The organism is Nocardioides aquiterrae (genome assembly GCF_039526625.1).
Taxonomy (GTDB): domain Bacteria; phylum Actinomycetota; class Actinomycetes; order Propionibacteriales; family Nocardioidaceae; genus Nocardioides; species Nocardioides aquiterrae.
In genome coordinates this window covers 1-45914 of record NZ_BAAAJE010000013.1, presented here as the reverse complement: position 1 = coordinate 45914, position 45914 = coordinate 1, and the positions used below count along the sequence as shown (strand labels likewise).

Below are 45914 nucleotides of genomic sequence, written 5' to 3'. Positions count from 1 at the left end.
GTGCTCATCACGGCACGCTCACATCACCCACACATCCAGCAGAAGAGCCGAAACTTCGGCCGACAAGTACTGGTTTCCCCGGTCGACCGGGGAAACCGACACCGGCCCAGCCGGCCCCCCTACATCCCGATCGAGCGGCAGGGGCGGCGGCGGAGGGCGGCGACGTAGTCGGCGGGGGCGTCGGCGGCCTCGGCGGCGTCGGCGAGGATGCCGAGGTACGACGCGCTGGGCAGGCCGCCCTCGTAGGCGTCGAGGACGTACGTCCAGACCGCCAGCGAGCCGGTCATGGTCGCGACCCGGACCCGGGTCTTGCGGTAGAGGCCGAGGTCGGCGCCCTCCCAGGCGTCCAGCGACGCCTCGTCCTCGCGGGTGATGTCGTAGACGGCGACGAAGACCTGGTCGATCGGGTCCTCGACGATCGTCGAGAGCGCGCCGTCCCAGCCGTGCTCCTCGCCGCCGAAGGTGAGCCGCCAGCCCTGCAGCCACCCGGTGGTCGACAGCGGGGAGTGGGGACACCGCTCGCCCATCCGGGCGGGATCGAGGTTGGTCCCGTAGGCGGCGTACAGGGTCACGCGCAGAGGCTAGTGCACCGATGCGGAGTGGTCTGCCTCACGTCAGTAGGCTGAACGCCGTGAGCACCCACTTCAACGTCCTCGTCCTCGGCGCCGGCCCCGGTGGGTACGTCGCTGCGATCCGCGCCGCCCAGCTGGGCCAGTCCGTGGCGGTCGTGGAGGAGAAGTACTGGGGCGGCGTGTGCCTGAACGTCGGCTGCATCCCCTCCAAGGCGCTGCTGCGGAACGCCGAGATCGCGCACATCATCACGAAGGAGAAGGACACCTTCGGGATCAGCGGCGACGCGACCATGGACTTCGGCGCCACCCACAAGCGCAGCCGCGGCGTCGCCGACGCCAGCGCCAAGGGCGTGCACTACCTGATGAAGAAGAACAAGATCACCGAGATCGACGGCTGGGGCACCCTCAAGAGCGCCGGCGAGGTCGAGGTCGACAAGGACGGCACCAAGCAGACCTACACCTTCGACAACCTGATCATCGCCACCGGCGCGAAGGTCCGGATGCTGCCGGGGATGAGCAAGAGCAAGAACGTCGTGACGTACGAGGAGCAGATCCTCGACGACCAGCTCCCGAGCAGCATCATCATCGGCGGCTCGGGCGCGATCGGCGTCGAGTTCGCCTACGTGCTCGCCAACTTCGGCGTCGACGTGACGATCGTCGAGTTCCTCGACCGGATGGTCCCGACCGAGGACGCCGACGTCTCCAAGGAGCTCCTCAAGCAGTACAAGAAGCTCGGCGTGAAGGTCCTCCTGTCCACCAAGGTCGAGAACGTCGAGGACACCGGCGACGGCGTCAAGGTGACGGTGAGCAAGGACGGCAACACCGAGGTGCTCGAGGCCGACCGGATGCTGGCGGCGTTCGGCTTCGCCCCGCGCGTCGACGGCTACGGCCTCGAGAACGCCGGCGTGCAGGTGACCGAGCGCGGCGCGATCGAGGTCGACGCGCGCGGCCGCACGAACGTCGAGAACGTCTACGCGATCGGCGACGTCACCGGCAAGCTGATGCTCGCCCACACCGCCGAGGCGATGGGCGTCGTGGCCGCTGAGACGATCGCCGGCGCCGAGACCGTCGAGATCGACTTCGACATGATCCCGCGCGCGACGTTCTGCCAGCCGCAGATCGCGTCGTTCGGCTACTCCGAGGCGCAGGCCAAGGAGAAGGGGTACGACGTGAAGGTGTCGACGTTCCCGTTCTCGGCCAACGGCAAGGCCCGCGGCATGGCCGAGGGTGTCGGCTTCGTGAAGATCGTCGCCGACGCGCAGTACAACGAGATCATCGGCGCCCACATGATCGGCCCCGAGGTCACCGAGCTGCTGCCGGCGCTGACGCTGGCCCAGCAGTGGGACCTCACCGCCGACGAGGTCGCCCGCAACGTCTTCGCGCACCCGACGCTGTCGGAGGCGATGAAGGAAGCCGTCGAGGGCATCGCCGGCCACATGATCAACCTGTGACGATGTCCGAGCGAGTCGTCATCATCGGCGGCGGCCCCGGCGGGTACGAGGCCGCGCACGTCGCCGCCCAGCTCGGTGCCGAGGTCACGATCGTCGACAGCGACGGGGTCGGCGGCTCCGCGGTGCTGACCGACTGCGTGCCGAGCAAGACGCTGATCGCGACCGCCGAGGTGATGAGCGACCTGGCCGGCGCCGCCGAGCTCGGCGTCGAGTTCCACGACGCCGAGGGCGACGCCGCCACCGGGATCCGGGTCGACCTCGGGAAGGTCAACGCGCGGGTCAAGCAGCTGGCCGCCGACCAGTCCGCGGACATCGGGCGCCGGCTGACCCGCGACGGCGTCACGGTGCTCCGCGGCCGCGGCAGCCTGGCTGGAGCCGACCGCGTGGTCGCGCAGCTCGACGACGGCACCGAGCAGATGCTGCGCGCGGACGCCGTCCTCGTCGCCACCGGCGCCTCGCCCCGCACGCTGCCCTCCGCCCAGCCCGACGGCGAGCGGATCCTCACCTGGGAGCAGGTCTACGACCTCACCGAGGTGCCGACCGAGCTGATCGTGGTCGGCTCGGGCGTCACCGGTGCGGAGTTCGCCAGCGCCTACCTCAACCTCGGCATCCCGGTCACGCTGGTCTCCTCCCGCGACCGCGTGCTCCCCGGCGAGGACGCCGACGCCGCGACGGTGCTCGAGGACGTCCTCACCCGCCGCGGCATGACCGTGCTGTCCCGCTCCCGCATGGAGTCGGTGACCCGGGACGGCGACGTGGTCACGGTGACGCTCACCGACGGCCGCACCGTGCAGGGCTCGCACTGCATCCTGGCGCTCGGCTCGGTCCCCAACACCGCGGACATGGGCCTCGAGGAGGCCGGCGTCGTCCTCAAGGACGGCGGCTTCGTCAACGTCGACCGCGTCTCGCGGACCTCGGCCCGCGGCGTGTACGCCGCCGGCGACTGCACCGGCGTCCTCATGCTCGCCAGCGTCGCGGCGATGCAGGGCCGGATCGCGATGTGGCACTTCCTCGGCGACACCGTGCACCCGCTGGACCTCAAGAAGGTGTCGTCGAACGTCTTCACGGCGCCCGAGATCGCCACCGTGGGCTGGTCGCAGCAGGCCGTCGAGTCCGGGGAGATGCAGGCGGAGATCGTCACACTGCCGCTGTCGGGCAACCCGCGCGCGAAAATGCAGGGCGTCCACGACGGGTTCGTGAAGCTGCTGTGCCGCCCGGGCACCGGCATCGTGGTCGGCGGGGTCGTGGTCGCGCCCCGGGCGAGCGAGCTGATCCACCCGGTCTCGCTCGCGGTCGCGGAGTCGCTCACCGCCGACCAGCTTGCCCAGGCGTTTACGGTGTACCCGTCGGTCAGCGGCTCCATCGCGGAGGCGGCCCGGCGCCTGCACCGCATCTGACTCTCGGGGGTTCCACATGCTCGGACGGCTCGCCGCCGCCACCGCCGCGTTGCTGGTCACGACCGCCGCGCCGGCGACCGCCGCCGACGACGCCTGGGACGTCCCGCACTCGGCGACCATCACCGTCGACGGGCACGGCCACGGACACGGCCGCGGGCTATCGCAGGAGGGCGCCGCGAACGCCGCGGGCCAGGGCCTCGGCTACCGCGACATCGTCGCGTTCTACTACCCGGGCACGTCGTGGGGCACGGCCGCGGGCCCGATGCGGGTCTTCCTGACGAAGGGCGACCTGAAGAACGCCGTCCTCGTGCAGCCGCGCAGCGGCCTGGTCGCGGCCAAGGTCGGTGGCGGCCGGTCCTGGAACCTCGCGAAGGCGAAGCCCCGGGCGAGCGCCTGGCGGATCGTCCCGGACGGCGACCGCGCGAGCGTCCTGCAGTACCGGCAGCGGGGCTGGCACCAGCTGCAGCGGGTCACGGGGCAGCTGGAGTTCTCCGCGCAGGGCAAGCCGGTCCGGCTGCGGCGCAACGACGGCACCGTCGCCCAGTACCGCGGCGCCATCCGCTCGGTGCCCTCGTCGCCCGGCAACCGGATCGCGGTCAACGTGCTGCCGATGGAGGCCTACCTGCGCGGCGTGGTGCCCGCCGAGGCGGTCGCCTCGACCTTCCCGCAACAGGCGCTCCGCGCCCAGGCGGTCGCCGCCCGCAGCTACGCGGCGGCCAAGCGCGCGGCGCGGCCGGACAAGCTCTACGACGTCGACGACACCGAGGCCTCCCAGGTCTACCTCGGCTACGACCGCGAGTACCCGACCTCCGACCAAGCCGTGCAGGCGACCGCGAGGGAGATCCTGACCTACGACGGCGCCCCCGCCCTGACCGAGTTCACCGCCAGCAACGGCGGCTGGACGGTCGCGGGCGACGCGCCGTACCTCCCCGCCCAGCCGGACCCGTACGACGGCGACACGTGGGGCCCGGTGACGTTCGCCGACACCGAGATCGAGGCCGCCTGGCCCACGATCGGCGACCTCACGCGCATCGAGGCCGGCGGCCGCGACGGGCACGGCGAGTGGGGCGGGCGCGTCGGGACGGTGACGCTGACCGGCACGGCCGGGACCGCCACCATGAGCGGCACGGCGTTCGCCGCGCGGCTGCACCTGCAGTCCTCCTGGCTCACGATGAGCGTCCGCTGAACTACAGATCTGTAGTTCGGGCGACCCCGTTGCGGGGCTGCTGTGACGCGTGATGCGATTGTGATCGTGCGTGTTCTCGTGGGGCTCCTGGTGACCGCGCTCGCGGTGTCGCTGTCGGTCGGCGCGCCCGCGAGCGCGGCGACCGGCGACTCCTGGAAGGTCCCCGCGCAGGCGACGATCACGATCAAGGGCCACGGCTACGGGCACGGCCACGGGATGTCGCAGTACGGCGCGGAGGGTGCCGCCCGCAAGGGCCTGACCTACCGGCAGATCGCCGGCTTCTACTACCCGGGGACCGACTGGGGGACGGCGCAGGGCCGGGTGACCGTGCTCATCACCGCCGACACCACCGACGACCTGCTGGTCGAGGCGCGCCCGAAGCTCACCGTGCGGGACACCGCGGGCGGTGGGCGGGTGCCGCTGCCCGACAACGGCGCGACCCGCTGGAAGGTCGCGGTGGGCAGCGACGGGGTGAACCGGGTGCTCTACCGCACCCAGCGCTGGCACCGCTGGAAGACGCTGGCGGGCCAGGGCGAGTTCTACGCGGCCGGGCAGCCGGTCACGCTGGTGACACCGGCCGGCGACCGCGCGTACCGGGGCCGGCTGCGGGTCGGCGTCACGTCCACCGGCGACCGGGTCACGGTCAACGACCTCGCGCTCGACAACTACCTCAAGGGCGTCGTGCCGCTGGAGATCCCCGCCTCCTGGAGCCCGGACGCCGTCCGCGCCCAGGCGATCGCCGCGCGCACCTATGCGGCGTACGAGCGTGCGCACCCGCAGTCCCGGGCCTACCAGCTCTGCGACACCTGGTCCTGCCAGGTGTACGGCGGGTACGACGCGGAGTACCCGGCCTCGAACCGGGCCGTCGACGACACCGCGAAGCAGGTGCTGCTCAGCGGCGGCGAGCCGGCGTTCACCCAGTTCGGGTCCAGCAGCGGCGGCTGGACCGCGGCGGGGTCGGTCTCCTACCTGCCGGCGCAGAAGGACCCGTACGACGGCTGGGCCGGCAACCCGGTGCACACCTGGTCGACCAAGGTCGACGACGGCGTGCTGGAGCGCACCTGGCCGGGCGTCGGCGACCTCCGCAGGATCACCGTGACCAAGCGGGACGGGAACGGCGACTGGGGCGGCCGCGTCTCGTCGCTCACGCTGAGCGGCACGGGCGGGAAGGTCGTCATCTCCGGCGACACCTTCCGCACGCTGCTCGGCCTGCGCTCGACCTGGGTGACCTTCAGGGTGTCCTGAGCACCCGGAGCGCGCTGCGCAGCACCAGCCAGTCCATGAAGGCCAGCTGCGCGGCGAGGACCGTCATGATCGGCTGGCCCTCGGTGACCGCCCCCCAGACCAGCAGGACCACCGCGGCGACGAGTGCCACCACGGCGGCGTCCCACGCGGGCTTGCTCAGGCGCACCGAGGCCCAGGCGAGCAGCGTCGCCACCAGGCTGAGGGCCGCGGCCAGCGCCAGCACCCGGAACGCCGTCGCGCCGGTGTCGCGGGCCGCGTACACCGCGATCGCGAGGAGCACGACGTGGCCCACCGCGGAGGCCGCCGTCCCTCTGCCGACCGCTCGGTCGTTCGTGGTCGCCACAGGCGCGCTCATGCCCGGTCGGTTGCCCGCCCCCGTCGCCGGTCAAACGCGGGCGCGCAGCAGCGGCCGCAGCACCAGCCCGGCGAGCAGCGCCCAGAACGCGGCGCCGATGCCCAGGACGCTGATGCCGGAGGCGGCGACCAGGAAGCAGACCGCCGCGGGCTCGCGCTCGTCCGGGTCGTCCAGGGCTCCGGCGAGCGCGGCGCCCAGGGTGCCGAGCAGGGCGAGACCCGCGGCCGCCGGGATCACGTCGCCGGGTGCGGCCGCGACCAGCGCGGCGAGGGCGGAGGCGGCCAGCGCGAGCACGACGTACGTCCCCGCGGCGCTGGCCGACGCGATCCACCGCCGGGAGCGGTCCGGGCCGGCCATCGGCCCGGCGGTCATCGCCGCGGTGATCGCGGCGAGGTTGATCGCGTGGCCCCCGAACGGGGCACCGACGGCCGTGCCCAGGCCGGTCACGGTCATCGCCTGGCGCCACGGCACGGTCCAGCCGAAGCTGGACATCACCGCGACGCCCGGGACGTTCTGGGACGCCATCGTCACGATGTAGAGCGGCACGGCGATGCTGACGACGGCCGGGACCGTCCAGTGCGGCGTGGTCCAGGCGAGGGTCGGCAGCAGGTCGCCGGCCCGGACGTCCGAGCCCGCCTCGACCAGCACCACGGCGAGCGCGACCGCGAGCGAGACCGGCACCGCCCAGCGGCGGGAGATCCGGTGCATGACCAGCCAGGCGAGCACCACCGGCCCGACCACGTACGGCGAGTCCGCGAGGCCGGTCACCGGCTGCAGGCAGATCGGCAGGAGCACGCCCGCGAGCATGGCCCGGGCCAGCGGGACCGGGATCCGCGCGATCAGCGCGCCGAGCCAGGGGAGGAGGCCGGTCAGCACGATCAGCACGGCGGTGACCAGGAACGCCCCGACCGCAGCCGCCCAGCCCCCGTCGACGGCGCCGGTCGCGATGAGCAGCGCGGCGCCGGGCGTCGACCAGGCGAGCGAGACCGGCTCGCGGGTGCGCACGCTGAGCCACACCATCCCCAGCGCCTGGGTCACGCACAGCGCGAGCAGCCCGGACGCCGCCTCGGCGGAGCTCGCGCCGACCGCGACCAGACCGGCCAGCACCACCACGAAGGCGCTGCTGAAGCCCACGACCGCGGTCACGATCCCGGCGACCACCGGGCCGCCGTGGTCGTGGGCGCCGCTCAGGACAGCACCAGCACCAGGTCGCCGCCGTCGACGGCCTGGGTCCCCGACAGCGCGAGCCGCTCGACGGTGCCCGCGACCGGCGCCGTGATCGCCGCCTCCATCTTCATCGCCTCGATCGTCGCGACGGTGTCGCCGGCCGCGACCTGCTGGCCCTTCTCGACCACGATCGTCACCACGCCCTGGAACGGCGCCGCCACCTGGCCGGGCTGCGAGGTGTCGGCCTTCTCGGCGGTGGCGACCTCGGAGGCCACGCTGCGGTCGCGCACGTTCACCGGTCGCAGCTGGCCGTTGATCGTGGCCATCACCGTGCGGATGCCGCGCTCGTCGGGCTCGCCGATCGCCTGCAGGCCGAGGAGGAGGGTCTTGCCCTCCTCGATCTCCACCTCGTGCTCGACGCCCTGCCGCAGCCCGTAGAGGTACTCCAGCGTCGGCACCACCGACAGGTCGCCGTAGGTCGCGCGGGACTCGCTGAACTCCCGGGTCGGCCCGGGGAACAGCAGCTCGTTGAGGGTACGGCGGCGCGTGGGGCTCCCGCCGGACAGCGCCTCGCGCTGGTCGGCGGTGAGCTCCTCGGCCGGCGGCTTGTGCGTGCGGCCCTCCAGCGCCTTCGTGCGGAACGGCTCGGGCCAGCCGCCCGGCGGGTCGCCGAGCTCGCCGTTGAGGAAGCCGATGACCGAGTCGGGGATGTCGAACTTGCCGGGGTTCTCGGCGAACTCCGCCGGGTCGGCGCCGACGGCGACCAGGTGCAGCGCGAGGTCGCCGACCACCTTCGAGGACGGCGTCACCTTGACGACGTTGCCGAGGATGTCGTTGGCCGCGGCGTACATGTCCTCGATCTGCTCGAACTTCTCGCCGAGGCCGAGCGCGATCGCCTGCTGGCGCAGGTTGGAGAGCTGGCCGCCGGGGATCTCGTGCCGGTACACGCGTCCGGTCGGCGCCGGCAGCCCGGACTCGAACGGCGCGTACACCCGCCGGGTCGCCTCCCAGTAGGGCTCGAGCGCGTTCACCGCGGTCAGCGACAGCCCGGTCTCGCGGGGGCCGTGGTCGGTGGCCGAGACGAGCGCCGACAGCGGCGGCTGCGACGTCGTACCGGCCATCGAGGCGGTCGCCGCGTCGACGGCGTCCACGCCGGCGTCGATCGCCGCCAGCAGCGTGGCGAGCTGGCCGCCGGGGGTGTCGTGGGTGTGGAGGTGCACGGGCAGGTCGAAGTTCTCGCGCAGCGCGGTGACCAGGGTCCGCGCGGCCGGCACCCGCAGCAGGCCGGCCATGTCCTTGATCGCCAGCACGTGCGCGCCGGCGTCGACGATCCGCTCCGCGAGCTTCAGGTAGTAGTCGAGCGTGTACAGCGTCTCGTTCGGGTCGGACAGGTCGCCGGTGTAGCAGAGCGCGACCTCGGCGACCGAGGTGCCGGTGGCGCGCACCGCGTCGATCGCCGGCCGCATCTGCTCGACGTCGTTGAGCGCGTCGAAGATGCGGAACACGTCGATGCCGGTGGCGGCGGCCTCCGCGACGAACGCGTTGGTCACGTCGGTCGGGTACGGCGTGTAGCCGACGGTGTTGCGGCCCCGCAGCAGCATCTGGAGGCAGATGTTGGGCACCGCCTGCCGCAGCGCCGCCAGCCGCTCCCACGGGTCCTCGGCGAGGAAGCGCAGGGCGACGTCGTACGTCGCGCCGCCCCAGCACTCCAGCGACCACAGCTGCGGCGTCGTGCGGGCGACGTGCCCGGCCACCCCGAGCAGGTCGCGGGTGCGTACCCGGGTCGCGAGCAGCGACTGGTGCGCGTCGCGGAAGGTGGTGTCGGTGACCGCCACGTCCTTCTGCTGCCGCAGCCGCCGCGCGAACTCCTCCGGCCCGAGCTCGAGCAGCAGCTGCCGCGAGCCGTCGGGTGCCGGGACCTCCAGGTTCACGTCCGGCAGCTTCGTGCGGGGATCGATCTCCACCGGCGCCGCGCCGTACGGCTGGTTCACGGTCACGTCCGCGAGGTAGGAGACCACCTTGCTGCCCCGGTCGCCCGAGCCGCGGGCCTGCAGCAGCTGGGGGTGCGTCTCGATGAACGACGTTGTGACGCGTCCGCCGGCGAAGTCCGGGTCCGCCAGCACCGCCTGCAGGAACGGGATGTTCGTGGACACCCCGCGGATGCGGAACTCCGCGACGGCCCGCCGCGCCTTCTCGACCGCCTTGTCGAAGGTCCGGCCGCGGCAGGTGAGCTTGGCGAGCATCGAGTCGAAGTGCGCCGAGACCTCGGCGCCGGTGTACGTCGTGCCGCCGTCGACCCGGACGCCCGGGCCGCCGGGGGAGCGGTACGTCGTGATGACGCCGGTGTCCGGGCGGAAGTTGTTCGCCGGGTCCTCGGTGGTGATCCGGGTCTGCAGCGCCGAGCCGCGCAGCGTGATGCCGTCCTGGGAGAGGCCGAGGTCGGCGAGGGTCTCGCCGGACGCGATCCGCATCTGGGACTGCACCAGGTCGACGTCGGTGACCTCCTCGGTCACGGTGTGCTCGACCTGGATGCGCGGGTTCATCTCGATGAAGACGTAGTTGCCGTCGGGGTCGAGCAGGAACTCGACGGTGCCGGCGTTGCGGTAGCCGATCTCGCGCGCGAACCGCACCGCGTCGGCGCAGATCCGGTCGCGGAGCTCGGGGTCGAGGTTCGGCGCCGGGGCGATCTCGACGACCTTCTGGTGCCGCCGCTGCACGGAGCAGTCGCGCTCGAACAGGTGGATGACCTCGCCGTCGCCGTCGGCGAGGATCTGGACCTCGATGTGCCGCGGGTCGACCACGGCCTGCTCGATGAAGACCGTGGGGTCGCCGAACGCGCCGTCGGCCTCGCGCATGCAGGTCTCGACCGCCTCGCGCAGGTCCTTCGGGTCGTCGACCCTGCGCATGCCGCGCCCGCCGCCGCCGGCGACCGCCTTGACGAAGAGCGGGTAGGGCAGGTCGCTCGCCGCCTCGACGAGCTCGTCGACGTCGGTCGACGGGTCGACCGACGCCAGCGTCGGTACGCCGGCCGCCTTGGCCGCGGCGATCGCCCGGGCCTTGTTGCCGGTGAGCGTCAGCACCTCGGCGGTCGGGCCGATGAACGTGATGCCGGCGTTCGCACAGGCCTCGGCGAGCCCGGGGTTCTCGGACAGGAAGCCGTACCCCGGGTAGACCGCGTCCGCCCCCGCGCGCAGCGCGACGGCGACGATGCCCTCGGGGTCGAGGTAGGCGCGCACCGGGTGGCCGCGCTCGCCGATCTCGTACGCCTCGTCCGCCTTGAGCCGATGCTCGGACCAGCGGTCCTCGTACGGGAACACCGCGACCGTGCGCGCACCCAGCTCGTACGCCGCGCGGAACGCCCGGATCGCGATCTCGCCACGGTTCGCCACCAGCACCTTGGAGAACATGCGCACACCCTATGAGCCCGGCCGGCGGGTGGCGTGGCGGTTCCGCTCCGACGAGACGGGTGCGGGGGTCAGCGGCCGACGGTGACGTTCACCGGGAAGCCGGCCCGCCGGACGCTGTCGGCGGGGACGGACTGCCGGAGCACGTACCCGCGCTTCCACGCGGCCGCGCGCTTGGTGCGCACGGTGCCCAGGCTGCAGTTCGCCCACTCGAGCTCGGTCTTCGCGGTCCGCAGGCGCAGGCCCCGGAGCTCGGGGACCAGGCAGCCGGTGCCGCCCTGCGTCGCCGCGACCGGGGGCGGTGGGTCCGCGAGGAAGTGCTGGTAGACCCGCTCGGGCGAGAGGGCGGTCGCGTAGTAGGCGACCTCGTCGAGGGAGCCCGCGAACCACGGTCCCTGGTGGCCGTAGCCGACGTAGAAGGTCCCGCCGCCGGCGCTCGACTTCCCGGTCGCGGCGGGGGCGCTGCCGTGCAGCACGCCGTCGACGTAGATCAGCACGTCCACGCCGTCCCACACCCCCACGACCTGGCGGAAGTTCCCGGGGTTGGGGCCGACGTCGGCCATGACGACCCGGTCGAGGTGGCGGTAGCCGAACAGGCCGCCGGCGACGAACAGCTCGTCGCTGCCGGCCAGCCCGCCGATCGACTGGTCGCGGGTGCCGTCGTCCGGGTTCGCCCACGCCTCGACCGTGGCCTGGTACGGCGCCGCGGCGATGCTGTTGGCGAAGCCGTAGCCGCTGTCGCCCCAGAACCGCCGGGCGTGGTCGAGGTCGCCGGAGATCCCGATCGGCCCCGACTCCTGGTCGTTCTTGTACTCCCCGTCGCGGCCGTTGCCGCTGTCGTCGGCCATCACCTCGTCGACATCGCCCAGCCGGTAGTACGCGACCGGCGAGTCGGCACGGTAGACGTCGGCGAACGACATCACCGTGTAGGTGTGGCTGTGCACGTAGGTGTTGCCGCTCTGGTCGACCGCGGTCACCGTGAAGGTGTGCACCCCGAGGCTGTCCGGGAGCGCATCGCCGGAGGCGATCGGGTTGCCGTCCACGGTCGCCGTGCAGCTCGCGATGTCGCCCGGGCCGTCGGGGTCCGCGCAGGTGAACGCCGCGACCGGCACCTTGGCGGGCGCGTACAGGCCGTTGTTCACCGGGCTGGTGGTGTCGATCGTGGGCTCGGCCGTGTTGAACGGCGAGTTGCCGGGCGTGAGCGACGGGTGGTCGTACGCGCTGCCGACCATCCAGTGGTCGCCGATCACGTGCGCGGAGATCGCGGTGTCGTAGTAGGCGACCTCGTCGATGTCGCCGCGGAACGTCGGCGCCCGCTCGCCCTGGCCGACGTACACGGTGGCGAAGCCGGACGGCGGCTTGTTCGCGGAGCTCGACGACGCCACCTGGCTGCCGTCGACGTACAGGCGGGTGGTGGAGCCGTCCCAGGTGGCCGCGACGTGCACCCAGTCGCCGACCGGGAGCGCCGGTCCGGGGCTGACGACGTCGTCCTGGGTCTGGCGCAGCGCCAGCCGGTCGTTGACGACGTAGAGCTGGCCGGCGCCGCCCTGCCCGACGATCGAGCCGTCGCTGTGGTCGTCCCGCCGGATCCACGCCTCGAGCGTGTAGGCCGTCCGCGGCGCCGCGACGTCGTTGACGTAGCCGTAGCCGAGCCCCCCGAAGTGGGTGGACCAGCCCTGCGGGTCGTTCGTGAGCTCGCACGACCGCGGCGGGTGCGGGCGGCGCTCGCACGAGATCCCGGCGGACCTGCGGGCGCCGGGGACCGCGCCGTTCATCAGGGTGCCGTCGTGCCCGTGACCCGAGGAGTCGGTCATGGTCGTGGAGCCCACCGCCTGGTCGAGCCGGTAGTAGGCGATCGGCGAGCGGGAGACCACGTCGTCGCCGTACCGGTAGGGGTCGACCACGTACGCCACGCTCTTCGTGGCGGTGTTGCCGGCGCGGTCGGTCGCCTGGACCGTGAACAGGTGCGGGCCGAGGTCGTGGGCCGCCGGGGTGGCCGTGCAGCTCTCGATGCCGCTGCCGCCGGGGTCGCTGCACGAGTACGACGGCGAGAACCCGTGCAGCACGAAGTGCTGCTTGTCGGCCGGGACCGTGATGGTGATCGTGGGCGCGGTGGCGTCCGTCCCGACGACCACGTGGTCGGCGATGGTGGCGGCCGGCAGCGCGGTCCCGTAGTACGCGACCTCGTCGAGATCGCCCTGGAACCCCGTCACCCCGTCGGAGCCGACGTACACGTCGCCGGCGCCGGACGGCGCCGTCAGCGCGGTGGCCGTCGTCGCGACCTGGGTCCCGTCGAGGAAGAGGCGGGTGTTCGTCCCGTCCCAGGTCGCGGCGACGTGCGACCAGGTGCCGAGGGGGACCGCGGGTCCGGTGAGGACGTCGCCGGTCTGGTCGAGCGCCAGCTGGCCGCTGCCGAGGAAGAGCCGGCCGCCGCCGACCTGGCCGACGATCGTGCCGTCGCCGCTGGTCGGCCGGATCCAGGCCTCCAGCGTGTACGCCGTGGTGGGTGCCGCGATGCCGGACGCCGTGCCGGAGCCGGTGCCGTCGAAGGACGCCGAGGTGTTCGTGTCGACCGTGATCGCCGGCGCCCCGCCGAGGGTCACGCCGCCGGCGTACGTGCCGTGGTGCGCGTTGCCGGAGCTGTCGGTCATCGTCGGGCCGGCGGCCTCGCCCAGCCGGTAGTAGGCGATCGGCGACGAGCCGGCCACCACGGTGGTGTACATCGCCTCGGCGGGCCGGACGAGCACCAGCGTCGCCGCGACCGCGAGCACGGTCGCGACGGCACACGTCAGTGCTCGGCGACGCGCGATCGTGCGGGACATCGGCGCTCCAGGGGGACGACGAGTGCCCGAGCACCCGATGGTGCCTCCACGCTAGGTCACCGCGGCGCCCGGGAGCAGCAGGTCAGGGGGTGGTCCGGACCGGTTGTTCGGCCAGGAACTGCGCGAGGAGGTGCGGGTGGGCGGCGTGCGCCAGCGCGAGCGCGGCCGGCTCCGGTACGTCGAGCGCCGTGACCGCCTGGCGGCCCCCGGCCGTGGTGGCGGTCAGCGTGGTGAGGCCGGCGCGGCGCTGGAACCAGCTGGACCGCAGGTTCCAGCCGATCACGGCGGCCGCATCCAGCGCCTCGCGACGCCGGTTGAGGCTGCCGGAGCGCACCACGACGTGGCCGGCGGCCAGCGCGTGCCCGAGCGCCCGCACCCGGTCGGCGGCCAGGGCGGCGGCGAGGGGTACGCCGAGCGCGGCGAGGACGGGCAGCCACCGTGGGGCGTCCGCGAGCGGGACGAGCGCGACCGCGGCCACCAGGAGCAGGACGGCGGGACCGACGGCCCGGGTGTAGCGGCGGGTGCGGGCGCGCGGACCGTGGCCGGTCAGGGGTGCGTCGAGCGGCCCGTCCGTCCGGAGCACCGCGCCGGCGGCCCGGTGCACGACGTCCCGCGGCGCCGGCGGGACGAGCAGCGCCGACTGGCCCTTGCCGAGGCCGGTCACGATCGCGGAGGCCCGGCCGCCGCCGGCGAGGCGGAGCCCGAGCGGCTCGCCGACCGAGACGCCACGGAGCCGCTCGTCGTCGATGGTGGTCTCGCGGGTCGTGAGCAGGCCGCGGCGCAGGTGCCAGGCGCCGGCGGTGTGGGTGAGCAGGAAGCCCCAGTTGGTGATCACGTAGCCGCCGATCGCGAGCGTGGAGACCACGACGGCCAGGCCCACGAGCGCGGTCGGCACGGCCACCCACGGCGACCAGGCCTCGGCGTCGCGCACGACCCGGTCCGGGTCGAGGCGCTCGAGGCCGCCGACGCTGTTGAGCACCTGGCTGGCGACGGCCAGGACACCGCCGGCGATCGCGAGGCCGGCGCTGGTGAACGGCGCGAACCGCACCCACGAGGGGTCGAACACCAGGACCTGCTGCTCGGCCGGCACCGCCTCCGCGGTGGCCGGGTCCGACGACAGCAGCTCCGTGCGCAGCGCGCGGGCCTGCGCGACCGGCAGGCCGTCCAGGCTGAGCTCCTCGTCCTCGTCGGTGGACGCGGTGCCGGTGCCGACCCGGACGCTGGTCAGGCCGAGCAGCCGGTGGATCGGGGGAGCGGTGATGTCGACGGTGCGGACCCGGTCCCGCGGGGTCGACAGGACGTGCCGGTTGACCAGGCCGCGCCGCAGCTCGATGCGGCTGGCGGAGACGCGGAAGGACGTCGTGTAGTACCGGAGCACGCCGAGCCCGACCGGGATCAGCACGCCGACCAGGTTCCACCACCCGCCCGAGCCGCCCGACGCCGTACCGGCGATGAACAGGCCGAGGAGGACCGGCAGGAACCGGACCAGCTCCTTGACCGGGTGGACCAGCAGCATCCGCGGGTCGAGCCGCTGCCACCCCGGGTCCGGCGCCGTGGTCACGTGGCGTCCCCCGGCACGCTGTCGGCCATCCGCGTGAGCTCGTCGACGAGCGCCAGGGCCCGGTCGCGGTCGAGGCCGGCGATCTCGAGGGCACCGGCCGCGGAGGCGGTGGTGACGGTGACCGTCGACAGCCCGAAGAGCCGGGCGATCGCGCCCTCCACGTGGTCGACCGTCTGGATCCGCGACATCGGGGCGATCCGGCGCTCCCGGGCCCACCAGCCGGTCTGCGTGTACACGGCCGTGTCGGTGACCTCCCACCGGTGCACGGCGTACCGCCAGGACGGGACGACGAGGACGTAGGCGACGACGACCACCGCCACTGCCCCGACCGCCCACCACGGCAGCGGGAGCCAGCCGGTCACGGGGCCCGCCACGGTGGCCGCGACCACGAGCACCAGGCCCTCGACGGCGGCGGTCAGCGCCCACATCAGCCGGGCTCGCGGGCTGACCCGCTCGCGGGGCTCCCGAAGCTGCATGCCACCGACCCTACGGCCGGGGTGGCTCAGTCCTTCTTGGTTTCGACGCGCGGCCGCGGCCTCGCAGGCCCGGCCGCGCGCTTGCTCAACCTGCGTGCGCCCACGCAGCGAGCTCGTTCCTCACTCGCTGCTGCGCACTTCGCAGATGACCGCGCCGTTGGCGACGGTCTGGCCGACCTCGGCCTGCAGGCCGGTCACGGTGCCGGCCTTGTGGGCCTTGAGCGGCTGCTCCATCTTCATCGCCTCGATGACGACCACGGTGTCGCCCTCGGCGACCTGCTGGCCCTCCTCGACGACGACCTTGACGACCGTGCCCTGCATCGGGCTGGTGACGGCGTCGCCGCTCGCGGCGGCGCCGGACTTCTTGCCACCGCCGCGCTTGGGCTTCTTCGCCCCGCCGCCGCCCGGCGCCGCGGCGAGCCCGCCGAGCCCGCCGGGCAGCACGACCTCGATCCGCTTGCCGCCGACCTCGACGACCACCGAGTGCCGCTCACCGGCCTCCTCGGCCTCGGCGGCGTCCCCGGCGTAGGGCTCGATCCGGTTGTCGAACTCGGCCTCGATCCACGTGGTGTAGACGTCGAACTGCTCGTTGTCCGCGACGTACGCCGGGTCGCTGACCACCGCCCGGTGGAAGGGGATCACGGTCGGCATCCCGTCGACCGTGAACTCGTCCAGTGCGCGGCGGGAGCGCTCCAGCGCCTGGGTGCGGTCGCGGCCGGTGACCACGAGCTTGGCGATCAGCGAGTCGAACGAGCCGGGCACGGTCTCGCCGTTCTCGTAGCCGCCGTCGATGCGGATGCCGGGGCCCTGCGGCGGGTTCCACGCCGACAGCGTGCCGGGAGCCGGCATGAAGTTGCGGCCGCCGTCCTCGGCGTTGATCCGGAACTCGATCGAGTGGCCGCGGACCTCGGGGTCGTCGTACCCGAGCTCCTCGCCCGCGGCGATGCGGAACATCTCGCGGACCAGGTCGAGGCCGGTGACCTCCTCGGAGACGCAGTGCTCGACCTGGAGGCGGGTGTTGACCTCGAGGAACGAGATGGTGCCGTCGCGGGCGACGAGGAACTCGCAGGTGCCGGCGCCGACGTACCCGGCCTCGCGCAGGATCGCCTTGGACGACTCGTAGAGGCGCTGGACCTGGTCCTCGGTGAGGAACGGCGCGGGCGCCTCCTCGACCAGCTTCTGGTGCCGGCGCTGCAGCGAGCAGTCGCGGGTGGACACCACGACGACGTTGCCGTGCTGGTCGGCGAGGCACTGGGTCTCGACGTGCCGCGGCTTGTCGAGGAACTTCTCCACGAAGCACTCGCCGCGGCCGAACGCCGTGACCGCCTCGCGGACCGCGGACTCGAAGGCGTCGGGGACCTCGTCGATGGTGCGCGCGACCTTCAGGCCGCGGCCGCCGCCGCCGAAGGCCGCCTTGATCGCGATCGGCAGGCCGAACTCCTCGGCGAACGCCACCGCCTCGTCGGCGTTCTCCAGCGGGTCCTTGGTGCCGGGCGCCAGCGGCGCACCGACCTTCTCCGCGATGTGGCGGGCCCGGACCTTGTCGCCGAGCGCCTCGATCGCGGACGGCGGGGGGCCGATCCAGACCAGCCCGGCGTCGATCACGGCCTGGGCGAAACCGGCGTTCTCGGCGAGGAAGCCGTAGCCCGGGTGCACCGAGTCGGCGCCGGACTTCTGCGCCACCGCGATCAGCTTGTCGATGTCCAGGTAGGAGTCCGCGGGCGTCGCGCCGCCGAGCGAGTGGGCCTCGTCCGCGAGGCGCACGTGCAGGGCGTCGCGGTCGGGGTCGGCGTACACCGCCACGCTGCCGATGCCGGCGTCCTTGCACGCACGGATCACCCGGACCGCGATCTCCCCGCGGTTGGCGATCAGGACCTTCTGCAGCGGCTTGGTCTCCGGCACGTGCGACTCCTGCTCCTCGGTGTGGAACGGACGAGATCTCCGCGGGGCAGGGTATCGCCAGCGCGGGCCCCACGGCGTGTGGGCCTCGTCTCGCCCGCCGCCGTGGTTAACAATCGCTAACCTCTGCCGCTATCCTGCGCGTCATGAGCTACGAGCTGTCGCGTGAGCACGAGGAGTTCCGGCGGTCGGTCCGCGAGTTCGCCGAGGCGGAGATCGCCCCCCACGCCGCGCAGTGGGACCGCGACCACCACTTCCCGGTCGACGTCGTGCGCAAGATGGGCGCCCTCGGTCTGTTCGGGCTGACCGCCCCGGAGGAGTTCGGCGGGGCGGGCGAGGACGGCGACTTCACCAGCCTCTGCGTCGCGATCGAGGAGATCGGCCGCGTCGACCAGTCGATGGGCATCACGCTGGAGGCGGCGGTGGGCCTCGGCATCAACCCGATCCTCACCTACGGCACGGACGAGCAGAAGCAGACCTGGCTGCCCGACCTCGTGGCCGGCACCACGCTCGCGGGCTTCGGGCTCACCGAGCCGGGCGCCGGGTCCGACGCGGGCGCCACCCGCACCCGGGCGGTGCTGGAGAACGGCGAGTGGGTGGTCAACGGCGCCAAGCAGTTCATCACCAACTCGGGCTCGGAGATCACCAGCCTGGTGACGGTCACGGCGCGCACCGGGGAGTCCGAGGGCGGCCGGGCCGAGATCAGCGCGATCATCGTGCCCAGCGGCACGCCCGGCTTCACGGCCGAGAAGGCGTACGACAAGCTCGGCTGGCACGCCTCCGACACCCACCCGCTGTCCTTCGAGGACGTGCGCGTCCCGGCGGCGAACCTCCTCGGCGCCCGCGGTCGCGGCTACGCGCAGTTCCTCGCGACGCTCGACGACGGCCGGGTCGCGATCGCCGCGCTCGCCGTCGGCTGCATCCAGGCCTGCGTGGACATGAGCGTGGCGTACGCCGGCGACCGGCAGACGTTCGGCGGCCCGATCGGCCGCAAGCAGGGCGTCGCGTTCCAGGTCGCCGACCTCGAGGTGATGCTGCACGCCGCACGGCTGCTGACCTACCGGGCCGCCGCGATGAAGGACGCCGGCGCGCCGATGAAGGACTTCAAGCAGGCCGCGGCCGTGGCCAAGCTGTACGCCACCGAGTCCGCGGTCACGGCGACCCGCATCGCGACCCAGGTGTTCGGCGGCTACGGCTTCATGGAGGAGTACCCGGTGACCCGGTTCTACCGCGACGCCAAGGTGCTCGAGATCGGCGAGGGCACCTCCGAGGTGCAGCGGATGCTGATCGCGCGCGGGCTCGGCCTGCCGGTCGAGTAGCCGCGGAGAGGGCTCGCGTGTGATCGGCGCCACAAGCGGGTATGGGAAGACCGTGCTCCCGCCCTTCCTCTCCCGTGATCACACGATCGCCGGACCCGGGTTCAGCCGCTGGCTGATCCCGCCGGCTGCCCTGTCGGTGCACCTGTGCATCGGCCAGGTCTACGCGACCAGCGTCTACAAGACCGCGCTGGTCGAGCACTTCGACAGCAGCCTCACCGCGATCGGGATCGTGTTCTCGATCGCGATCGTGATGCTCGGGCTCTCGGCCGCCGTCTGCGGCACCTGGGTGGACCGCAACGGCCCGCGGGCCGCGATGTTCACCTCCGCGTGCTTCTGGTCCGTCGGGTTCCTCGTCGCCGCGGTGGGCATCGGCGTCGGCAGCCTGTGGCTGGTCTACCTCGGGTACGGCGTGATCGGCGGCATCGGCCTCGGCATCGGCTACATCTCGCCGGTCTCCACGCTCATCAAGTGGTTCCCCGACCGGCCCGGCCTGGCCACGGGCCTGGCCATCATGGGCTTCGGCGGCGGCGCGCTGATCGCCAGCCCGCTGAGCGCCCGGCTGCTGCAGCTCTACGACCAGAGCGGCTACGTCGCCACCGATCCGTCGTCGGTCCCGGACGGCCACGCCGTGATGCTGCTGTTCGTCACCCTGGGCCTGGCCTACTTCGCGTTCATGATGTTCGGCGCCTTCACCGTGCGGGTGCCCGCCGACGGCTGGCGGCCGGAGGGCTGGGACCCGCACGAGATCGAGGAGAGGAAGCTGGTCACCACGGCGAGCGTGTCGGCCGCGAACGCGATCCGCACCCCGCAGTTCTGGCTGCTCTGGCTCGTGCTGCTGTGCAACGTCACCGCCGGGATCGGGATCCTGGAGCAGGCGGCGCCGATGATCCAGGACTTCTTCCGGGGCGGCGACGGCGTCTCCACGGTCAGCGCCACGGCCGCGGCGGGGTTCGTCGGGCTGCTCTCGATCGCGAACATGACCGGCCGGTTCGTGTGGTCGACCACCTCCGACTACACCGGCCGCAAGCCGATGTACCTGGTCTACCTCGGCGCCGGCATGGTGCTGTACCTGCTGCTGGCGACCACGGGCAACAGCTCGGTGGCGCTGTTCGTGCTGCTGGCCGCGGTGATCCTGTCGTTCTACGGCGGCGGGTTCGCGACCGTGCCCGCCTACCTTCGCGACCTGTTCGGCACCTACCAGGTCGGCGCGATCCACGGCCGGCTGCTCACCGCCTGGTCGGCCGCCGGTGTGGCCGGGCCGCTGATCGTGAACGGCTTCCTCGACGCCCAGGGCACCCCGGGAGAGCTCACCGCGTCGGCGTACCGGCCCGCGCTGCTCACGATGGTCGGGGTGCTCGCGCTCGGCTTCGTGGCCAACCTGCTGATCCGGCCGGTCGACGCTCGCTTCCACGAGCCACAACAGCCGCGGGAGCCGGAAAGGAGCCGGGCATGACCGGCCGTCTGGTGGTCGCCTGGACCCTGGTGGGCATCCCGCTCGCCTATGGACTGGTGGAGACGCTGCGGAAGGCCGTCGGCCTGTTCACGGGGTGAAAGGCTAGCCTTTCACCCATGTCCCACCGGTGGCGTCGGCTCCTCACCGAGGCGTACCGGTTCCTCGCGGTCGGTGGTCTCGCCACGATCGTGGCGTTCCTGATCTTCAACTTCCTGGTGCACGGCTTCGCGACGGGGTACGACGCGCCGCTGTCCGGCCATCCCTACCTGGCCTACGCGCTCGCGAACGTGGTCGGCATGGTGGTGAGCTACCGCGGCTCCCGGAGCTGGGTCTTCAAGGACCGCCCCCCGCGCACGGCCGACGGCGGCCGGCTGATGTTCGTCGGGATCAACCTGGTGACGATGCTGATTCCGATGGCCTGCCTGTGGGTCAGCCGCAACGCCCTGGGGCTGGACGACCCGTACTCGGACAACCTCGCGGCGAACGTGGTGGGGCTGTTCCTGGCGATGGTGGCGCGGTTCTACCTGTTCCGCACGCTGGTGTTCCGCCGGCCGGTCCACCTCGCCGACCTCAAGCAGCACCCGATGCAGGTCTTCGAGCTCAGCGAGCTGCGGGCGGACACCGGGCCGATCGTGATCGCGGTCCAGGTCGAGGTCAGCGACGAGTCCACAGGTCCGTCCACGAGTGACCCAGCTCCGCGGCGAGGTCCCTGACCAGCGGGAGGCTCACGCCCACCACGTTGTGGTGGTCGCCCTCGATGCCGGTGACGAAGGCGCCGCCCAGGCCGTCGACCGTGAACGCCCCGGCGACCGCGAGCGGCTCGCCGGTCGCCACGTACGCCGCCACCTCCTCGTCGGTCACGTCCGCGAAGTGGACGGTCGTGGACGCGGTGGCCGCGGCCACCCTCCCGGTGGCGGTGTCGCGCAGGCAGTGGCCGGTGCGCAGCACGCCGGTGCGGCCGCGCATCGCCTGCCAGCGGCGCACCGCCTCCTCGGGGTGGCCGGGCTTGCCGAGCGCCTCGCCGTCCAGGTCCAGCACGGAGTCGCAGCCGAGCACCAGCGCCCCCTCCGGGAGCTCGTCGCGCTCCGCGACCGCCGCGCACTTGAGCTCGGCGAGCTGGAGCGCGAGCTCGAGGGGCGGCAGGCCGTCGAGCACCGACTCGTCGACACCGGACACGATCACCACGGGCTCGACGCCGGCGTTGCGGAGCGTCTGGAGTCGGGCGGGGGAGGCCGAGGCGAGCACCAGCGGCGTACGGGGAGGCGTCACGCGTCCGATCCAAGCAGCTCGAGCGCGTCGCCGAACGAGCAGGTCGCGAGCACGCTGAGCGGGTCGCCGGGCGACATGTGCTCGGCGGCGCCGATCGAGATCATCACGTTGAGCAGCATCCCGTAGGCGACGAAGTCGCGGCACCGCTCGTCGTCCCAGCCGGGGGCCGGATGGTCTCGAAGACCTCACGGTGGCGCGCTCACGCCGTTCGGGTACGACGGCGCGATCGGCCCGGCGCTGCTCACCGGCGCGGCCGCGGTGGCGGTCGCCACGGTCGCCAGCCTGTTCGCCCCGGGTCGCCGGGAGCCGGCGCCGTCTCGGGCATGATGGCGCGGTGCGCCTCCTCCGCCGACTGCCTGCGCTCCTGCTCGCGGCCGTGGCCCTCGCGGGCTGCTCGGGGAGTGATAGCGGCGGCGGGGGCGGCGACGCCGGCGACCCGCAGGCGGTCAACCGGTACGCCGACCTGCCGGGCTACGCCGAGCCGCACTCGCGTGCCGCCCAGGCCGCGGACCGGGCGGAGCGGCGCGGCGACACCGAGGCCCAGGCGGTCTTCGACCGGCTCGCCTCGACCCCGAGCGGGATCTGGCTGACTCCGGAGGAGCACCCCGCCGGCGAGGTGGGCCGGTTCGTGAGCGCGACCGTCGCCGCCGCCGGGAAGGCCGGCCGGCTGCCGACGTTCGTGGTCTACGGCATCCCCGACCGGGACTGCACCGGCGGGTTCTCCGAGGGCGGGCTGCCGGCCGCGCAGTACGGCCCCTGGGTGCAGGAGATCGCCGACGCGGCCGCGGCCGGGCCGTCGGTCGTGGTGGTCGAGCCGGACGCCCTCGCGGCCGCCCTGGAGTGCGCGCGCCGGGCGCAGCGGGTCGAGCTGATCGCCGACGCGGTCGCGCGGCTGCAGGAGGCGGGCGTCACGACGTACGTCGACGGCGGGCACTCCAACTGGGTCGACCCGGACCGGCTGGCGCCGCTGCTCGAGCGGGTCGGCGTCGACGCCGTGCGCGGGTTCGCCAGCAACGTCTCGAACTACCAGTCCGACGACGACGAGCGGAAGTACGGCGAGAAGCTCAGCGCCCTGCTCGGCGGCGCGCACTACATCATCGACAGCGGCCGCAACGGCAACGGCTCCACCGACGACTGGTGCAACCCGCCGGACCGCGCGTACGGCCAGGACCCGGCCGCGGCGCCGCGGGGCGCGGCCGCCCACCTCGACGCGTACGTCTGGGTCAAGCCGCCGGGGGAGAGCGACGGCGAGTGCCACGGTGGCCCGCCGGCGGGGGAGTTCTGGCCGGAGCGCGCGCTGGAGATGGCCGTCTCGTCCGGGTGGTGAGACTTTCCGACCAGCCAGTTGCGCCTCCGGAGGGTCCACCGAGTGCCGTTGTTAGCATTCGCCCCATGCAGCCGGGCAGCGACTGGGTGGCCGTCATCATCGAGGACGACCCCGACGTCCGCGACCTCATCGACATCGTGCTCACGCAGTCCGGCTTCCGCACCGTGGTCACCGAGAACGGCCCCGAGGGGGTCGACGCGGTGCGCCAGCACAACCCGCTGATCACCACGCTCGACGTGAACATGCCCGGCATGGACGGCTTCGCCGTCGCCAAGCGGCTGCGCGAGTTCAGCAACACCTACCTGATCATGATCACCGCCCTCGCCGACGAGATCGACGTCGTGCAGGGCTTCGAGGCGGGCGCCGACGACTACCTGGTCAAGCCGTTCCGCCCGCGCGAGCTGCGCGCCCGCGCCGACTCGATGCTGCGCCGGCCGCGGACCCGCTTCGAGACCCCGGCCGGCTGGGCGGAGCAGTCGGGGCACGAGGCCGACCCGGCGCCCGCCGAGCCGCGGGAGGAGTCGTGGGCCGCCCAGGCGGCGCGCGACCTCACCGCGAACGCGCCGCTGCGCCCGCTGCACCACGACGAGCCGGCCGCACCGCCGCCTCCGCCGCCACCGCCGCCCGCGCCGCCCGCGCCGCCCGCGCCGGAGCCGACCCCGCCGCCCCCGTACCAGCAGCCCGCCCCGCCGCCACCGCAGCCGCAGCACCAGGAGCCGCAGCACCCGGAGCCGCAGTACCCGGAGCCCCAGCAGCCGCAGTACCAGCAGCCGCAGTACCAGCAGCCGGCCCCGGCGCACCCGCCCGCCCCGCAGCTGCCCGCGCCGGCGTACCAGCAGCCGGTCCCGACGGACCCGGCGCTGCTCGGGGCACCCCCGAGCCAGGGGGGCTGGATCCGCTTCAACGGGCTCGCGCTCAACAACGAGACGCGGGTCGTCACCGTGAACGGCGCCGCCGTCGACCTGACCCGGACGGAGTTCGACCTGCTGGCGTCGCTGCTGAGCACCGGCCGCCGGGTCCGCTCGAAGGCCGACCTGGTCCTCACCATGCGCGGCCAGCAGTACGTCACGTCGTACTTCGTCAACGAGGCCGACAAGCGCTCGGTCGAGGTCCACATCGCCAATCTGCGCCGCAAGATCGGCGACGACGCCGGCACGCCGAAGTTCATCGAGACCGTGCGCGGCGTCGGCTACCGGCTCGCCGAGGCCGCCTGAGCCACGACGTAGACCGCCCCGCCACCCGGGACGGGTGACGGGGCGTGGTGCCTCGACCGCGGAGACCCCCGAGTCCGCACGGCCGCTGCGCGGCCCCGACGTACCCGGTCTCCGACGGGGCAAACCACTCCGGCCGGCCCCGCGACCTCGGTACGCTCCCGGGCGTGAGCCGGATCTTCACCACCAGCGTCGCCTCCGTCTACCCGCACTACGTGAACAAGGTGGAGCGGAAGGGCCGGACCCGCGACGAGCTGGACCGGGTGATCTGCTGGCTGACCGGCTACGACCAGGCCGAGCTGACGGCACACCTGGACGGCGGCACGACGTTCGAGGACTTCTTCGCCCGGGCGAGGCTCACCCCGCACGCCGCGCTGATCACCGGCACCGTGTGCGGGGTCCGCGTCGAGGACGTCGAGGACCCCCTGATGCAGCGGATCCGCTACCTCGACAAGCTCGTCGACGAGCTGGCGAAGGGCAGGCCGATGGAGAAGGTGCTGCGCGGTTGATCGGGTCGCCCGCTGCCGGGTCGTGTGCCTGAGAACGCGGTATAGCGCGGGCTCAGGCACACGACCCTGTCTGCGCCCGCTGCAGCTTCCTGGCCCGAGCAAGCTCGGTCCAGGGCAGCTCAGTTCGCGTCGACCGGGATCGACTGGGCCTTGGTGGGCTCCTTGCTCGGGAAGATCGCGATCGGGACCTTCTGCTTGATGACCAACTTGTCGAACCGCTCCGAGCCGGGCGACTCCTCGACCCAGACGACCGCGGTGAAGTGCAGGTCGATGCCGCGGGTGTTCAGGGAGGTCGGCCTGATCTTCTGGTTGCGCAGCTCGAAGGCGCCCTTGGGCGAGGTGATGAGCATGCCGTACTTGGTCGACAGCGGCTCGGGGTCGAAGGTGACCGACTTCGCCTCGGCGTCGAGCTCGTAGGGGTGCTCCACCCGGCCGCCACCGGTGGTGACCGTGTCGGACTCGACCGTGATCCGGGACAGGTAGGCGCGCCGCTTGGTGGCGAACGGGTCGCGGATCCCGCGGTTCAGGTCGTAGGCCTGGAAGGTGAACGAGAAGTACTTGTTGCCCCGGGGGTACCACTCGTTCGTGCGGGGCGTCGACTTGGTCGGGTAGAGCGTGTAGACGTAGTCCATCCCGTTGATCTCGATGTGCGACTGGAACGTGCCGTCGCGGGTGAACTGGGAGGGGTACGGCGTCGCCGTGGCGGTCGGCGACGCGCTCGGCGTCGAGGACGGCTCGTCGGAGCCGGTGAGACCGTCGAGGGCCGAGCAACCGCTGAGCAGTACCGCGGCGGCGAGCAGCATGCCGGCCGCCGGGACTGCTGCCGCCCGGAAGGGGCGCGAGCGGGTGCGGGTCATGGGTTCTCCTGCTGGTGGGGGGTCGTGGGGTCAGGCCTTGAAGCCGCGGTAGCGCTTCATGGCCTTCAGGATCATCCAGGCGGTCTGGAGGACGGTGATGACACCGAGGATCGGCCAGCACACGGCGAGGATGTCCGACCGCAGCGGGATCGGCAGCAGCTGCGTCCAGATCGCGGCGGTCACGACGAACAGCACGAGGAAGGCGGCGTACGGGTAGAGCCAGGCGATGCCCTTGCCGCGCTCGGCCTTCGCCTGGGCCGCCCAGTTGTCGGTCTGCTGCCGGCTGAAGAACTTCAGCCAGGCCCGGACGAAGTGGCCCATCCGGATCACCATGTAGGCCTCGGCAGGGACGACCAGCAGCGCGAACAGGTAGTCGCGCTTGTTCGCGAACTCCATCGACCGGGCCACCCGGAAGTTCAGCCAGACCGCCGCCAGGGGCGGGATCAGCCACCACGGGCTGAACACGAACGCGTGGATGTTCAACGAGCCGGCGAGCAGCAGGACGAACAGGGTGCGGGTCGTGATGTTGATGACCATCGACATGTGCTCGAACCAGCGCAGCCGGAGGTTCGGGTGGAAGGGCTGGCCCTTGGTGTCGCCCCGCTGGCCGGGCCACATCAGGTCGATCGCGCCGAAGTTCCACTTCACCTGCTGCGCGTCGAGGGACCGCAGCGTGTCCATGCCGCCGACGTGGGCGCGGGCGCGGGCGGAGATCTTGGTGAGGTAGCCGGCGCTCTTGATCTGCAGCGACAGCAGGGAGTCCTCGACCTCGCTGTCGTTGACCCACGGGGTGCGCTGGTGGCTGTCGCGGAGCACGTCGCGCAGCGCCTGGGTCGAGAAGATCGAGAACTGGCCGCCGAGCACCGCCATGTTGCGGCCCTTGAGCAGGTTCTGCATGTTGAACGCGGCGAACTGGGCCCGCTGGCCGGCGATGAGGAACTTGGCCATCCAGCCGTCGAGCGCGCTGTCGTCGATCGAGTAGATCGCGGAGATGCCGCCGATCCGGTCGTCGCTGGAGATCTCGTCGACGAGGTGCTGCACGGCGTCCGGCTCGGGCGTGGTGTCGCCGTCGACGCCGAGCAGGTAGTCCATCTGCTCGACGAGGGAGTAGCCGTAGTTGAGCGCGCCGACCTTCTTGTCCGGGTTCTTGCCGATGTCGTGGACGTAGATGATCGTGCTCTGCTCGCCGGTGGGCGTCATCCGGGTCTGCGGGCCGGCGTAGTGGCTGGCGATCTCGACCGAGTCGTCGCTGGTGTTGTTGATGATGACGTGGATGACGTCGGGAATCCGGGTCTGCTGCAGGAGCGAGTCGAGGACGCCGGCGATGGTCTCGGCCTCGTTGTACGCCGGGATGATGCAGCCGACCGTCGGCCGGTACGTCGGGACGTCCTCCAGCTCGTCGAGGAACTGGGTCTCGTAGTCGGACAGGCCGGGGTCGGCGGTGCGGACGTACTCGTTCTCGCCCGCGGTGGCCGTCGGGGGTGGGGGCGCGGGGTAGGCCGCACCGGTGGCGTGGGGGACGCCGTCCGGCCCCATGTGGTTCGCGTTCACGCGTTCGTCTCCTGCACTGTGCCCAGCTGGACAGCTCCAGTCTGGGCGCCGGCCCTCAAGACGCGACACAGCCGATCTCGAAGATTGGCTCAAGAATAGTGGTCCAGACCGGGGAGACGGCGGGATTCAGCCCGGGAGGCCGCTGGCGCGCCACCCGCCGGGTCCGCGCCGCGGGGTGACCCGCTGCGCGCGCCGGTAGTGGCTCCACTCCGGCCGCCGGCGGGGCTTCGCCGCCGGCGCGGCCTGGAGCGAGGACAGCACGGCGACGACCGCCGCGACCTCCTCCGGCGTCGCGTCGCCGCGGATGATGCGGAGGAAGGGCTGGGTGTCGGCGTTCTCCTCGGCGGTCACAGCGGGATATTTCCGTGCTTCTTGGGCGGGAGGGTCTCCCGCTTGGACTGCAGGAGCCGGAGTGCCCGGACCACCTCGACGCGGGTCTCGTGCGGCGCGATCACCGCGTCGACGTACCCGCGCTCGGCCGCGATGTAGGGGTTGGCGAGGGTGGTCTCGTACTCGTCGATCAGTTGGGCGCGCTTCGCCTCGACGTCCCCGCCCTCGTCGGCGACCTTCTTCAGGGTCTTGCGGTGCACGATGTTCGCCGCGCCCTGGGCGCCCATCACCGCGATCTGCGCGGTCGGCCAGGCGAGGTTGATGTCGGCGCCGAGGTGCTTGGAGCCCATCACGTCGTACGCGCCGCCGTACGCCTTGCGGGTGATCACCGTGACCAGCGGGACCGTCGCCTCGGCGTAGGCGTAGATCAGCTTGGCGCCGCGCCGGATGATGCCGTTCCACTCCTGGTCGGTGCCGGGCAGGAACCCGGGCACGTCGACGAAGGTCAGCACCGGGATGTTGAAGGCGTCGCAGAACCGCACGAAGCGCGCGGCCTTCTCGGAGGCGTCGATGTCCAGGGTGCCGGCGAACTGCATCGGCTGGTTCGCGACCACGCCGACCGGGAGGCCCTCGACCCGGCCGAAGCCGACGACGATGTTGGGGGCGAACAGCTCCTGGACCTCGAGGAACTCCTCGTCGTCGACGACCGCGGTGATCACGTCGCGCATGTCGTAGGGCTGGTTGGGGGAGTCCGGGATGATCGTGTCCAGCGCCCGGTCGAGATCGCTGATCTCGAGGTCCGCGGCCTCGTCGTACCTCGGCAGCTCGTCGAGGTTGTTCTGCGGGAGGTACGACAGCAGCGCCTTGACGTACTCGATCGCGTCCTCCTCGTCCGAGCCCATGTAGTGGGCGTTGCCGGACTTGGTGTTGTGCGTGCGCGCGCCGCCGAGCTCCTCCATCGAGACGTCCTCGCCGGTGACGGTCTTGATGACGTCGGGGCCGGTGATGAACATGTTCGAGGTGCCGTCGACCATGATCGTGAAGTCGGTGACCGCGGGGGAGTAGACGTGCCCGCCCGCGCAGGAGCCCATGATCATGCTGATCTGCGGGATCACCCCGGAGGCGTGCACGTTGCGGCGGAAGATCTCGCCGTACAGGCCGAGCGAGACCACGCCCTCCTGGATGCGGGCGCCCGCGCCCTCGTTGATGCCGATGATCGGGCAGCCGGTCTTGATGGCGAGGTCCATGACCTTGGTGATCTTCTCGCCGTACACCTCGCCCAGCGAGCCGCCGAAGATCGTGAAGTCCTGGGAGAACACGCACACCTGGCGGCCGTCGATGGTGCCGTAGCCGGTCACCACGCCGTCGCCGTACGGCCGGTTCTTCTCCAGGCCGAACGCGGTGCTGCGGTGCCGGGCCAGCTCGTCGAGCTCGACGAAGGAGCCCTCGTCGAAGAGCAGCTCGATGCGCTCGCGGGCCGTCTTGCGGCCCTTGGAGTGCTGCTTCTCGACGGCCTTGGCCGAGCCCGCGTGGACGGCCTCGTCGAGCCGCCGGTCCAGGTCCGCGAGCTTGCCTGCGGTGGTGTGGAGGTCGATGTCCTGAGGGACGTCGGTGCCCTCGCCGGGGTGCGCACTCATCGGGTTTCTGGCTCCTCACTGGCAGGGGTTCTGGACCGTGGGCCAATCTAGTGCCCGTGACCGCCCCGCAGATGAGACGCCTATCACTCGACGACGAACCGCTGGCCGCGCTGGCCCCGGAGCTGGCCGTGGAGGTGCTCGAGTCGGCGACCTCCACCAACGCCGTCGCCACCGAGCGGGCCCGTGGGGGAGCGGCCGAGGGGACCGTCGTCGTGGCCGAGCACCAGACCGCGGGGCGGGGCCGGCTGGACCGGACCTGGGAGACGCCGCCGCGCGCGTCGCTGACGTTCTCGCTCGTGCTGCGCCCGGCGGTGCCGGCCGGCGAGTGGCCGTGGCTGCCGCTGCTGACCGGGCACACCGTGGCGAAGGTGCTGCGCGGCCGGGGGTACGCCGCAGCCGGCGTGAAGTGGCCCAACGACGTGCTGCTGGGCGAGCGGAAGGTCGCGGGGATCCTGGTCGAGCGGGTCGAGACCCCCGCCGGCCCGGCCGCGATCGTCGGCGTGGGGCTGAACGTCTCGCTGACCGAGGACGACCTCCCGGTGCCGAACGCGACCTCGCTCGCCCTCGAGTCGGGGACCGAGCCGGACCGCACCGGGCTGCTCCTCGAGCTGCTCCGGTCGCTCCGGGAGGCGTACGACGCCTGGCAGGCGGGCGGCCCCGACGCGACCACGCACCTGCGCTCGTCGTACGCCGCCGCGTGCGTGACCGTCGGCCGCGAGGTGCGGGTGTCGCTGCCCGGCGGCGGCGAGCTGCTCGGGCGCGCGACCGGGATCGACCCGGCCGGCCGCCTGGTGGTCACCGGACCGGAGGGGGAGACCGTCGTCGGCGCCGGGGACGTCGTCCACGTGCGCCCCGCCGACGCCGGGCCCGATCAGTGACATGATCGGCGGGTGGCCATCTCCCGCAGACTGCTGAACGAGGGTGAGACCGTCGTGGTCGACACCCGCACGCACGTCAAGGCCCTGCTGTGGCCGCTCATCTGCCTGGTGATCCTGCTCGCGGTCGGCACCTACGCGCAGACGAAGATCGACAACGGCACGGTCACGCTCGTCATCTGGATCCTGCTCGCCTGCCTCGCCGTGTGGTTCGTCCTCCGCCCGCTGGTGGTCTGGGCCACCGCGACGTACACGGTCACCGACCGGCGGCTGATCACCCGGCACGGCGTGATCGTGCGGCGCGGGCACGACATCCCGCTGGCACGGATCAGCGACGTGGCCTACGAGTTCGGCCCGATCGACCGGCTGCTGGGCTGCGGGACCCTGGTGATCTCCGACGCCAGCACCCACGGCCAGGTCAAGCTGCACGACATCCCGCACGTGGAGGAGACCCAGCGCAAGCTCAACGAGCTGCTCCACGGCACCAACGACGCCGCGGCGGGACATGAAGGAACCTGACCACCCGGCCCCCGAGGAGCTGGAGCGCGCGATCCTCGGGCAGGAACCGGTCTTCAACGCCCCCGAGGTGGCCGAGCAGACCGGGGTCAGCATCGACGAGGCGCGCCGGCTGTGGCGGGCGCTGGGCTTCCCCGAGCACGGCCTGGAGACGGCGTTCACCGACGCGGACACCGACGCCCTGTCGACGCTGCTCTCGGTGGTGCGCTCGGGGCTCATCGACTTCGACATGGCGGTGAACCTGACCCGTGCGGTCGGGCAGACCATGGCCCGGCTCGCGGACTGGGAGGTGGCGACGCTGGTGCACCGGGTCGAGGAGCTCGAGGCGGGCGACGACGCGACCGGCAGCCGGGTCGGGTCGGCGCTGCGGCTGATCGACGAGCTCCAGGGGCCGTTCCAGGAGCTGCTGGTCTACGTGTGGAAGCGGCACCTGGCCGCCGCGGTCGGCCGGGTCGAGGCGCTCGGGGCGAACGAGGAGGACCTCAACACGGTGCCGCTGACCGTCGGCTTCGCCGACATCGTCAGCTTCACGGCGCTGTCGAACCGGCTCTCCGAGGACCGGATCGGCGACCTGGTGGAGCTGTTCGAGTCCCGGTGCGCCGACGTGGTGGCGGCCCAGCGCGGCCGGGTGATCAAGAGCATCGGCGACTCGGTGCTGTTCGTGAACGACGACCCCGTCCGCGCGTACGACACCGCGGAGGGGATCATCAACGTGATCGGCCGCGACAGCCGGATGCCCGACGTGCGGGTCGGGCTCGCCAGTGGCTCGGTGGTCATGCGCCTCGGCGACGTGTTCGGGCCGCCGGTCAACCTGGCCTCGCGGTTGACCGCCGTCGCCCGGCGGAACCGGATCATCATCGACCAGGCCACCGCGGAGCTGCTGCCGCCGACCGAGTTCGAGACCCGGCCGCTGCCGGCGCGCCCGGTCCGGGGATTCGGGATCGTGGAGCCGGTGGCGGTCCGGCGCGCCTGAAATCGCGGCTCAGATCGTCCGGATCACAGTTTTCGGAAACGCCGGTCAGCCGGCGCCTGCGCTCCCTACCGTGGGCAGATGATCGAGGTGCAGGACATCCGGCTCGATCCCGAGTCCCGTCGCGCCTGGCACGGCGAGGAGGAGGTCGTCCTGTCCCGCAAGGAGTTCGACCTCGTGCTCGCGCTGATGGAGCGGGCCGGCACGATCGTCACCCGCGACGAGCTGATGCGCGAGGTGTGGCACACGAACTTCTGGACCTCGTCGAAGACGATCGACGTCCATCTGGGCTGGGTGCGCCGCAAGCTCGGCGACGACAGCCGGCACCCGCGGCTGATCACCACGATCCGCGGACAGGGGCTGCGGTTCGAGACCGAGGGCCACACGCTCTAGAGTCTGGGGCGTGCTCGCACCGACCCTGGCCGTGATCGGCGGTGGCCAGCTGGCCCGGATGATGGCCGAGCCGGCCGCGGCGATGGCCATCCCGCTGCGACTGCTCGCCGAGGCCGAGGGGGTCTCGGCCGCGCAGGTGATCCCCGACCACCTGGTCGGCGACTACCGCGACCTGGCGATGCTGCGGAAGGTCACCGCCGGCTGCCCGGTCGTCACCTTCGACCACGAGCACGTGCCGACCGGGCACCTGTACGCGCTCGCGGAGGACGGCGTGGCCGTCCGGCCCGGGCCCGAGGCGCTCGTGCACGCGCAGGACAAGGCGGTCATGCGGGAGGCGATCACGAGGCTGGGGTTGCCTGGTCCCCGGTACAGGCTCGTCGCGTCCTCCCGGGACGTGGCGGCGTTCGGGTTCCCGTGCGTCCTCAAGACCACGCGCGGCGGATACGACGGCAAGGGCGTCTGGTTCGTGCGCTCGGTCGAGGACTGCGCCGAGGCGTTCGCGACGGCGGAGGCCAGCGGCGTGCGGATCCTGGCCGAGGAGCTGGTCGACTTCCGCCGCGAGCTGTCCGCGCTGGTCGCGCGGTCGCCCAGCGGCCAGGCCGCGGCGTACCCCGTCGTCGCGTCGACCCAGAAGGACGGCATCTGCCACGAGGTGATCGCGCCCGCCCCGGACCTGTCGCCCGAGCTGGCGGGGGAGGCGCAGGCGATCGCGCTGCGGATCGCGGGCGAGCTGGACGTCACCGGCGTGCTCGCGGTCGAGCTGTTCGAGACCAACGACGGGCGGGTGCTGGTCAACGAGCTCGCGATGCGGCCGCACAACACCGGGCACTGGACCCAGGACGGCGCGGTGACCTCGCAGTTCGAGAACCACCTCCGCGCGGTGCTCGACCTGCCGCTCGGCTCGCCCGAGCCGCGGGAGCGGTGGACCGTGATGGTCAACATCCTGGGCGGCCCCGACCGCCCCGACGGGCAGGGCGTCGGCCGCCTGTACGACGGCTACCCCCACGCCCTCGCCCGCGACCCGTACCTGCGGGTCCACCTCTACGGCAAGGACCTGCGGCCGGGCCGCAAGGTCGGCCACGTCAACGCCTACGGCGACGACCTCGACGACTGCCTCGAGCGGGCGCGGCACGCCGCCGCCTGGTTCCGGGGCGACCTGGGGAACGAGAGTGAGTGAGATGAGCGCACGCGTCGGCATCGTGATGGGGTCCGACTCCGACTGGCCGGTGATGAAGGCGGCGTCCGAGGCGCTGGCCGAGTTCGGCGTCGAGCACGAGGCCGACGTGGTCTCCGCGCACCGGATGCCGGAGGAGATGCTGGAGTACGGGCGCTCCGCCGCCGGGCGCGGGCTCTCGGTGATCGTCGCCGGCGCCGGCGGGGCGGCGCACCTGCCCGGCATGCTCGCGGCCGTCACGCCGCTGCCGGTGATCGGCGTCCCGGTGCCGCTGAAGTACCTGGACGGCATGGACTCGCTGCTCTCGATCGTGCAGATGCCGGCCGGCGTCCCGGTCGCGACGGTAGCCGTCGGCGGGGCCCGCAACGCCGGGCTGCTCGCGGTCCGCATCCTCGCCGCGACCGACCCGGAGCTGCAGGCGCGGATGGTGGAGTTCCAGGCGGAGCTGAAGAAGACGGCCCAGGAGAAGGGCGCCGCGGTGCGCAACGACCTGCCTGGGCGGCGCGTCGGGTTCTGACCCGCGCGGTCGCACGCGCGAGAGCGTCACGCTCCGGCGCACCCACGAGCTGCTCGGGGTGCTGGGCCGCACCGACGTGCCCGTGGTGCAGGGCGCGCCCGCCGACGAGGGTGCGGCCGCCGAGATCGTGGTGATGGGCGGCGTGTTCCTCGAGCAGACCAGCGTCGGGGCGATGCCGGGGGAGTACAACTTCTGGTGTGACCTCGACGCGGCGCAGACGGTGATGGAGAGCGGGGCCGCGCTGCGGCTGGCGGACGGCGGCGCGTTCGGCGGGCTCGCGTCCGAGCACACCCTGGGCTGGATCGACTTCCAGGAGCGGGTCAAGCCGCGCGAGGAGCTCGAGCAGGGCAGCTGCGCCCTCGCCGTCGCGAACCTGCTCATGTGGGCGGACCCGCCCGCGCCGAACTGTCGGATCGCGACCGCCGTCGACGCCGAGGCGTTCCGCGAGCTGTTCGTCGAGCGGATGGCGAGCCTGCCGTGAGGCGCGAGGTCGACGTGGTGGTGGTCGGCTCGGTCAACCGGGACTACGTCTGCCGGGTGGAGGTGCTGCCAGCGCCCGGCGAGACGGTCCTCGGCGGCGAGGCGAGCGTCGGCTCCGGTGGCAAGGGCGGCAACCAGGCGGTCGCGGCGAGCCTGATGGGGGCGCGCACGGCGATCGTGGCCCGGGTCGGCCGGGACGACGACGGCCGGGCGCTGGCCAAGGACCTGGCGGAGTCGTGGGTCGACACCACCGAGCTGGTCGCGACCAGCGCCCGGACCGGCATGGCGTTCGTGATGGTGGACGCGACCGGCGAGAACTCGATCGTCGTGGCGCCGGGCGCCAACGAGCTCCTCGAGGCCGCCACGACGTCGCGCGCCGTCCGCGACCTGGTGGCGCCGTCGGGTGTCGTCGTCACCCAGGCCGAGATCCCGGTCCCGGCGTTCGAGGCGGCGATCCGCGCCGCGGGCGAGGTCGGCGCCCGGGCGGTGGTCAACCTGGCGCCGTACCGTCCGGTGCCGGACGACGTGCTGGCGCTGTGCGACCCGCTCGTCGTCAACGAGTCCGAGGCCGGGGGACTGCTCGGGCGGCCGGTCCACGGCCTCGAGCAGGCGCGGGAGGCCGTGACGGAGCTGCTGGCCCGCTGCCGCTCCGTGGTCGTGACGGTCGGCGCCCGCGGTGCGGTGGTGGGGTCCGCCGACGGCTCGGCGCACGTGCCCGCCGAGGCGGTGGAGGTGGTCGACACGACCGGCGCCGGGGACGCGTTCACGGGCGCGCTCGCCGCCGCACTCAGCGCCGGCACCGACCTGGTCGACGCGGTCCGGATCGGCGTCCGGGCCGGCACGTACGCCGTGGGGCGCCCCGGTGCGCAGGCCTCGTTCGCCCGGGCGGCCGAGCTCGGCGTGGGGCGGTTGCACGCCCGGCCGTGAGGGTCATTGATCGGCCCACCCCGTCGTTCGCCGGCGGCCCCCAGGTACACCAGGTGCTCGATGCGGTCGAGCGCTCCTCGGGCGAGAACGCCGCCTGGACCCAGGTCTGACCCAACCACGAGAGGGACCACCTCGAGTAAGCTGCGCGTCGGGTGACCGGCCTGGGCGAGGTCGCCCACGCCGGGGGAGTCAGTCGCGCTGGAGACGCTGCTGGAGCTGCGGCTGCAGAGGTGACGTCCGCCGTTGGTCGAGCTGGTCGAGACCCCGGAAGCCGGGTGACTGCCGGCGTCTTCAGGGTTGGTCGGGGTTGCGACCGACAGGCAGCAAAGCGGGGACGGCGGGCGGGGGGTTGCGGCCGGCGGCCGGCCCGCGGACCGCGCGGGCACGGTGGTTGAGGTGCGAGGAGCGCCAGCGACGAGCCTCGAAACCACCACCCGGCGAGCGCCCGAAACTTTGCCTGACGAATTCTTCGAAATGGGCCACATTCCCTGTGGATACAGGGGAATCTCGCCATCCCACTGTCGGTGGTCGGTGCTTGAGTAGACCCATGAGCAGCCGGTCGGTCACCCGCGAACAGCTGGTGATCGACGCTGCTCGCGAACGCCAGGCCACGGTGACTCGGGCCGAGATCGACAAACTGGAGCTCGCGGTGGAGTGGGTGGAGCTGCACCCCGGCGACCAGGTCGACACCACCGTTGAGTGGGGGATGCGGGACCTGGAGATCGCCGGCGACGGGGCACCCACGATCGACGAGGGCGCGGTCGCGGAGTTCGCCCTCGCCATCGGGGTGTCCACCGACTCCGGCCGCCTGTACCTGGGGGATGCGGTGGAGCTGAAGTACCGGCTGCCGCGGATCTGGGCGAAGGTCACGAGCGGGGTGGTGCCGGTGTGGAAGGCCCGCAAGGTCGCCCAGGCCACCCGCTCCCTGCCCGTGGAGGGTGCGGCGTTCGTGGACCGGGCGTTGTACTTCGTGCTGCGGAAGTGCTCGTTCGCCGAGATCGACCGGCAGGTCGACAGAGCGCGCGCGGAGTTCGACCCCGAGGCCGCCGAGGAACGCCGCCGCAAGGCCGCGGAGCAGCGGCGCTTCGACGTGCACCTGCGCGACATGACCCACGACGGGCTGGTCCCGGTCACCGGGATGCTCGACCTGGCCGACGCGGTCGCCCTGAACGAGCGGATCGCCGCCAAGGCCGCCACCCTGGACCCCGCCCTGCCCCTGGACGTGCGGCGCGCGGCCGCCGCCGGCATGCTCGGCGCCACCGACCCCGACACCGAGGCGAACCGTGAGGTCGTGATCTATGCCCACGTCCGCCCCGGCCAGGCCATGGTCGACGTCGACAACACCCGGTCGGTGATCACCCCCGAGCACCTCCAGGAGTGGTGCCGACAGGCCGGCACCACGGTGACCCTGAAGCCGGTGATCGACCTCAACGAAGAGCTGGTCACCGAGGACTACCGCCCGACCGAGCGGCAGAAGGAGCAGACCCGGCTGCGGTGGCCGACCTGCCCCTTCCCGCACTGCGACCGCCCCTCGTGGCGCCAAGGTCCGAACGCCGACAACGACCACATCACCGAGTGGCCCGCCGGGCCCACCACGACGTCGAACCTGGCGCCGCCGTGCCGCGGACACCACCGCCTCAAGACCTTCACCGCCTGGACCTACCGCCGCATCCCCGGCCTCGGCTGGGAATGGACCTCACCGCTCGGCCACCGACATATCGGCTGAACCCGACCCTGCCGATCACGGTTGGCGGGGTCATCAGCATGTCCTGACGCCCGTTTTGCGACGGTGACCACAACGGTCGACCCCCGCGGACCGCGAGCCGGCAGACCGCCGTAACCCGCCACCGCAACCCCAGCGGACGCTGACCAGTCGCCGATGCAGATGATCGGCGTGCTGTAGTCCGCCGGCCCGAACTGGATCTCGGAGGCCGTCTCGCCGGAGGCGAACACGATCCCGTCGACGCCGCGGTCCATGACGTCTTGGAAGAACGTGCGCTCGCGCTCGTGCTGGCCGTCGGTGTTGCACACGTAGGAGCCGTAGCCGGCCGCGTCGACTGCGTCGGCCAGCCCCCGGGTGAGCACGGCGTAGAAGGGGTTGGTGATGTCCGGGACGACCACGGCGATCATGTGCGACTGCCGGGTGCGCAGGTTCCGCGCCACGTGGTTGGGCCGGTAGCCCAGCTCCTGGATCGCGTCCATCACCGCGTCCCGCGTCGACGCGCCGACCACCCGCTTGCCGGACAGCACGTGCGAGACCGTGGTCGGGCTGACCCCGGCGCGCGTCGCCACGTGGGCGATCGTCACCCGCCCCGGCACGGGCTCCGGAGGTGGCGCTCGCGGGCTACCGGTCCGCGGCCCACGGAGCCGCGAGGGGGGTGCAGTAGCCCGCGAGCCGTCCCCCTACCGGCCCAACTTCCGCTTCCAGAGCTGGTGCCGTTGCGGAGCGTGCCGGAACGCGTGGCTGATCGCGTAGTACGCCGGCTTCGGCTTCATCCTGCGGTCGAAGGCCAGCGGCCGACGGTGCGAGCCGTCCTCGCGGGGTTGGTCCTCGAGCCAGGTGTAGCGGTCGGTGAGCCCGAACGCGTTGACGACCTTGACGGCCTTCTCGTCGAGCGTGACGTCGAGGTAGCGGCGGTAGACGTCGGCGACCGCCCTGTCGCGCGGCCCGAACGCCTGGGGCAGCCCGTCGTCGAGGACGTCGAGCTCGGTGATCAGGATGTGCAGGCCCCGGTCGGCGATCTCCCGGAGGAAGGCGCGGTAGCCGCGCTCGTCGAACTTGTGGCGGAACCCGTCCGCCAGCAGGTGGCCCTGGATGCCCACCGCCTGGACCGGAGCGCCGACGTGGTGGAGTCGGTCGAGCGCCCTGAGGAACGCCCGGCGGCGCGGCTCCGCCCGGTCGCCCCACTGGTCGACGGTCTCGAAGCCGAACTCGTTGATGATCCGCAGGGCCTTCGGGTCCTGCTCCTGGGTGAGGTGGAACGCCTCGGCGATGTAGCCGGGGCCGATCGTGCTGTACCAGGGCACGTTGGTGCGGAAGCCGTGCTTGTCGGCGTCGTAGGGGTCCGTCACCTCGTTGGCGACGATCCAGCCGTTCATCCGGCCCCGGTAGTGGGCGACCTCGCGACGGATCACGCCGTACAGCAGCGTGCGCGCCCGCCGGCGGCTGATGCCCCAGAGGTCGTCGTCGGTCCAGCCGTCGCCGAAGCCCTCGTCCCACGCCAGGTGGGCGCCGATGGTGAGCTGGCGGTGCTGCTCGGCGAACGCGATGATCTGGTCGCCCGGACCGAAGTTCAGCTTGGCGTCGGGGCTCGGCTTGAGCTGGTACCAGAGCAGGTCGTCCTCGGTGAACAGCAGCCCGGCCTCGCGGGCGAACAGGTGGGGATAGCGCTTGTCCAGCTGCCAGGTGGCGATCGAGGAGCCGAACACGATGCCCTTGTTCGCTGCCTGCCGCCAGAGCGGCGGGCGGCCGGTGGCGTCCACGACGCGGGCGGGGGAGAGGGCCTCGCGGGCGAGGGCGGCCGTCCCGGGCAGGCCGGCGACGGTGGCGCCGACCGCCGTGCCGGCGGCACCCAGCAGGAGAGATCGACGGGCGACGGACGTGGACTCGGGCATGACGGCTCCTCAGTAGGTCCGCCGCTCCGCGCAGGGCGGGCGCTTCGTCGGCGTGCTGGTGCCGCTCACGAACGGACGCTGATCATCTCGGACTACCCGCACTGGGACCTACGGCTCCCGGCTCTGAACCCGGCCGGGGTCGGCGAGCGACGAGATCGCGGGGATCTGCGCGAGGGCGTTGATCGCGACCGAGAACACGAGGAAGCCGATCGCCTCGGTGGGGTGGCCGAGGTCCCAGAAGGCGAGCGTGGCGAGGCCGAACACCAGCACCTTGACGGCGGGTCGCAGGAGCGGGGTGGCGTAGCGGGCCTTGGGCGAGGCGAACCAGAACCAGGCCTGCATGCCGAGCACGGGGAGCAGCCAGACCCAGATCCACCACGGGTCCTGCTGGTAGCCCCACCACGCGAACGCGACCAGGGCGATCACCTCGTCGACGAAGACGAGCGCGAGCACACACCAGCCGAGAAACGTCACGGGTCCATCCTCCCGCCGACTACCGTGCGCGGCATGCTGTTTCCCGAGTCTCGGCGCGCCCTCGAGCAGTACGCCGGTGAGACCCCCGTCTGGACCGAGGGGTACGACGTCGCGGCGGCCCGCGAGCAGGCGCGGGCGCTGGCGGCGCAGGAGCCGCGCGAGGAGGTCGCGGAGGTCGCCGACGTCGACGCGGACGGCGTACCCGCCCGGCTCTACACCCCCGCGGCCGCCGGCGACGCGGTGGTCGTGCACGCGCACGGCGGTGGCTTCGTCTTCAACGACGTCGAGGTGCACGACGCCAGCGCCCGGCGGCTCGCGAACCGCACCGGCCTCCGGGTGCTGAGCGTGGACTACCGGCGGCCGCCGGAGCACCGGTTCCCCGCGGCCGTCGACGACGTCGCGGCGGCCGGCGCGTGGGCGGCGCGGACGCTGGGGGACCGGCTGCTGGCGCACGGCGACAGCGCGGGCGGCAACCTGGCGCTGGTCGACGCGCTGCGCCACCCCGGCCGGTACGCCGCGCTCGCGCTGGTCTACCCGTTCCTCGACCCGGCCGCGGGCTTCGAGTCGTACGCCACCGCCGCCGACGGCTTCGACCCGCGGGAGGCGGCCTGGTACTGGGAGCAGTACGCGAGCCCCGCCGACCTCGCGAACCCCGACCTGGCGCCGCTGCTGTCGGACCGGCTCGGCACGCTGCCCCCGACCCTCGTCGTCACCGCCGAGCACGACCCCCTGCGCGACGAGGGGGAGGAGCTCGCCCGCCGGATCGCCGACGCCGGCGTCGAGGTCGTCGCGACCCGCTACCTCGGCCAGCTGCACGGGTTCTGGCGCCACCCGCGCGTGTTCCCGTCCGCCGAGCCGCTGATGCGGCAGGTCGCCGGGTTCCTCGCTCTGCACGGCTGATGCGCGGGGGGTCGGTCGGCCGCGTGGGCCGGCTGTCTTCGCAATTGAACGGTGAGACTGGGTTACGCGGGGGTAGCGGCAGCCTGGGCGTTCAATTGCGCGGGGAGGGCCCCCGCGTGCGAGGGCCGCACGGCTGAGAGGATGCCGCCATGCGCGTGCACCTCGGCTGCGACCATGCCGGCCTCGACCTCAAGGAACACCTGACCACCTGGCTCACCGAGCACGGCTACGAGCCGGTCGACCACGGACCGTTCCGGTACGACGCGCTCGACGACTACCCGGTGTTCTGCCTGCGGGCGGCCGAGGGTGTGGCCCGGGACCGCGCGGCCGGGCTGGACAGCCTCGGCGTGGTCATCGGCGGCTCGGGCAACGGCGAGCAGATCGCGGCGAACAAGGTCAAGGGCGTCCGGGCGGCGCTCGCCTGGTCCGAGGAGACCGCGCGGCTGGCGCGGCAGCACAACGACGCGAACGTCGTCTCCGTCGGCGGCCGGATGCACTCCCTCGAGGAGATGACCCGGTTCGTCGAGGTGTTCCTCACCGAGCCGTTCAGCGGCGACGAGCGGCACGTGCGCCGGATCGGCCAGCTCACGTCGTACGAGCAGACGGGCGAGCTGCCGCCGCTGCCGGCCTCGGCGATCGATGCCTGAGGGGCACACCCTCCACCGCCTCGCCGACGAGCTGGCCGCGACCTTCGCGGGCGGTGCCGTGCGCGTCGCCAGCCCGCAGGGGCGGTTCGCGGACGCCGCGGCGCTCCTCGACGGGCAGGTCCTCGAGGGCGCCGAGGCGTGGGGCAAGAACCTCTTCGTCGCCTTCCCCGCCGAGCGGTTCGTGCACGTCCACCTCGGGCTGTACGGCAGGTTCGACGTGCACGCCGGCGTCACCGAGGTGCCGCCCCCGGTGGGCCAGGTGCGGCTCCGCCTGGTCGGCGAGGGCGCGTACGCCGACCTCCGCGGCGCCACGACCTGCGCGCTGGTCACCACCGAGCAGCGGGACGCCGTGGTCGCCCGCTCCGGCCCGGACCCGTTGCGCGACGACGCGGACCCGGACCGCGCCTGGGAGCGGATCCGGCGCAGCCGGGCGCCGATCGGCGGGCTGCTCATGGACCAGGCGGTGCTCGCCGGCGTCGGCAACGTCTACCGGGCCGAGCTGCTCTTCCGCCACCGGATCGACCCGATGCGCCCCGGCACCACGCTGCGCCGCGGCCAGTGGCGGGCGATGTGGGACGACCTGGTCGGGCTGATGCGCGAGGGGGTCCGCACCGGGCGGATCGACACCGTCCGGCCCGAGCACGAGCCCGAGGCGATGGGCCGCCCGCCACGGAAGGACGACCACGGCGGCGAGGTGTACGTCTACCGCCGCGACGGGATGCCGTGCCACGTCTGCGGCTCGATCGTTCACACCACCGAGCTCCAAGGCAGAAACCTCTTCTGGTGTCCGCGATGCCAGCGCAGGTTCCGGTCCAGATCGCTACAGTGATGCAGCCCCCGACGCAGAGGAACGACGCATGACCGTTCGGCCCCGAGGCCTCAGGCGGGTGCTGCGTCGTCGTCTCCCACGCCATCACCGCACGCTGATCCTGCTCGTCGCGCTGACGCTCGTGCTGACCGGCTCGGTGCTCCTCTGGACCGACACGGTCGCCCTCACGGTGCTGGTCGTGCCGCTGCTGCTTGGCAGCCTGATGATCAGCCCCCGCCAGCTGCCCTGGTTCGTGGTCTTCCTGATGATCATGCTGATGCTGACGATCGGCGTGCAGAGCGACATCACCCGCAAGACCGTCTTCGCCATCGCCGTCCTCTACCTGCTCTGCTTCATCGTGCTGGTCACCTCGTTCCGGCGGTCCCAGCTCGGCGTCGCCGGCGCGATGGGCGAGTCGATGCTGGTGGACCTGCGCGACCGGATCCTCAGCCAGGGCGGGGTGCCCGAGCTGCCTGCCGGCTGGCTGGCCGAGAGCGCGCTGCGGTCGGCGGGCGGGACGCCGTTCGCCGGGGACTTCGTGGTCTCGACCCGGCCCCGCCACGGCACCCGCGTCGAGCTCGCGGTCGTCGACGTCTCCGGCAAGGGCGAGCAGGCGGGCACCCGCGCGCTGCTGCTCTCGGGAGCGTTCGGTGGCCTGCTCGGGGCGCTGCCGCCCGGTGAGTTCCTCCCGGCCGCCAACGACTACCTGCTCCGCCAGGACTGGGCCGAGGGGTTCGCCACGGCGATCCACCTCTCCCTCGACACCGCGACGGGTGCGTTCGAGGTGCGCGCCGCGGGCCACCCGCCCGCCGCCCAGCTCACGGCGGGCACCGGCCGGTGGATCGTGCACGAGCCCGAGGGCCCGGTGCTCGGACTGATCGAGGACGCCGAGTTCACGGTCGTGACCGGGATGCTGCGGCCGGGGGACGCGCTGCTGCTCTACACCGACGGCATGGTCGAGACCCCGCGCCGCGACATCGGCATGGGCATCGATCGGATGCTCGGCCAGGCCGAGCGGCTGCTGCGCGGCACCTTCGACGGAGGCGCCGACCGGCTGGTCGAGTCGCTGGGGTCGGAGAACGACGACCGGGCGTTGGTGCTGATCCATCGGCGCTGATTCCGAGGGGCCACGTCCGGTGTGGCACGATGACCCTCGCGTTCGAGCAGGATCGAGCGCGCGCGGATGTAGCTCAATGGTAGAGCCCCAGTCTTCCAAACTGGCTACGCGGGTTCGATTCCCGTCATCCGCTCCAAGGGCCCCACTGACCACGTGCAGGCGGGGGTCTTGGCGGGGCGTAGCGTAGTGGCTAGCGCGCCTGCTTTGGGAGCAGGAGATCGCAGGTTCGAGTCCTGTCGCCCCGACGCACCACCCATCCCTTGAATGATCTAGGAGAAGACCTGTGAAGAGCGCCGTCGAGACCTTGAGCCCGACCAGGGCCAAGCTGACCGTCGAGGTGCCCTTCGAGGAGCTCAAGCCGAGCCTCGACGCGGCGTACAAGCAGATTGCCAAGCAGATCAACGTTCCCGGCTTCCGCCGCGGCAAGGTCCCGCCGGCCGTGATCGACCGCCAGGTCGGCCGCGGCGCCGTCCTCGACCAGGCGATCAACGAGGTCGTGCCGCAGAAGTACGTCGAGGCGCTCCAGGCCAACGACCTCCAGCCGCTGGCGCAGCCGGAGATCGAGGTCACCAAGTTCGAGGACAACGCCGCGCTCGAGTTCACCGCCGAGGTCGACATCCGCCCGGAGATCACGCTGCCGGAGTACGACGGCGTCGAGGCCGAGGTCGAGGACATCGAGCTGGGCGACGACGAGGTCACCGAGCAGGTCGAGGCGCTGCGCGAGCGGTTCGCCACCCTGCAGGACGTCGAGCGCCCGGTCGCCGACGGCGACTTCGTCGTCATGGACCTGGTCGCCACCAAGGACGGCGAGCCGGTCGAGGGCGCCGAGGTCACCGGCATGTCCTACCGCGTGGGTCGCGGCGGCATGCTCGACGGCCTCGACGAGGCCCTGGTCGGCATGGCCGCCGGCGACGAGAAGACCTTCACCTCGCAGCTCGTGGGCGGCGACCTGGTCGGCGAGGACGTCGAGGTCCGGGTCTCGGTCTCGCAGGTCCAGGAGCAGGAGCTCCCCGACCTCGACGACGAGTTCGCCCAGATGGCCTCGGAGTTCGACACCGTCGACGAGCTGACCGCCGACGTGCGCGAGCGGCTCGGGCGTGGCAAGCGCCTCGAGCAGGCCGCCGCCGCGCGCGACGCCGTCCTCGAGGCGCTCCTCGAGAAGGTCGAGATCCCGCTGCCCGAGGTCGTCGTGACCGACGAGCTCAACGCGCGCCGCCGCAACATCGAGCAGCAGCTCGCGTTCGCCGGCATCACGATGGAGAAGTACCTCGAGGACGAGAAGCAGACCCAGGAGGAGTTCGAGGCCGACCTCGAGCGCCGGGTCCGCGACGCCGTCGCCGCGCAGTTCATCCTCGACGAGATCGCCAAGAAGGAGGAGTTCGGCATCGACCAGGCCGAGCTCTCCGAGCACCTCGTGCGCCGCGCCCAGCAGTCCGGCCAGGACCCGCAGGAGTTCGCGAACCACATGTTCGAGCACAACCACATCCCCGAGCTGGTGCAGGAGATCCTGCGCGGCAAGGCGCTGGCCCGCATCGTCGAGTCGGCCGTGGTCAAGGACGCCTCGGGCAACGTCGTCGAGCTGAAGAACCTGCGCCCCGACGGCACCATCGGCGAGCCGGAGGCCGAGGCCGACGAGGCCGACGAGGCTGCCGCCGACGAGGCTGCCGAGGAGACCGCCACCGAGGAGTGAGCCCGTCCGGTCGTGGGTAGACGTTGCTCATGACCGGGCCCTCGGGTGTCGACGAGGCATGGCGTCCGCCTGCCCGGGTCGCACCCACCGACGAGCCACCGGAGTCGCTCGCCGGGTACGACCACCTCACGGAGGTCGGCCGCGGCGGCGACTCCGTGGTGTATCGGGCCCGGGACACGGCGATGGGCCGCGACGTCGCGATCAAGGTCCTGCAGACCGACGACGACCGGGCGGTGGCGCGGTTCCGCCGGGAGATCGAGATCACTGTCCGGCTGGGCCGCCAGCACCCGAACATCGTCAACATCCTCACCAGCGGGACGACGGCCTCGGGTCACCCCGCGATCGTCATGGACTTCTACGAGGGCGGCTCGCTGCACGACCGGCTGCGCACCCACGGTCCGCTGCCGGCCGACGAGGTGGTCACGATCGGCACCGTGCTGGCCGACGCCCTGGCGTTCGCGCACGCGCACGGCGTCCTGCACCGCGACGTGAAGCCGCAGAACGTGCTGGTGCTGCCGACCTCGTGGGTGCTCGCCGACTTCGGGATCGCCCGGCTGGTCGACGCCGAGCACACCTCGTCGGTCGAGACCTTCACCTACCGGCACGCGTCGCCGCAGATCCTCGACGGCCGGCCGCCGACCGAGGCCGACGACATCTGGTCGCTGGGCTCGACGCTGTACACGCTCGCCGACGGACGGCCGCCGTTCGCGAGCGAGGACCCCGACGACGACTCGGCGCTGGCCTACCTGCGGCGGGCGCGCACGGAGCCGCACCGGCCGCTCGCGGCGCCGGGCGCGGGCCGGCTGGCCGACGTCATCGACCGCTGTCTGGCCAAGGACGTCGACGACCGCTGGGCGTCGGCGGCCGAGCTGCGTGACGCGCTCGCCCGGCTGCGCGTCAGCGCCTGGGAGCCCGGTGCGCCGAAGCCGCCGCCGCCGGTCCAGGCCGACCCCGTGGCGCTGTCGGTGCTCGCGCACGCGCCGGCCGAGGTCGCGGACGTGGCGCCGACCGGGACCCGGCCCCCCGAGCCGGAGATCCCGCCCCCGCCCACCGGGCCCCCGCCACCGCTGCCGCCGCCCGAGGAGCCGCGGTCGCGGCGCCGCTGGCTGCTGGTCGGCCTCGGGGCCACCGCCGCCGTCGTCGGCCTGGCGCTCGGCGTGACCGGCGCGGTGCTGCGCGGCGACGACGGCGCGACCCCCCAGGCGCCGCCCGCGGACGCCGGCGGCCCGGTCGCGACGCTCTCGGCGTCGCCGGTCGAGTCCGGCGACCCGCAGCCGCACCGCTCGGACCCGCGGCTCGCCTTCGACCTGCTGAAGCTGGACAGCGACGGCACGTCCCTGACGCTGAAGTGGAACGACCCGACCGACGGCGAGGGCGTGTTCGCGCTGTCCCAGGTGTCCCCGCGCAAGCTGCCGGTGTGGGACTTCGAGGCGGGCACGACCGAGGGGACGCTGCCGTTCGTGGTCAAGCCCGGCGTGCGCACCTGCTTCGTGATGACCGTGCACCTGCCGACGGGGGAGGTCGGGCTCAGCGGGACCCGCTGCGTGACCGGCTGACCGGCCGCCGCAGCACCCGCGGGTCGAACCACCACCACCAGCGCCGCCACAGCGGCAGCGTCGCCCGGGCGGCCCGGCGCAGCTCCCGCACGTGGGCGCGCGGGTTCACGACCGGTCCGGGCGGGCCGAACGCCGCGCGCTCCGCGCGCTCGGCGACCGTCGAGGCCGCCACGGTGCCGAACCGCGCGTCGGCCCGGGCCGCCGCCACCGGGGCCGGCTCCCACCGCGGGGGCGGGGTGCCGGCGAGCACGAGCGCG

At 72.7% G+C, this 45914-nt stretch carries 43 protein-coding genes and 2 tRNA genes; 28 read left to right on the top strand and 17 right to left on the bottom strand.

Going from position 1 to position 45914, the window contains the following annotated elements; genetic code table 11:
- Positions 1–119 precede the first annotated feature (119 nt).
- Complete coding sequence (locus tag ABD086_RS13520) at positions 120–572, bottom strand: gamma-glutamylcyclotransferase family protein (protein WP_343908079.1); 453 nt, start codon at positions 570–572, stop codon at positions 120–122.
- Between the two features lie 59 nt (positions 573–631).
- Between ABD086_RS13520 and lpdA the strand changes: the two genes are divergently transcribed.
- The 4 genes from lpdA (at position 632) to ABD086_RS13500 (ending at position 5851) form a co-directional block, all read left to right on the top strand.
- Positions 632–2023: a dihydrolipoyl dehydrogenase gene (lpdA, locus tag ABD086_RS13515; RefSeq protein WP_343908078.1), complete on the top strand. Its 1392-nt coding sequence runs from the start codon at positions 632–634 to the stop codon at positions 2021–2023.
- Between the two features lie 2 nt (positions 2024–2025).
- The gene (locus ABD086_RS13510) at positions 2026–3420 is read left to right on the top strand and encodes an NAD(P)H-quinone dehydrogenase (protein WP_343908077.1); all 1395 of its coding nucleotides are present in this window, start codon (positions 2026–2028) and stop codon (positions 3418–3420) included.
- 16 nt (positions 3421–3436) lie between these two features.
- Entirely contained in the window at positions 3437–4606 is a 1170-nt protein-coding gene (locus ABD086_RS13505) for a SpoIID/LytB domain-containing protein (RefSeq protein WP_343908076.1), read from the top strand.
- A 66-nt stretch (positions 4607–4672) separates the two neighbouring features.
- Positions 4673–5851, top strand: coding sequence for a SpoIID/LytB domain-containing protein (locus tag ABD086_RS13500; RefSeq protein WP_343908075.1), 1179 nt, complete (start codon positions 4673–4675; stop codon positions 5849–5851).
- On the opposite strand, the gene ABD086_RS13495 is transcribed toward ABD086_RS13500, so the two are convergent.
- The 7 genes from ABD086_RS13495 to ABD086_RS13465 all read right to left on the bottom strand — a co-directional run bounded on the left by ABD086_RS13495 (position 5838) and on the right by ABD086_RS13465 (position 17538).
- A complete protein-coding gene (locus ABD086_RS13495) occupies positions 5838–6206 on the bottom strand; it encodes a hypothetical protein (protein ID WP_343908074.1) in 369 nt (122 codons plus the stop codon). The genes ABD086_RS13500 and ABD086_RS13495 overlap by 14 nt on opposite strands.
- A gap of 30 nt (positions 6207–6236) precedes the next feature.
- Positions 6237–7367, bottom strand: coding sequence for a benzoate/H(+) symporter BenE family transporter (locus ABD086_RS13490; RefSeq protein ID WP_343908073.1), 1131 nt, complete (start codon positions 7365–7367; stop codon positions 6237–6239).
- A 26-nt stretch (positions 7368–7393) separates the two neighbouring features.
- Positions 7394–10780, bottom strand: coding sequence for a pyruvate carboxylase (locus tag ABD086_RS13485; protein WP_343908072.1), 3387 nt, complete (start codon positions 10778–10780; stop codon positions 7394–7396).
- A 68-nt stretch (positions 10781–10848) separates the two neighbouring features.
- The gene (locus tag ABD086_RS13480; protein WP_343908071.1) at positions 10849–13599 is read right to left on the bottom strand and encodes a LamG-like jellyroll fold domain-containing protein; all 2751 of its coding nucleotides are present in this window, start codon (positions 13597–13599) and stop codon (positions 10849–10851) included.
- Positions 13600–13681: 82 nt separating this feature from the next.
- Positions 13682–15160 (bottom strand): PH domain-containing protein, encoded by a 1479-nt coding sequence (locus tag ABD086_RS13475; RefSeq protein ID WP_343908070.1) that lies wholly within the window; start codon positions 15158–15160, stop codon positions 13682–13684.
- On the bottom strand, positions 15157–15636 hold the full coding sequence (locus ABD086_RS13470) for a PH domain-containing protein (RefSeq protein ID WP_343908069.1): 480 nt from the start codon (positions 15634–15636) through the stop codon (positions 15157–15159). The genes ABD086_RS13475 and ABD086_RS13470 overlap by 4 nt, the downstream gene beginning before the upstream one ends.
- Before the next feature lie 120 nt (positions 15637–15756).
- On the bottom strand, positions 15757–17538 hold the full coding sequence (locus ABD086_RS13465; RefSeq protein ID WP_343908068.1) for an acetyl/propionyl/methylcrotonyl-CoA carboxylase subunit alpha: 1782 nt from the start codon (positions 17536–17538) through the stop codon (positions 15757–15759).
- A gap of 143 nt (positions 17539–17681) precedes the next feature.
- On the opposite strand from ABD086_RS13465, the gene ABD086_RS13460 reads away from it, so the two are divergent.
- Genes ABD086_RS13460 through ABD086_RS13450 form a run of 4 tightly spaced genes read left to right on the top strand, consistent with a single transcriptional unit; the run spans position 17682 to position 21020 of the window.
- Positions 17682–18854 carry an acyl-CoA dehydrogenase family protein gene (locus tag ABD086_RS13460; protein ID WP_343908067.1) on the top strand — a complete coding sequence of 391 codons (1173 nt, stop codon included), beginning with the start codon at positions 17682–17684 and terminating at the stop codon, positions 18852–18854.
- 52 nt (positions 18855–18906) lie between these two features.
- Entirely contained in the window at positions 18907–20307 is a 1401-nt protein-coding gene (locus ABD086_RS13455; protein WP_343908066.1) for an OFA family MFS transporter, read from the top strand.
- Positions 20304–20405 (top strand): MFS transporter small subunit, encoded by a 102-nt coding sequence (locus ABD086_RS25315; protein ID WP_425571616.1) that lies wholly within the window; start codon positions 20304–20306, stop codon positions 20403–20405. Before ABD086_RS13455 ends, ABD086_RS25315 begins: the two co-directional genes overlap by 4 nt.
- Positions 20406–20423: 18 nt before the next feature.
- Positions 20424–21020 (top strand): GtrA family protein, encoded by a 597-nt coding sequence (locus ABD086_RS13450; RefSeq protein ID WP_343908065.1) that lies wholly within the window; start codon positions 20424–20426, stop codon positions 21018–21020.
- Here the strand turns inward: ABD086_RS13450 and ABD086_RS13445 are convergent.
- Positions 20962–21576 carry a Maf family protein gene (locus ABD086_RS13445; protein WP_343908064.1) on the bottom strand — a complete coding sequence of 205 codons (615 nt, stop codon included), beginning with the start codon at positions 21574–21576 and terminating at the stop codon, positions 20962–20964. The two genes, ABD086_RS13450 and ABD086_RS13445, sit on opposite strands and share 59 nt — an antisense overlap.
- A 334-nt stretch (positions 21577–21910) precedes the next feature.
- Here ABD086_RS13445 and ABD086_RS13440 point away from each other — a divergent pair, with 334 nt between their 5' ends.
- From ABD086_RS13440 to ABD086_RS13430, 3 genes are all read left to right on the top strand, one after another.
- On the top strand, positions 21911–22903 hold the full coding sequence (locus ABD086_RS13440) for a glycoside hydrolase family 6 protein (RefSeq protein ID WP_343908063.1): 993 nt from the start codon (positions 21911–21913) through the stop codon (positions 22901–22903).
- A gap of 65 nt (positions 22904–22968) precedes the next feature.
- Positions 22969–24117 (top strand): response regulator transcription factor, encoded by a 1149-nt coding sequence (locus ABD086_RS13435; RefSeq protein ID WP_343908062.1) that lies wholly within the window; start codon positions 22969–22971, stop codon positions 24115–24117.
- A 164-nt stretch (positions 24118–24281) separates the two neighbouring features.
- A complete protein-coding gene (locus tag ABD086_RS13430) occupies positions 24282–24623 on the top strand; it encodes a DUF2200 domain-containing protein (protein WP_343908061.1) in 342 nt (113 codons plus the stop codon).
- A gap of 119 nt (positions 24624–24742) precedes the next feature.
- Here the strand turns inward: ABD086_RS13430 and ABD086_RS13425 are convergent, their stop codons facing one another.
- From ABD086_RS13425 to ABD086_RS13410, 4 genes are all read right to left on the bottom strand, one after another.
- The gene (locus tag ABD086_RS13425; protein ID WP_343908060.1) at positions 24743–25480 is read right to left on the bottom strand and encodes a hypothetical protein; all 738 of its coding nucleotides are present in this window, start codon (positions 25478–25480) and stop codon (positions 24743–24745) included.
- Positions 25481–25510: 30 nt separating this feature from the next.
- Positions 25511–27031 (bottom strand): glycosyltransferase family 2 protein, encoded by a 1521-nt coding sequence (locus tag ABD086_RS13420; protein ID WP_343908059.1) that lies wholly within the window; start codon positions 27029–27031, stop codon positions 25511–25513.
- A gap of 126 nt (positions 27032–27157) precedes the next feature.
- Entirely contained in the window at positions 27158–27382 is a 225-nt protein-coding gene (locus ABD086_RS13415) for an acyl-CoA carboxylase subunit epsilon (RefSeq protein ID WP_343908058.1), read from the bottom strand.
- Positions 27379–28998: an acyl-CoA carboxylase subunit beta gene (locus ABD086_RS13410; protein WP_343908057.1), complete on the bottom strand. Its 1620-nt coding sequence runs from the start codon at positions 28996–28998 to the stop codon at positions 27379–27381. Before ABD086_RS13410 ends, ABD086_RS13415 begins: the two co-directional genes overlap by 4 nt.
- A 71-nt stretch (positions 28999–29069) precedes the next feature.
- Between ABD086_RS13410 and ABD086_RS13405 the strand changes: the two genes are divergently transcribed.
- The 9 genes from ABD086_RS13405 (at position 29070) to ABD086_RS13365 (ending at position 36576) form a co-directional block, all read left to right on the top strand.
- Positions 29070–29876 (top strand): biotin--[acetyl-CoA-carboxylase] ligase, encoded by an 807-nt coding sequence (locus ABD086_RS13405; RefSeq protein WP_343908056.1) that lies wholly within the window; start codon positions 29070–29072, stop codon positions 29874–29876.
- Between the two features lie 12 nt (positions 29877–29888).
- The gene (locus tag ABD086_RS13400) at positions 29889–30392 is read left to right on the top strand and encodes a PH domain-containing protein (protein WP_343908055.1); all 504 of its coding nucleotides are present in this window, start codon (positions 29889–29891) and stop codon (positions 30390–30392) included.
- Entirely contained in the window at positions 30379–31362 is a 984-nt protein-coding gene (locus ABD086_RS13395) for an adenylate/guanylate cyclase domain-containing protein (RefSeq protein WP_343908054.1), read from the top strand. Before ABD086_RS13400 ends, ABD086_RS13395 begins: the two co-directional genes overlap by 14 nt.
- 78 nt (positions 31363–31440) lie before the next feature.
- Positions 31441–31752 carry a winged helix-turn-helix domain-containing protein gene (locus ABD086_RS13390; RefSeq protein ID WP_343908053.1) on the top strand — a complete coding sequence of 104 codons (312 nt, stop codon included), beginning with the start codon at positions 31441–31443 and terminating at the stop codon, positions 31750–31752.
- Positions 31753–31762: 10 nt separating this feature from the next.
- Positions 31763–32929, top strand: a complete 1167-nt coding sequence (locus tag ABD086_RS13385; protein ID WP_343908052.1) for a 5-(carboxyamino)imidazole ribonucleotide synthase — start codon at positions 31763–31765, stop codon at positions 32927–32929.
- Position 32930: 1 nt separating this feature from the next.
- Positions 32931–33443, top strand: coding sequence for a 5-(carboxyamino)imidazole ribonucleotide mutase (purE, locus tag ABD086_RS13380; RefSeq protein ID WP_343908051.1), 513 nt, complete (start codon positions 32931–32933; stop codon positions 33441–33443).
- 58 nt (positions 33444–33501) lie between these two features.
- Entirely contained in the window at positions 33502–33924 is a 423-nt protein-coding gene (locus ABD086_RS13375; RefSeq protein ID WP_343908050.1) for a hypothetical protein, read from the top strand.
- Positions 33921–34850 carry a ribokinase gene (locus ABD086_RS13370; protein WP_343908049.1) on the top strand — a complete coding sequence of 310 codons (930 nt, stop codon included), beginning with the start codon at positions 33921–33923 and terminating at the stop codon, positions 34848–34850. Before ABD086_RS13375 ends, ABD086_RS13370 begins: the two co-directional genes overlap by 4 nt.
- 547 nt (positions 34851–35397) lie before the next feature.
- A complete protein-coding gene (locus ABD086_RS13365; RefSeq protein WP_343908048.1) occupies positions 35398–36576 on the top strand; it encodes an HNH endonuclease signature motif containing protein in 1179 nt (392 codons plus the stop codon).
- Here ABD086_RS13365 and ABD086_RS13360 read toward each other — a convergent pair.
- From ABD086_RS13360 to ABD086_RS13350, 3 genes are all read right to left on the bottom strand, one after another.
- Complete coding sequence (locus ABD086_RS13360) at positions 36510–37142, bottom strand: LacI family DNA-binding transcriptional regulator (protein ID WP_343908047.1); 633 nt, start codon at positions 37140–37142, stop codon at positions 36510–36512. The genes ABD086_RS13365 and ABD086_RS13360 overlap by 67 nt on opposite strands.
- Positions 37143–37253: 111 nt before the next feature.
- Positions 37254–38465, bottom strand: a complete 1212-nt coding sequence (locus tag ABD086_RS13355; protein ID WP_343908046.1) for an endo-1,4-beta-xylanase — start codon at positions 38463–38465, stop codon at positions 37254–37256.
- 108 nt (positions 38466–38573) lie between these two features.
- Positions 38574–38939, bottom strand: coding sequence for a YrdB family protein (locus ABD086_RS13350; RefSeq protein ID WP_343908045.1), 366 nt, complete (start codon positions 38937–38939; stop codon positions 38574–38576).
- A 33-nt stretch (positions 38940–38972) separates the two neighbouring features.
- Between ABD086_RS13350 and ABD086_RS13345 the strand changes: the two genes are divergently transcribed.
- From ABD086_RS13345 to ABD086_RS13310, 8 genes are all read left to right on the top strand, one after another.
- Entirely contained in the window at positions 38973–39839 is an 867-nt protein-coding gene (locus ABD086_RS13345; protein WP_343908044.1) for an alpha/beta hydrolase, read from the top strand.
- A gap of 149 nt (positions 39840–39988) precedes the next feature.
- Entirely contained in the window at positions 39989–40486 is a 498-nt protein-coding gene (locus ABD086_RS13340; RefSeq protein ID WP_343908043.1) for a ribose-5-phosphate isomerase, read from the top strand.
- Positions 40479–41315 carry an Fpg/Nei family DNA glycosylase gene (locus ABD086_RS13335; RefSeq protein ID WP_343908042.1) on the top strand — a complete coding sequence of 279 codons (837 nt, stop codon included), beginning with the start codon at positions 40479–40481 and terminating at the stop codon, positions 41313–41315. The genes ABD086_RS13340 and ABD086_RS13335 overlap by 8 nt, the downstream gene beginning before the upstream one ends.
- Before the next feature lie 28 nt (positions 41316–41343).
- On the top strand, positions 41344–42411 hold the full coding sequence (locus tag ABD086_RS13330; protein ID WP_343908041.1) for a PP2C family protein-serine/threonine phosphatase: 1068 nt from the start codon (positions 41344–41346) through the stop codon (positions 42409–42411).
- Positions 42412–42473: 62 nt separating this feature from the next.
- Positions 42474–42547: transfer RNA gene (locus tag ABD086_RS13325), tRNA-Gly, on the top strand.
- A 36-nt stretch (positions 42548–42583) separates the two neighbouring features.
- Positions 42584–42656 (top strand) — tRNA-Pro (locus ABD086_RS13320).
- Positions 42657–42694: 38 nt separating this feature from the next.
- A complete protein-coding gene (gene tig / locus ABD086_RS13315) occupies positions 42695–44101 on the top strand; it encodes a trigger factor (protein ID WP_343908040.1) in 1407 nt (468 codons plus the stop codon).
- A gap of 29 nt (positions 44102–44130) precedes the next feature.
- Positions 44131–45657, top strand: coding sequence for a serine/threonine-protein kinase (locus tag ABD086_RS13310; protein ID WP_343908039.1), 1527 nt, complete (start codon positions 44131–44133; stop codon positions 45655–45657).
- On the opposite strand, the gene ABD086_RS13305 is transcribed toward ABD086_RS13310, so the two are convergent.
- Positions 45629–45914 (bottom strand): hypothetical protein (locus ABD086_RS13305; RefSeq protein ID WP_343908038.1); only part of this gene is annotated, 286 nt, incomplete at its 5' end. The two genes, ABD086_RS13310 and ABD086_RS13305, sit on opposite strands and share 29 nt — an antisense overlap.

Excerpts from the sequence above, each read along its gene's own strand:
- ABD086_RS13510 (WP_343908077.1), top strand. The coding sequence starts at position 2,026 with ATGTCCGAGCGAGTCGTCATCATCGGCGGCGGCCCCGGCGGGTACGAG.
- ABD086_RS13505 (WP_343908076.1), top strand. The coding sequence starts at position 3,437 with ATGCTCGGACGGCTCGCCGCCGCCACCGCCGCGTTGCTGGTCACGACC.
- ABD086_RS13495 (WP_343908074.1), bottom strand. The coding sequence starts at position 6,206 with ATGAGCGCGCCTGTGGCGACCACGAACGACCGAGCGGTCGGCAGAGGG.
- ABD086_RS13485 (WP_343908072.1), bottom strand. The coding sequence starts at position 10,780 with ATGTTCTCCAAGGTGCTGGTGGCGAACCGTGGCGAGATCGCGATCCGG.
- ABD086_RS13480 (WP_343908071.1), bottom strand. The coding sequence starts at position 13,599 with ATGTCCCGCACGATCGCGCGTCGCCGAGCACTGACGTGTGCCGTCGCG.
- ABD086_RS13470 (WP_343908069.1), bottom strand. The coding sequence starts at position 15,636 with ATGCAGCTTCGGGAGCCCCGCGAGCGGGTCAGCCCGCGAGCCCGGCTG.
- ABD086_RS13460 (WP_343908067.1), top strand. The coding sequence starts at position 17,682 with ATGAGCTACGAGCTGTCGCGTGAGCACGAGGAGTTCCGGCGGTCGGTC.
- ABD086_RS25315 (WP_425571616.1), top strand. The coding sequence starts at position 20,304 with ATGACCGGCCGTCTGGTGGTCGCCTGGACCCTGGTGGGCATCCCGCTC.
- ABD086_RS13450 (WP_343908065.1), top strand. The coding sequence starts at position 20,424 with ATGTCCCACCGGTGGCGTCGGCTCCTCACCGAGGCGTACCGGTTCCTC.
- ABD086_RS13435 (WP_343908062.1), top strand. The coding sequence starts at position 22,969 with ATGCAGCCGGGCAGCGACTGGGTGGCCGTCATCATCGAGGACGACCCC.
- ABD086_RS13425 (WP_343908060.1), bottom strand. The coding sequence starts at position 25,480 with ATGACCCGCACCCGCTCGCGCCCCTTCCGGGCGGCAGCAGTCCCGGCG.
- ABD086_RS13410 (WP_343908057.1), bottom strand. The coding sequence starts at position 28,998 with ATGAGTGCGCACCCCGGCGAGGGCACCGACGTCCCTCAGGACATCGAC.
- ABD086_RS13405 (WP_343908056.1), top strand. The coding sequence starts at position 29,070 with ATGAGACGCCTATCACTCGACGACGAACCGCTGGCCGCGCTGGCCCCG.
- ABD086_RS13395 (WP_343908054.1), top strand. The coding sequence starts at position 30,379 with ATGAAGGAACCTGACCACCCGGCCCCCGAGGAGCTGGAGCGCGCGATC.
- ABD086_RS13390 (WP_343908053.1), top strand. The coding sequence starts at position 31,441 with ATGATCGAGGTGCAGGACATCCGGCTCGATCCCGAGTCCCGTCGCGCC.
- purE (WP_343908051.1), top strand. The coding sequence starts at position 32,931 with ATGAGCGCACGCGTCGGCATCGTGATGGGGTCCGACTCCGACTGGCCG.
- ABD086_RS13365 (WP_343908048.1), top strand. The coding sequence starts at position 35,398 with ATGAGCAGCCGGTCGGTCACCCGCGAACAGCTGGTGATCGACGCTGCT.
- ABD086_RS13355 (WP_343908046.1), bottom strand. The coding sequence starts at position 38,465 with ATGCCCGAGTCCACGTCCGTCGCCCGTCGATCTCTCCTGCTGGGTGCC.
- ABD086_RS13345 (WP_343908044.1), top strand. The coding sequence starts at position 38,973 with ATGCTGTTTCCCGAGTCTCGGCGCGCCCTCGAGCAGTACGCCGGTGAG.
- ABD086_RS13340 (WP_343908043.1), top strand. The coding sequence starts at position 39,989 with ATGCGCGTGCACCTCGGCTGCGACCATGCCGGCCTCGACCTCAAGGAA.
- ABD086_RS13335 (WP_343908042.1), top strand. The coding sequence starts at position 40,479 with ATGCCTGAGGGGCACACCCTCCACCGCCTCGCCGACGAGCTGGCCGCG.
- ABD086_RS13330 (WP_343908041.1), top strand. The coding sequence starts at position 41,344 with ATGACCGTTCGGCCCCGAGGCCTCAGGCGGGTGCTGCGTCGTCGTCTC.
- ABD086_RS13310 (WP_343908039.1), top strand. The coding sequence starts at position 44,131 with ATGACCGGGCCCTCGGGTGTCGACGAGGCATGGCGTCCGCCTGCCCGG.